The organism is Winogradskyella sp., assembly GCF_965228925.1.
Classification (GTDB): domain Bacteria; phylum Bacteroidota; class Bacteroidia; order Flavobacteriales; family Flavobacteriaceae; genus Winogradskyella.
In genome coordinates, this window is record NZ_OZ245845.1 from 5,132,759 (window position 1) to 5,190,429 (window position 57,671).

Sequence of the window (57,671 nt, forward strand, 5' to 3'; positions counted from 1 at the left end):
CCGAAGTTTAAAGGGCATGAAGATTTTAGATAAAACTGAAGTTGATGGTAAAATTTTGAAACTAAAATTTATAATTCAATAAGCATGAAGCTCAAACCATTATATATAGTTGTTGGATTTGTGAGTCTATGCCTTGTCAATTGCGCCATGGAAAACCGCAGTGTTAAAAGTGAAAGCTCAAACAGCATAGTGGATACAGCCGAGGAAGTTGAAGAAGTGGTTAACATCGAAACCGAATCAACAGTCAACGCCCAACTCATAAATCAAAAATTACAAGATTTTTACGACTTGGTAGCCCTACAAAATGAACATCCTGAGTTTATGGAGGAAGTGTCGCAACAACTGAAAAATTTCACTAACGACTCTATTTCTAACTTTAAAACAAGTGATTTTACAGTCATTAAAAATGTCCAACAGATAGGTAAGACGATGATTATTAATGACAGTATTCAAAGAATTAAATTGTCTTATGATAAAGTGATAAACAATTCAAAACGTCGGGATACCATTTATGCCATTATCACAAAAAAGATTATTACTATAGATAATGAAACACTGATGTCTCACAAAGTTCAGTTTTCAAAAGATTAGTGTATTCAATTTTAGATCTCTAAGAATTAATCGTGGACTACAATCATCTTCGAGGTCTCATTCATTTTTAGCAGATACAAGCCCGACGACGTATTACTGAATTTTAATATGGTGCAGCGGCTTGTATGGTCATGAACTTTGTTTAAAGCATCTATTTTTCTTCCACTTAGATCATAAACCTCAATACGCTCTGTCCCATCGGTATTGGTAATATAAACCACTCTATCCGTTGTTGGATTAGGGTATATCGTAATCGGTTCTTTATGTTCGTCAATACCCAACGAACCATTAAAATGGGGCACTGCAAAATCGAAAGTATCCTCTGCGACCGCCTGTCCTATAAAGCGTCCGGGAATATCATCTGCCGGTGGATGGATACCGCCCCAGATCCTGCTCAGGCTCGTCTGGTCCGATGCATCCCTATAGGTGGCCCATTGCAGGACCACATCTACAGATGGGCCTTCCTCAAATACCAAAAACTCGTTCGCCCTGGCCACGAATTCGCCCAATCCACCGGGAAAGAACTCGCTCCCCGTCATCATGGTCATCAGTTCCGCAGCGGCCCGCGAATAGGTCGAATGTCCCGAAACATAACCCGCAAACGGTGGGGTCACAAAAGTAGGTCTCTGGTAGGGATACCAATCCTCCGCCAAGATCCAGCCCACACCCGCCTGGTCCGTCTCCGTATCCCCGATAAAATCATGGCCCCGCCATGTGTACAGCTTTATCTTTCCAACGTGCTGGTTGGCAAATCCCGCCAAGGGATCCCCCATTTCCACCACTTCGATATAACCGTCCATAAGGGGAATACCGCCTACATCGTAATTGCTTAAGCTGTTGTCCGTACTCTGTCCGCGTTCGGCCATAGAACGTATCGCCGATATCGGCCTGATGTAATCGTACCAGCCCTTGACGCTCCATGCCGATATCGCCGCATCGTGCATACCCCCGCCAAGAACGAAGTAGGCCTTCACGTCCCATTCCAATGGATCCAGAATAGCGCCCTCCCCAGCAAAGCGCTTTTCGAACTGCGGATGGTCGTTGACATAGTTCAATATGGTAAACCAATGCCCCGGAGGGGTCTCGGAATCCGGACCGTCAGCCCAAAACTCGGCAAGTACCCGGGCATAGTCCCCTCTCGGTACCATATTGGTTTCATAGGGGTTGCCCGTCACGGGGTTGAGATCGTGCCCGTTGCTGTTTGCCCCGCCTTCAAAGAAATCGTAGAAACCGGGATAGTCCGCATAATCCGTCGGAAAGGTGCCTATATCCACGTTGCCTATCGAATTCGGCGAGATGTCCCACATCACACCATCGCCCTGGTCCAGGTGCGATTGCCAGACCGAGACCATGGAAAAGCCCCATTTATAATAACCGCTGTCCGCATTATCCTCCGTCAGGCTTATGTACGGCGGATCCGAGGGATCGTGGAACACATGGTAGTCGTTGCCGTCCCGTTGATAGGTCACCTTATCCTCTTCCTTGAGGGCAAATCCATAAACATTGCCCCATTCCGGGCTTAAAAACGGCGGTACGTTGCCGTCTACCAGATTACCGCCCTGGTCTATGAAAGAGTCGAGCCCCAACGGTTGCCAACGGTTGGGATCGTCGATTGGGGGATTATCGTTGGCATCCAGGGCATAGGCCTGGTTCGCCGGCTCGTAATAGGCATTGTCATAGCCCGTCGCCTCCCTTGATCCGTCCTGTAGGCCATAATCTATAATGGTCTGGGCCACAAAGTTACCAAAGGCCGCGGCATCCCCATCCGTGTACATCAACGATACGATGCCTGTATCATAGCCCAATCGTTCCATCAACAGGTCGAAACGCCCCTGGGACTCGTCAACGCCCGGGGAGTTCTGAAAACGGTGCGACAACAGACGGTACATCGCATAGCTGATCGATTTGCTCAATGAGGTCTCCAGATCCTCGTTTGGGGTGAAATCCTCAAGTACGCCCGCAAAGCCGTTGACCGTATTGCCCATCAAATAGGGTACGGCAACAGTATCGTATACGGCCCAAACATCGTACATCGCCACACTGGTATGGAACAGGTTCCTCGCATGTACCGTAGGCCTGGCAAAATCGTTCCTGATCGCCTCCAAAAGGGCCTCGTTCCACAATCGCGCTATCGATATGTCCCCCGGCAGGTTATCGACGCCCAGGGTCACATCTATAGCAACCTCCTGGCTGGAACACTGGTCGTCCGATTCGATAATGGCTACGCGCCCGGACGCTTCCAGGTGCCAGCGTACCGTTATGGTATCGGTACCTCCGCCTTCCAAGATCTCGCCGCCCGATACCTGCCAATTGGCCGTGGAGCCCGGGGCTATGTTATAGCTATAGGTCTCCGTCCTTAAAAAAGAAGAAGTCGTGTTCCCGATGATGCTCTGGGACGGCAGATAGGAACAGGAGCCATCGTCCAGGGTGGCATCGGGATCGTAATTGCACGACACGGGATCCGTACAGCCGTAAACCTTCTGGCTGGGAAGGATATCCAAGACTTCCAGACCGACGCCCTCGGTCAGCTTGATGGTGCTATTCGAAGCGATGGCGCTGTAGTTCTCCACCAGGCCAGAGGGCCATTTTACCTCGAGCGTCAATACCTCGGTGGCATCGTCCAGGCCAAAGTGCAGTCCCTGTAGGCTCTGGCCCAAAAAGCCCACTCCCGAATGGTAGCGCTTTAAGGTACCGTTGGCGGTAGTGATGGTCAGGGTCGTCCCGATGGCATCCCTGTTGGAAACCGTGCCTTCGAGCTTAACCTTGAGCCAGTTCAGACTTGTTGTTGCGTCATCAAAGTTTAAGAGCTTGTTCTCGTAAAAAAGTACAGATCCATCACCGTTGGTTACCAACAGATCCATATCGCCATCGTTATCATAATCAAAATCCACAACCTCTACACTTTCTGTATTTTCATTAAGTCCTAAGGCTGCTGAAGCATCTTCGAACATAGCTTGCCCTTGACCGTGCAAATTTCTATAGTATACATTTTGTTCTGGTCCTCTACCTTCAAAGTCATAGCCATTAATGACAAATAGATCTTCATCGCCATCCAGATCAAAATCAGAAAAACGTGTTCCCCAAGACCATCCAGTAGGATTAAGACCATAAGTACTTGAGGTCTCAGAAAATACATTAGAACCATTATTCTCTAAGAGCGCATTTTCATCTATGCCTGTTATAAAAAAATCGAAATCGCCATCACTATCAAAATCACTTATCACAATGGCCATATCATCAATCATATTATCCAAACCATAAGTCTGGGCATCTTCGACAAAACCAGTCCCGTTTTGATTGACATATAGGTAATTGGCATCTTCGAGATCGTTAGTAACGATTAAGTCCATCCAGCTATCATTATTAACATCAAAGGGAAATGAGGTATACCCGTAATTGGACTCTACTTCAGTAAGACCTAAAGACGCTGTCACTTCGGTAAAGCTTAAACCTGCATTATTTCTATAAATTGAATTAGAATCGCAGCGACTCCAATCCGTAATGTAAATATCTAAATACCCATCATTATTATAATCGAACCAAGTGGCACCAATATTAAGACAGTCGTTCGTAGCATCGAAACCAGAAATCTCGGTCACATTGGCAAAGGTGCCATTACCGAGATTACGCCATAGTTGTACTTTTAAGGAATAGGTCAAAAACAAATCGGGAAAACCATCATTGTTATAATCCCCCCATGAGGCACTAAACTTATAGCCCTGCTGCGCCAATGTTAGTTGAACTTCTTCATCCGCTGTTAATAAATCAATTAAACCAGAAGCCTCAGTTACATCTGTGAAAGAGCCATCATTATTATTTCTATATAATCTACTGAAGCTGGTGATATCTTCTGAATCTTCAACTGCATTAGCAACGACAAAAATGTCTAAATCGTTATCCCCATCATAATCCGCCACGGCCACGCCGTTATTATGAGCGAGATTACCTAAGCCGACAATACTCTCTACGCGATCAAAAGTTTGCGCATAGCTTGAGGTGGTAAGTATAAATTGAAAGCAAAACAGAAAAAATTTGTAATCGCTTAATCTTCTTAGCATAACCCTTTTTTTTCCTAAATATAGAAATTACGCCCCTAATCTAATAATTCCTTTAGCTTTATCATACGATCAAAGGTTTTGGTCGCATTTTTTTGCAATTCACCTTTATAATCGTGTTCGGTAAATCCAAATACATCAAAGCCCCCACTTAAGGCCGCATTAACTCCAATGGGACTATCTTCTATGATCAAGCATTCCTTGACATCGAATCCCATAGTCTTTGCTGCCCATAGAAATACTGCTGGATCTGGTTTCCATTTTTGAATAGTATAACAGCTAAATATATTTCCTTCAAAATACGGTAGCAACCCTGTGAGTTCTAAATTCAGACGAATCTTATTTTCAGGACCACTTGAAGCCACACAAAATGACATGTCTAACCCATCTAAAAGTGCTTTCACACCAGCTATAGGGCGAATCTTCTCCTTGAATTTTTTGAAAGAGCGCTCCCTGTATTGAGATTCGAAGTCTTTTGGCACCTCCTTACCAATCAATGTAGAAATCTGATCTGAACAATTCTGAAATGAATTTCCTTTAAAGTGTTGATAGGCATAGTCTAAATCTATATTCGCACCGAGCGCATTGGCCAAATCGACCATGACTTGATTGCTTAATGGTTCGCTATCAACCAATACACCATCGCAATCAAAAATAATACACTTATATCTAGACATTTATGGGGTACTGTTTGAAACCTGAAGTACTTTGCCGTTATAGTACCTATTACCTGTGATTGCAAAGTCCTTAATATAAGTAGCCATCTCTAAAGCTGTCGTTGGGGCTTGATAGTCTGGAAACGCTTCTTTTAGCATTTCGGTCTGCACAGCTCCTAAGGCTAAGACATTAAACTGCGGACCGGTTTGCTTATATTCTTCAGCTAATAACTCGGTCAAGGTAATAACAGCGGCTTTACTAGAACTGTAGGCGGCAAGACCGGGAAATTTCATGCTACCTTGAATACCTCCCATACTACTAATAGTCACCACATGACCATCTTGTTTCATAAATGGAAGTACAATTCTAGTCATTTCAGAGACACCGAAGACATTCGTCCTATATACCTGCTCAAAATCATCAATGCTTGTCTCGGAAAAAGGTTTGTTCAATAGAGTTCCAGCGTTATTGATGAGTATATCTACTCCCTTCCACTCTTCCTTTATAAAGGCTTCAACGCTACTGTAATCTTCGATTTTACATAAATCGCATTCAAAAGCTTTTACATTGTCAATATTCAATTTTTTAATGGGTTCTGCATTTCTGGATAAGGCCAAAACATGATGGCCTTGGTTAGCAAAAAGCTGAACCAACTCAAAACCTATGCCTCTACTCGTCCCTGTAATGATTACATTTTTACTCATCATCAGTCAATATTACTTCTTTAGTTGGTGCATTTATCATCCCTTCTAATGCGGGAATCATTTTAGATATAAAATTAGCCATATGTTTATAGTCCATTTGGTCAGCTTCGTCATCTACATGGTGGTAATAATCAAAATTAGTAAAATCGAAGGTGGATATGGCGTGTGCCGGCATATTAAATGCCTTATAAAATGGAAAATTATCCGACCTATAAAATAGTTTAAATTGTTGCGCCTTTGGGAATAAACCTAAAACCTTTTCTCCTGCATATCTGTTTAATGTTGATGCAAAATTAGAACGATTATAACCACTCATATAGGCCATGGATTTATCTGCAGCCCTTGGTACACCGATCATTTCAAAGTTTATCATGGTATAGGCGTCTAAGCCTTCATTCTTCAATCGTTCAGCTAAATGTGCCGATCCTTTAAGCCCCATTTCTTCCGCCGCATAGAGCGTAATTAATACACTGCGCTTATTGGTCTTCTTTTTTGCGAAGTACTTACCAAACTCCATGGCAGCCACGGTTCCAGAAGCATCATCATTGGCACCGTTGGCGATACTATCGCCGTCGACTTCCTTGCCCTTTCCTATATGGTCATAATGTCCCCCAAGAATAACGTATTCGTTTTTTAATTTGGGATCATTGCCCTCAATCACACCTACAATATTATAACCAACGATATCTCCCATATTAAAGGAATCTCTGTAGCTCTCAAAATAAGGCTTGATCTTATTATCCTTAAAGTAAGCTTCAATAAAAACAGCCGCTTTTTCTATACCTGCTGTACCCGTTGCACGTCCCTCTAATTCGTCAGAGGCCAAATATTCCATGCTTTCCTGAATACTCTTTTCCAAAGAATTACAGCCGATTAGCAGTACTAAAATGGAATACAAGGCTATTTTTTGCATGCGCGATTAATTTTATAGTTTTAAATATAAAAATCCTATTTCAAGGGTTCAAAATAGGATTCTCAATTTATAATTTATTTAAATGTTAGCTTTCTTTAAACAAGCATAGTTACTGGATTCTCGATGTAACCTTTTAATGTCTGAAGAAATTGTGCTCCTGTGGCTCCATCAACCGTTCTATGATCACAAGCCATGGTCAGCTTCATGGTATGCCCAGGCACCACAGCTCCATCTTTAACTACTGGTTTGGATACAATAGCCCCTACTGATAAAATGGCTGAATTGGGTTGATTAATAATCGATGTAAAGCTCTCGATACCGAACATTCCCAAATTTGAAATGGTAAAGGTACTGCCTTCCATTTCATCCAAGGTAAGTTTCTTATTTCTTGCCTTACCAGCAAATTCCTTTACGGCTGCCCCTATTTGCGTTAAACTTTGCTCATTGGCAAATTTTACAACCGGAACCACCAAACCATCTGGCACAGCTACAGCGACACCTATATGAACATGGTTGTTAAGCTTCATTCTGTCATCGAACCATTGAGAGTTTACTTGCGGGTGCTGCTTTAACGCCAAGGCACAAGCCTTAACAATCATATCATTGTATGATATCTTGGTATCTGGGATGGAATTATACTGTGCTCTAAATGCCATGGCATTCTCCATATCAAATTCCACATTTAAGTAATAATGTGGTGCCGTAAACTTAGACTTTGCCAAATTCTTGGCAATGGCCTTGCGCATATTAGAATTAGGAACTTCATCAAAATCTTCTTGTCCGGATGGTACAAACTTAGCAACCGGTGCTGAAGACTGAGCCACTGCTGAAGGTGTAAAATTCTCAATATCGCGTTTTATAATCCGTCCATTTTCACCAGAACCTGTGACTTGCGATAAGTTAATACCTTTTTCTTCGGCCATCCTTTTGGCTAATGGTGAAACAAAAATTCTACCATTAGTGCTTTGAACGGGAGCTGAAACCATCGGTGTTTCTGCTTTAGCTTCTACAACTTTTGGAGCCACCGCTTTCTTTTCTTCTTTGACCGCTGAGCTTGTCGAAGCCTCGGGCTCAGATTTTGCGGCTCCATCACCAGCCTTAAAGTTCTTAGCAACAGAAGAAACATCCGTTCCTGCGGGACCAATGATGGCTAAAAGCGCATCGACCTTTGCAGATTCTCCTTCTTGTAATCCTACGTGAAGTAATGTCCCTGATTGGAAAGATTCAAATTCCATTGTGGCCTTATCGGTTTCTATCTCAGCCAAAATATCGCCTTCCTCAACTTCGTCTCCTACCTTCTTCAACCAAGTGGCTACCGTACCTTCTTCCATGGTATCACTTAAGCGTGGCATCGTTACAATGATAACACCTTCTGGTAATTCTGCTTCATTATTTCCAGTATCATGAGATTTCTCGTCGCTCTGCTCTGTCGAAATGACATCAACCGAATTATCTTCTCCCTCAGGAGGAGTAGCATCGGATTTTTGTACCTCCGTATTTCCATTTAATAAGGCAGAAATGTCTTCGCCTTCTTCACCTATAATGGCCAAAAGTTGATCTACTTTTGTAGTTTCCCCTTCTTGAACACCAATATGCAATAAGGTCCCTTCGTGAAAAGATTCGAACTCCATCGTCGCTTTATCTGTCTCGATCTCAGCTATGATATCCCCTTCCTCAATCTTATCGCCAACCTTTTTCAACCAAGCCGCTACGGTACCTTCTTCCATAGTGTCGCTCAAACGCGGCATATTAATTACTTCTGCCATAGCCTATAATTTATGTGGTATAAATGGATAATCTTCCTGTTCGTATACAGCGTCATACATCACGTTTATTTCTGGATACGGTGATTCTTCCGCAAATTTTTCACACTCAGAAACACGTGTTTTTACACGTTTATCTATGTCTTTAATCTCATCTTCAGTAGCGTATTTCTTCTCGAGAATAATATCCTTAACTTGAGTAATAGGATCTATCTTTTTGTACGCTTCGACCTCTTCCTTTGTTCTGTAATGCTGTGCATCAGACATGGAATGTCCTCTGTATCGATAGGTCTTAACCTCTAAGAATGATGGTCCTCCTCCTTTTCTTGCACGTTGTATCGCTTCATCAAAGGCTTCGGCCACTTTTACCGGATTCATACCATCCACTGGACCAGAAGGCATCTCATAGCCTAGACCTAACTTCCAGATGTCGGTATGGTTTGCTGTGCGCTCTACAGAAGTTCCCATAGCATAACCATTGTTCTCACACACAAAAATTACTGGTAAGTTCCAAAGCATGGCTAAGTTAAACGTTTCATGTAGTGAGCCTTGTCTCGCAGCACCATCACCAAAACAGCATAAGGTAACCGCATCACTACCGTGATATTTGTCACCAAAGGCAATACCTGCACCTAAAGGAATCTGACCACCAACGATACCATGACCCCCATAAAAACGATGCTCCTTAGAAAAAATATGCATTGATCCACCTAGGCCTTGTGATGTTCCGGTAGCCTTTCCGAATAATTCTGCCATCACTCGTTTTGGATCTACACCCATACCAATGGGCTGTACATGATTTCTGTATGCCGTAATCATTTTGTCCTTGGTTAAATCCATCGCGTGCAAAGCTCCTGCCAAAACCGCTTCTTGTCCATTGTATAGATGAAGGAATCCACGAACTTTTTGTTGGATATAAACTGCGGCGAGCTTGTCTTCAAACTTACGCCAAAACAGCATATCCTCATACCATTTTAGGTAAACCTCTTTAGTTATTTTTTGCATTTTTTTGATTCGTTCTTTTAATCAGAATAACAAAAATAAGATATTAGTCAATAACCAAAAAACCGAAAATTGTAAATTTTAATACGAAAACGTTATAGGAAACTTCTATCGAAGGCTAGAGGTAACAAATTAGCAAGAGAGTCAGATTTTATAACCTTTCCTGTCACTCCCATAAAGTAAATTTCTATTGGCGATTCTTGTTTGATTTCATACTCAGAAATAACCTGTCTACATGCCCCACATGGGGGAATCGGGGAATTTGTCTCATGGTCGACAGAACCTGCTGTTAAAGCCATTTTTAAAAATCTTGCATTAGGATACTTGGCACTAGCATAAAAAATAGCTGTACGTTCTGCACACATACCTGAGGGATAAGCGGCATTTTCTTGGTTACTCCCAATCACAACTTCTCCATTGTCTAATAATATTGCCGCTCCAACTTGGAACTTAGAATAAGGTGCATAAGCATTTTGACGTGCTTCAATAGCTTTTTGCATAAGATCTACAACATTATTTGGAAGCTCGCTAATATCATCGTAAATCGTAAAAGATGATTCTATTTTAATTACTTTCATACATTGAAACTATTATAGACAAAAAAACTATTGCTTTTAAGACAATAGTTTTTGAGATACGTTATTTATTTATTTCTAATATTCATCATATTCTCCATCGCCAAAATTAAAGGTCAATGAAAAACGCAATGTGTTTTCTAAAGGACTTTGCACCCTAGACGCCGAAAACAAATACGAAAGGTCTAGATTTATTGTGGTGTACTTAAATCCGGCTCCGATAGCAAAAAACTTACGGGCTCCTTTATCCTCTGCTTCGTTAAAGTAACCTGCCCTAAAAGCAAAGTTTTCTTGATAGGTATACTCTGCACCTAAGGCCCATGTAAACTCTCTAATCTCTTCACTAAATCCGCCTGGAGCATCACCAAATGATTGGAAGATCCCACTTAAAAAGCTAACGTCGTTATCCTGACCTTGTGTTATAATTGTCGGTTCATTCTCATTGATATCTGGTGTACTCGGGTCATCTTCCGTCTGAACACCATCCCCATTGGTATCAACAAATCCAAAAAGTGGAGGTGTAGGTACAAGCAGTTTAGTGACTTCTGCTGTAATACCCAATTTACTATATTCATCAAATATAAAATCGAAACCTCCTCCTAATCTTAAGTTTGTAGGCTGAAAATTTTCTCTTCCACCATCATCATAGCTAAATTTAGGTCCTAGGTTTTGAATGGCGAAACCTAATCTCCATCGCCCATTAAAATCATTATAGGCCTCTTCTTCACTTTGGTAGTACCCTGTGATATCAGCTCCAAAAGAACTCGCTGCATCAGCATTTGGATCGACCTGATCAATCCTTAAGTCTGATCTCAGATAGCGTATCGCTACCGACATGGCAAATTGATCAGCAAGCCTTAGCGTATAAGCTATATCCGCCGTTAATTCATTTGGTTTAACATTAATCCCTGGGTCATCCTCACCTTGTGTTAAGGTAATCTCACCTAAACTGAAATACTTAAAACTGGCAGAAACTGCACTATATTCATTTAACCTATTATAGTAGGTCGCATAACTTATAGAGATATCATTGACCAATCGACTTAAATAAGGAGTATAGCTTAAACTCACCCCAGATTTAGCTTCAGAAAACACATATTTTGCTGGATTATATTGTTGAGAAAACCCATCCACGGATGTGGCAACACCCATATCACCCATTGATGCAGACCTTGCATCCGGGGCAATTAGCATAAATGGAACACCAGTGGTAATAACCGAAGATTGATCTGGGAATGTAATCGTTTCCTGGGCATAAGTAGAACCAAGTGTCAATAGAGCGATAAGGGCTATTTTGTATTTCTTCATCTTAAATATTACATTTTTAGTGCTAAAGGTTTAGCTCTAAATAGTTAGCAAATATAATTTATTATTAGAGTATGACAAGTTTTTGAATCTTTTCAACTTGCTTATTTAAACGGTTAGATCTTACTTTTAGTTTATAGACATACACTCCTTTTCCGATTTTGTCTCCAAAATCGTCTCTACCATCCCAAACGATGTCTTTAGATAAAGAGCTTACGGACTTACTTCCCCCAGAGGTTTGCCCATTCAAGGTCCTAACCAATTTACCAGAAACCGTAAATATTTGTACAGAAACATCTAGCGGTTCAACACTATTGTGATTAAACCAAAACTCGGTGTAGTTAACAAAAGGGTTAGGATAATTTAAAACATTATTAATAACTAAGTCTTCATCCTTATCGAACACGGTAAATTGGATTTCTGACGTCGATGAATTATTATAAACATCCCACGCCTTCAAGGTTAAGGTGTGCAGACCAGGCTCTAAATCCCTAAATGGGAATGTCACTGTTCCATTGGTATAGTCATCAATATTAGCCTGATAATAATCGTTAAGCACAATAGGGTTGGTCTCATCACCATCAATAATAGCGGTAATATCGTGACCTATACCACTAGCCGTATTGATACCATTGTCGTCTTGCAATTTTGCAAGTAAATTAGGAGATTCATTCGTTATACCACCAGAGACAAAGTTCTCATCATTCATAAATAAATTGATAACCGGCCCTATATTATCTTCGGGGGCATTCTCATTTATTCCTCCGACTTCAATAGCAAAGCTTGAACCTGCTTGATTGGATAAAGGATTATTAGTTTGTGAATAAAAGCTAACTTTACCATTACCTACAGGGATACCTATATCCCTTGGTACGATAAAATCAAACTCAAATTGTCCATTAGTAACACTAGCTTGACCTTTAAAAATGATTTCCCCAAGGGTGGTAAAATCCAAAACAACCTGCCCACCGCCATCAGAAACACCATCGTTTGCTAAAGTTTGTCGTTGAATTCTTTTATCATAAACCGTAGCCGTCAGGGTACCGTTATAATTTGACAATAAGTTGCCATTACTATCGGTAACCTCTCCTTCAAATTTATTATAACTCAGGGCTTTTAAGGTATCGATGGGTTGCGTAATATCTACGTCGTTCACTCGTGTTAAACGGATATCTGGCTGAGCAAACGCTAACTTCATCGCTGGATCACCAATTAAAAACACTAGGCGCTTTTGACTAATACCCGCAATATTATTATCCGTTTTGGTCAGGCGCAAGGCTTCGCCAATTGTAGGGTAATCGTTTGACCCAAACGCAAATAAATAATCATCCAAAACTTCATTATAAGATACCCCAACGGTTACAAAGATTTGCCTTGTGGTGGTCATCAAGGCGATAGCTCCTCCATTTTTATTCCAAAACGTAAACTCACCTGCAGTAGGCCTATTAGGATCATCAAATTTGGTGTATTCACAAGTCACCGTTACAAACAAGTTAAACTTACATATGTTGTTAATCTCTTGCGCATCAAAAATATCAAAAATCCGCTCTTTAGCTAGACCATTTTCACCGCCATGACCAAAGTAATTGACCACAAGAGCTCCGACTTCAATGGTATTCCTTATGGCTTCGTTTACTTGTGGGTATCTATTACCAGCAGCGGATGATTCTTGCTCAAAAGCATCTGTATGAATCTTTACAACATTAAAAAAGGGTTTCTCAACTTCAATTTCCGAACCGATACCATCTGTTGTTTCCTGTAAAATACGTTCCCATAGCTCATCGACATCATCAGAAATAAGCACCACATTGTTTCTCCAACTCCCATAAGCCTCCGGCTGATAATAGGCTTCTATCTTGTCAACCATATCTCTTGCACGCTGTATATCCTCTGCAAGAATTCTACCGACGGCCAAATCCATTCGATCTAAATTGTTCATTGAACCTTCATTCTCGTCCATCATGGCATAAAAATCATCGGAAACAAATGAATTTGTAAGACTAAAACTACTGGTAGAGTACCATGACGGTACCAAATTAGTATTATTGTTAAGTCTATCCTTATAATCATAAGAGCCTTCCCCGAATAAACACAAATACTTTAGCCTTCTACTAGGCACACTGGCATTATCATAAACATATTTGACAAAGTTTCTCAGCGCGGCAATATCCTGGCTACCCGTGCTAAACTCATTGTAAATGGTCTGAAGATCTACAACTTTAACACTCAGGTTATACTGATTTCTATTAATTGCAGCCAATCGCTCTGCCTGCGATAATAATTGGGTAGGTGATAAAATTATATAGTCTATATCCTCAAAAGCCCCCTGAGCATTATTAAAAATGGTTCCTTTTAAATTTTGATTGGCTAGTCTTGTATTTGAATCTCGAGAAGGTTGCAAAACATTACCTGAAGAAAAGGCCACATACGTTTTCTCTTCTCCTGACAAGGCCTTAAAAGTCATGGTCCCTTGGTTGTCCGAATTCAAAAGGTTAGTAACGTTAAACCTATCGGTAATATCCCAGATTTCTTGAACACCTGATGCATTAGACAAACTATATTCTGCAATACCCGGTGTTGTTACAACATCCCTATTTCTGAAAATTAATTGATTTCCTTCATATCGCAATGCTCTGGTCGCTTCAATATTGATATAGTCCAAATAGGCATTCGCAGATGGGTTGCCATTATTGTTATAATCTAAAGTTACGGTTATCGCATCGGATGAAATAGTAAGATCTTCTCCGTAAGATGCCGCCGTTCCTAAAACCGAACCTGTGCTGATGACCCCTAAGTTTAAGCTAGATACAAAATTACCATTGATGGTAATGCCCATCGTTGTACCATCGGTTTCGGATACTGAACCAACGGCCACGTCAAAACGAACAGGTTCACTAGTCACTAAATTCGGAAACTGAAAATTATAAACCCGTTGATTTTCGATATCAAATTCGTCACCAAACCAGCGTCGTCCTAGTTTTGCTAAATTGTGCTCATCCACTTCATAAAATTGATAGTCCTGAAAGGTATCAATCAGAAAATCGGCAGGAGCATCAATAGTTGGCATGGTCTGAATTCGTTTCCCATTACCTGGGCTAATATTGACGTAATAGTACGTTTTGTCCGTGTATAGATTTATATTCGTTTGGCTCTCTTCACTATAGGTGGTTGGTCCTTCGCCATAAAACAGGATATAATCACCGTTGTCAAAACTACCATCCTCTTCACCAACAAACCTTACGGCATTTTCAACAACATCAAACGGATAGTTCGCAGAATTTAATAAAGGTAACATCCGCCCTCCATTACCATATATTTTTATGGTCCGGGGGTCTACGGAGTTCGTATTAATTCCTAAACTGTTTAAAAATCCCCTGGTCAATTGAAAAACACCAGTTTCTTCTATATAGAATTTATACCAATCACCCGTGCTCAACACAGAATTTGTAATTTGCGAATTCTTAGCTGTGAATGAAGATCTACTAGCTTTAGCCGTATAATTAATCGTAAACGACTTCACCTTTTTATAAACACCTCTATCCTTAATGATGGGGCTTATTTCAAAGAAATAGGTGCGTTTATCTCTGGCGTTCGTATTAAAAAAACGATACTTAAGGGTATTTGGAATCAATTGGGGGTTTAAGTTCTTTAAGTCGGATTGACTAATGGTTTCATAGGTTACTCCGGAAAATTCTATGGAGTTTTCATCTATCAAAGTCCCATTGCTTTCCCATTGGGCAAAAAATGTTAAACCGCTTTCATCATCAAAGTTGAAATGCTTGGCATCGAAGCTCGGAACTGTAATTTTTCCATAAGCCGTTTCAAGAACCTTATCTCCATTCCATTCAATGGTAAACTGTTTTTGTTGCCCAAAGCAGAATAGGGTCAACAACATGGAAACAAAAACGTAGCAATTTTTCATTTAAGGGTCTGGTGTTTAGATCAGCTGTAAATTTAAAGATATATACATATCGCTAACCCGATACGTTTTAAATTTACAGTAAAATAACGTCTAATTCTGTATGTTATTATGACGCTTATTTTTTTATTTCAAAAATACAACAATAATTTATTTTAGCCTTCGTTATTTAAGAGCGAATTATACCGATAAATTGTTAAAAATCCGTTATCGTGTACGAAAAAAGGGATGAAATGCACATTTTTTTGAATTTTCAATCAAAAAAAAGTTGTCAGTTTGCCTTTAATTCTTATATTGCGAAACTAAATTTTATGAGCTTACTTAAACCTATAGATATGAAAAATGTCTCAAACCTCAAATTTTTAATAGCCTTTGCGCTTTGTGCTAGCATTGTTAGTTGCAAGCGTTCATCTAATTCTAGCAACGTAGATAGTGCTACTGGTTGGAAAATCAATGACAAAAATGGTGGTTTTCAATATAACACCAATTTTAAAGAACAAGAAACACCTCCGGGTACGGCATTTGTAGAAGGCGGAACTTTCACCATGGGTAAAGTACAAGACGATCCTATGCACGATTGGAATAACACACCTAATCAGCAACACATCCAATCGTTTTACATGGATGAGAGTGAGGTTACCAACCTTAACTACCTATTTTATCTAGACTATCTTAAGAGTGTTTATCCACCAGACGATCCTAATTATTCGTTAATATATAAAGGTGCACTTCCTGACACTTTAGTTTGGAGAAATCGTTTGGGATATAACGAAATGATGACTGAGAACTATTTACGTCATCCTGGATATGCTAATTATCCTGTGGTTGGTGTGAGTTGGATTCAGGCCGTTGAATATGCCACTTGGAGATCTAACCGTGTCGCTGAAATGTCTTTACAAGAAGCTGGTTATATTAAAAGAGATGCACATCTTACAGATTTAAATGCTGAAAGTACTTTTGACGCTGATACCTATATCAACGCCCCAACACAAACCTACGGAGGAAACTCTGAAGTATTGGAAGGTGGTAAAAGAAGACAACAAACGGATGCCGAAGGTAATCCTATCAATGTATATGCCAATAAAGAATCTGGCCTAATCCCAGTAAAGTATAGACTCCCCACAGAAGCTGAATGGGAATATGCAGCTTTAGGTATGAGCGAATTAAGAAGCTATAACGTTTATAGAGGACGTAAAAAATACCCATGGGATGGTCAATATACGAGATCAGGTAAGCGTGTTAACCGTGGTGATCAGTTAGCTAACTTTAAGCAAGGTAAAGGTGATTACGGTGGAATTGCTGGATGGTCGGATGACGGAGCCGATATTACGGCAGAGGTTAAATCTTACCAACCTAATGATTATGGCTTATATGACATGGCAGGTAATGTCGCCGAATGGGTTGCTGATGTTTACCGTCCGATTGTTGATGATGAGTTTAATGATTTCAACTATTATAGAGGTAATGTATATACTAAAAACGCCTTAAATGAAGACGGTACTGTAAAGGTTGTTACTGTTGATGAAATCGTTTATGACACTTTAAGTAATGGTAAAATCATCGCTAGAAATCTTCCAGGTGAGATTGCAAAAATCCCTGTTGATGACCAAGACACCTATTTAAGAACACAGTTCGATAAGAGTGACAACAGAAACTTTAGAGATGGTGACAAGCGTTCTTCACGTTACTACAGAGAAAGCTTTGATGAAGGCGATGATAGAATTGATCAAACTGGAAAAATGTACAACTCACCGAAGCACCGTGTAGAAATGGATTCTACAGATGGTAAGCTTATTAGAGAATACGATAAGTCTAATAATAGAACCTCTTTAATCAACGACGAAGTAAGAGTCTACAAAGGAGGATCTTGGAGAGACAGAGCATACTGGATCGATCCTGCACAGCGTCGTTACTTCCCACAGGATATGGCGACCGATTATATCGGCTTTAGATGTGCGGTATCAAGAGTGGGTTCAAAATCGGTAAAGTCACAAAAGCGACGTAACTAGGCTTCGACAAGCTCAGCCACCACACTTCGACAGGCTCAGCCACCGAAATTTTATAATATTTTAAAAGTCCTGATAAAATTTATCAGGACTTTTTTATTTTTAGGTCCATGGACATAGAAACCTTATATCAACACTTTAAAGCCTGTACTTCTGTCTCAACGGATACGCGAAAAATTACAGCGGACGCCATGTATTTTGCTCTTAAAGGCGACAACTTTGATGGTAATCAATTTGTAAATCAAGCCTTTGAAAATGGCGCCAAATACTGTGTAGTCGATGACGATAAGGCTGTTATAAATGACCGATGTATTCTGGTAAATGATGTACTACAAACATTACAGCAATTAGCCACCTATCACAGAAATGCTATAGGTATTCCGATAATTTCGCTAACTGGAAGTAATGGTAAAACCACGACCAAGGAATTGATTCATGCCGTCCTATCCACCACCTATAATGTGATGGCTACTATAGGCAACCTCAACAATCATATTGGTGTGCCACTCACCTTATTGTCATTTACAAAAGACCTCGACTATGGTATCGTAGAAATGGGCGCTAATCATCAAAAGGAAATTGAGTTTTTAGCAAACATCGCCCAACCTGATTATGGCGTCATCACTAATTTTGGCAAGGCCCATTTAGAAGGCTTTGGAGGTGAAGACGGTGTTATAAAAGGAAAATCCGAGTTATACGATCATTTAAGAGACCATACAAAAACGGTATTTATAAATACGGATGACGCTAAACAGATAGCACAAATTGGTGATTACCAAAATATGATAACCTTTGGTAAAACTTCTGATAATGATTGTATTGTATCATTCACAAAAGCAGACCCCTTTGTATCCCTAAACTATAATGGTACAAGTATTAACAGTCAGCTTATTGGCGATTATAATTACGGCAACATCGCTATAGCGGTGGCTATTGGGCAACATTTCAAAGTGGCTACCGACCCTATTAAAAATGCTATTGAAGGCTATCAACCTAAGAACAACCGTTCTGAAATTATAATGAAAGGGTCTACCCAAATTATCTTGGATGCTTATAATGCCAACCCTACTAGTATGTTGGCCGCCTTAAAAAATTTAAAGCAACTCCAAGCTGAAACCAAGTATCTCTTTTTGGGAGATATGTTTGAGCTAGGTGACGCCGCTGAAGAAGAACACCAAGCCATCGTCGATTTTGCTGAGGCTAATTTTGATGAACATATTTATGTGGTTGGTGAAAACTTCTACAAGACTAAAACATCTGCATCTACTCAAAAATTCGAAAGTTTTGAAGATTTAAAACCGATGCTTGGCAACTTAAAACTTGACAATGCAACGGTGTTGATTAAGGGCTCAAGAGGTATGGCTTTGGAACGGATTTTGGAGGTGGTTTAGTGATGTGCCAAATTTGATCCATTGTAACATCACTTATTCATTTTCTACAAATAAGTATGATTCAAACGACGAGACGTGTTCCTTCACATGGGCCCATTGATTTTTCATATTCTAGCATGGTAATACTTATCTTGGTTGTTGCCTTTGTGGTCTCATATCTTTGGAGTAAATGGGATTCGAAAAGAAATCGATAAATAAGATGCTATTGGTGATTTAAAGTTATAAGGAAAGAGTCGTTCCCTAAGAAGACAGTTCTTAAACCTTATTCACTATATTTAAATAATGGGAAAGTATAAACCAAATAGCTTAAAAGAATGTGTTGAAATTTTAGAGAAGAAAATCTCTGACGAGCAAAAAGAACGTGTTTTAGAATATCCATCTTGCAATGAATTTTCCCTTGAAGCACATTTTTCATTTGGTTTTAATTTAAGAAACTCTTTTTCAATGTGGGATATGGACTCTCCACTAGTATTAAAAACTGGGATGAGTGGCGACAGACTTTCAAGTACAGTTTTGAAATGTTTTTATTATCACCTAAAAAGAAAATCCCGAAAAGATATATATGACCCTTATGTAGAATTGAAAAAGTATAAAGAAAATAAAAGCTCTAATGTTGATCCAATTGAATTAGCTTATATTTTAATGATACACTCATAACTTCCATATTTTTTCTGTCTTTAAGTTATCTGCTTCTCTTTTTAGCAGTTTTTCAAGGCATTTTTAACGACGTTGAAATCTTCTGAGGCTAGTACCTGCGCTCAGTAACGGCAATATGTTTAGATGAAAAACGCATAGGATTAATTGCATTGATCCAGAATAGACCCGCTGCTGCAAATAGAACGCCCTAATCGCAGAGCGATTAGGCTTTTTTATTCTTGAAACTTATTTGAAATACATCCCACTAATCTTCAAGAATAAAAAAGCCCAAACTTTCGTTTGGGCGTTCTGCTTGATGTGGGTCATACTGGATTCGAACCAGTGACTTCTACCCTGTCAAGGTAACACTCTAAACCAACTGAGTTAATGACCCGATTTGTTGTCAAAAATATGAAAAGGGATTGTATTTCCCTAATGTGAAAACGCTTTTGCAAATTCAAAAACATAAAGTTGCGATAACGACTTCAAATAAAAAACGCGCCTTCGTTTTCTTAACATTAGGATTGCATATCCCCATTGCGAAACTGCTCCTGCAAACACAATTCCAACACGCTATTGCATAGCCTTCATTTTTTATTCCTGAAGTCGATCTTGAGTTGCACTCAAACGACTTCAGAAACAAAAAATCCGATTTGAAAAATCAAATCGGAATTGTATTTGATGTGGGCGCGAAGGGATTCGAACCCCTGACCCCTTGGGTGTAAACCAAGTGCTCTGAACCAACTGAGCTACGCGCCCTAATTATTCGGACTGCAAATATAGACTAGTTTTTAAAATCTCAAAAGGTTTTTTATAAAAAAATCAAATTATTCGTCTTGGCACATTAAGTGATAATTCCATAGGCTTTCATGCGCCTCAATGCTCTGATTTTTGTCAATTTTGATATATTCGTTGTAAAACTAATTTACTTGAACTATTACTCTTATATAGACCGACTTGATCTTAGTATAGACGCGCTTATTGACTTTTCGCCTTATGTACTCAATCAGGTCACTACTGCCTTAAATAAAAACAACCCCAAAGATAAAACAGCCGTTTTAACGGGCTTGACAGACCCTGTGTCTAGGTCTTATCATATTACCATAGAACTGAGCCCTTGGCTAAAAGCATTGCTTCTTAAGGATCTCGAGACCCTTAAACGCTCCAAAATAGAACTCAACCTTGAGCATGTGAACTACGTTTATGGTTTCCAACGTTTTTTAGAGGTCTATTTAAGGCCTATTCTTCCAGAGATTATTAACCACTTCGTTAAGGACAATGCACTAAAACTATTATTTCATGTTTTAAATCAAGCGGATATATTCTCTAAGGCCTGCCAAAATGATATTAAAAGCCTTCTTAAGGATAAAATTAGTTACGCTACAAATTATCTGGGCGAGCCGGTCATTAATGATCCAGATGCTAACATTAAATACATAAAAAGCCATTACTTCTACCAAATTCTCAATCTTTATAAACCTCATTTCGATGCTGATGTACTAAAACTCTATGACACCATGATGGATCTTGAGTCTCAGTACGACCCTAATTCAGATGACCCTGTGTTACGCTTTGTATTGCAAGCTCAAGTTGCCTTTAAGAAAAAACAGGTCGATGATGTGGCCACTAAACTATTGATTGACGACAATGCTGAAAACGCTAAAGATCACGCCTTCAAACCTTCATCGATTGTGGTTGAAGAAACGCGTCAACCCGTGTCTTTAACACCCTACATCATCACCGTTATTATAACCGTTTTTGTATTAGGCGCTATCGTATTTGGAGTTTCTATTTCAGCGAATACAGATGGTTCTCATAAGGAAAGCCAAACAAGTGACAATCGCAAAAAAAAGAAAAAAAAGACATACGACAACCGTATTCAGTTCTATTATTCCTTAAAACTTATCACCAAAAAAAAGGCTATAATAAAGGATTTATCATCAGCTGAAACCGAAATCATACCGTTTTCAAATCCTTACCCAAAGACATTCAATCCTATCACTAATGATACCGCAGTATCTGAAAGCACCAACGTGTTTGTTGCCAACAATACCGATTCTGATTTAATCGTATTTAAGATGATTAAGGGAAAAGACGAATCGATTTATATTCCAAAAGATAAGGCCATTTATATCGCATTACATACTTCGGACTCTTTACTATTTTTAAGTGGCAAACGATTTGTAGAGTCTAAGTTCTCACATTTTAGAGAGAATATTGCCATTTCTGATATCTATAAGATCACTGAAATCGATGAAACCATACCATCAAAAATTACCATACAGGCTAATGATCTATCTAAAAACTCCAAGAGTAATATTATTTCGAAAAAGGCGATTGAAGTTACCGAGGACATCGGACTTTACGGAATGAGTATCGATAATCTTTATAGAAATTACTATTACAAAAAGGCCAACTAAATCACTTCGGAAATCACAAACGTACTTCCGCCAATATATATTAAATCCGTTTTACCGGCATTGCGTTTTGCTGCTTGGTAAGCCTGCGCAACGCTTTGATAGGCACTACCTGCCAAACCTTCTTTATCAAAAGTCCATTGAAGTTGATCAGCATCCAAGCCTCGCGGAATATTAGGTTTACAAAAATAGTAAATGGCATCTTTAGGTAGTAACGGAATGATCGTATCTAAATTCTTGTCGTTAACCACACCAAACACGATATGGAGTCGATCAAAAGCTTTTGTACGCAACTGCTTCATCACATAGCTCAAACCTTCTTTATTGTGGGCCGTATCGCAAATCACTATAGGATGCTGTTGCAATATCTGCCAACGCCCTTGTAAACCCGTATGTTTTACAACATTGAGCAAACCACGTTTTAATTGGGCTTTAGAAATTTGATACCCTAATGGTCTGAGGCATATTACGGTTTGCATCACTGTTTTGATATTGTGCTGCTGATAACTGCCTTTTAAATCGCTTTCTAATACCTCATCTATTAATTGATCTGCGAAATAAATATCAGCCTTATGTTCGCGGGCCTTTTCTTTAAAAACGGATTGTATTTCTGACTGTGTTTGCCCAATCACTACAGGAATGTTTTGCTTTATAATACCTGCTTTTTCAACAGCAATTTTTTCAAGCGTATTGCCTAAAAATTGCATATGATCTAAGCCTATGTTTGTAATTATAGATAATTCTGGAGTGATGATATTTGTAGAGTCCAATCGTCCACCCATACCTACTTCGACTACGCCTATATCTATATCCTGTTTGGCAAAATAATCAAAAGCCATTCCGACGGTCATCTCAAAAAAGGATAAGTGGTTGGCTTCAAAGAATGGTTTATTTCTTTTGATAAACCCTATCACAAATTGTTTACTAATGACCTTGCCATTAATACGAATGCGCTCCCTAAAATCCTTTAAATGGGGTGAGGTATACAAGCCTACTTTATAACCCGCTTCTTGAAGAACTGAAGCCAACATATGACTGGTAGACCCTTTACCATTTGTACCAGCTACATGAATGGATTTAAATCGCTTTTCCGGATGGTTAAGATACTCTGAAAGGGTTATGGTGTTTGATAAGTCTTCTTTATAGGCCGCTTTACCCTTATGCTGATACATCGGAAGCTGTTGAAACATCCAATGGATTGTATCTTGGTAATTCATAGCTATTTACTGACCAACATCAAAATTAATACTCACAAAGCCAATCTGTTTAGCAGGTGCATCAGCATCAGCCGGCCATTTGTGAGATAGTGCAATTTTCTTGGCAGGCTCTAACAAACAAGGGTGTGTATTTGTGGTACCTCTAATTCCGGGTTCGGCTTTGATGACTTTACCTTGTCTATTGACTTCTATACGCACGACCACCAAACCATATTCGTTGCAGTCTTGTTTGTAAATTCGTTTTGAAGGGCGTCCTCTTCCTCCTAAGCCATAGCCAACTCCACCTTTACCGGGTCCTGAGCCTCCAAAATAACTCGGCGCATAAGGATCCCCATTGAGTTGTCCTTTATTTCCGCCGCGATCATCAGGTCCTTCTCCCCCGTCGTCATTACCACTAGAATTCTTTACTCCGCCTATGAGATTATCCAATTTTCTCTTCTTCGCTTCCTCCTCGCGCTTTTTGCGTTCTTCGGCTTCGCGTTTTTCGCGCTCTATACGCTCTGCTTCAGCCTTGGCTTTGGCTTCTGCTTCTTTTTGCTTCTTAATGGCAATAGCCTCAGCATTGTCTTGGGTCATCACCTCTTCAGCCTTCGTCGACGTTTCAGTAGGTTGCGCTTCGGATGTTTCTGGCTGTGATTCTTCAACTACCTTCTCTTCAACAGCTTTTCTAGGTTGAGCTAATGGTCTATTACCACTCCCAAAATCGGTAGTTCCAAAATTAACGGCTACACCGTATTCGTCTGGAGGATCTAAATATTGAGGTCCAACAAAAAACAACAGTAAGAACAGAATCAAAGTGATTAATGCTGTGATTCTTGCTGAATTACGTTGATGTTTGGTCTCAAAATATTTCATGTTCGTTATACTTTATACCGTATAGTTTCAAAAATGATGCCGCTTATTTGGGTTTCACAGCCAATATGACTTTAAACTTATTCCTATTCGCTATATCCATGACCTTAACGACATTTTCCACAGGCACCGATTTTTCGGCCCTTAATACAATGGTCGGTTCTTCTTGTTGCGATAAAATAGAGACCAACTGATTCTCTAAAACGCTTTCCCCAACCCGTTTTTGATCGATATAATAGGTTAAGTCTTTTTTAATACTCACCGCAGTCGACTTTTTGTTTTGCGTCTTACCACTCGCCTTTGGCAAAATAATATCAATGGCATTCGTAGTGACCAATGTCGATGCGATCATAAAAAAGATCAACAGCAAGAACACAATATCGGTCATAGATGCCATATTGAATTCAGGCGTGACTTTATTTCGTCCTCTAATGTTCATATTAGATAGGTTCGTTTAAGTGATCTAGGAATTCAACAGAGTTCGCTTCCATTTGGTAAACGACCTTATTTGTTCTTACTACAATATGATTATAGGCTACATAAGCAATGATGCCGACGATAAGTCCCCCGACGGTTGTTGTCATCGCGGTATACAAGCCGCTGGCCAAGACATCCATTTGAATGGTACCACCAGCATTGGCTAACTCAAAAATGGACAGGATCATCCCAACGACGGTTCCTAAAAACCCAATCATTGGGGCCACACCAGATATAGTTGCCAGTATACTAACGTTCTTTTCTAAGCTATATATTTCTAGTCGCCCAGCATTCTCTATTGCCGTATTAATATCCTCAAGCGGCTTTCCTATTCTGGTAATGCCTTTTGCTATGAGTCTAGAAACCGGAGAGTTCTGCTGTGCACAAAGCATCTGGGCTGAATCAATTTTGCCATGGCTCACATGGTCCTTGATTTGATTCATAAAGTTTGAATCTACCTTTGATGCCGCTTTAATCGCAAAAATTCGTTCAAAATAAATATAAGTAGCCACAATTAGGAGTAAGAACAAAATAAGAATGATGACCATTCCTGAACTCCCTCCGCTCGTAATTAGCTCAATGATCGATAGGGTTTTCTCAACTTGCTCTCCATCGGTTAATACCTCTACCTCATCTTGAATAACAGGCAGTAATACCATATAATAAGTTTTAAGTTAAAAGTTTCTGTAAGTTATAACGTTAAGTTTTTCACTTAAGTATATTAGAAAATAGCTCTGGTTACCATAAAGGCAGCAGCACCAGCTATAAATCCAACAAGTGCAAGCCACGAAATCTTCTTCAAGTACCAGAAGAAGTCGATTTTTTCCATTCCCATTGCTACAACACCAGCTGCCGAACCAATAATCAGCATACTTCCACCTGTACCGGCGGAGTAAGCTATAAAGTGCCATAATTCATTATCGAGTGGTTCAGAGAACATACCTAAACTCGCTGCCACTAATGGCACATTGTCAATAACCGCAGAACCTACACCTAGTAAAAGTACCACTAAATCAGAGACACCTTCACCATGCAATTCTGTACCCAACATTGGCATTGTATCTTGTAAATTATTGGCAAAACCAAAAAGGATACCCAAAGACTCTAATGCTGCAACCGCCATTAAAATTCCCAAGAAAAATAAAATACTTGGTAATTCTATTTTAGATAACGAGTGATGCACCGGACTGTGGCTTGCATGTTCATGATGCTCTTCTGACACAGCCGAAGATATGGCAAACTTAGAGTTACTATAGATTTCTGCAAATACCGCTACGACGCCTAGCGACAGCATCATGCCAACATAAGGCGGTAAATGCGTGATTACCTTGAAAATAGGAACAAAAACTATAGCTCCAAGACCTAGGAACAGCATTGTTGAACTGAATTTGCTTTTCGGCTTATCGTCTGATGCTTGTAGTTCCAGATCACCTTTAAATGGTTTTAAAAGTGAGGCAAGAAATGTTGGCACTACCATACACAATAAGGATGGAATGAATAAATAGATAATTAACTTACCCGTCGAAACTTTATCCCCTATCCAAAGCATGGTTGTAGTCACATCACCTATCGGAGACCAGGCACCACCAGCATTTGCCGCAATAATAATCAGACCTGCATACCAAATTCTTATATCTCTATCCTTAACTATTTTTTGTAATATGGATATTAAAACAATCGTCGCTGTAAGGTTATCAATGATTGCCGAAAGTATAAATGCCAAAATTGAGAACATCCACAGCAATTTCTTTCGGCTGTTAAATTTTACAGCGGCCTTAATCGTAGAAAAACCATCAAAGTAATCTATGATTTCAACAATGGTCATGGCCCCCAAAAGAAACACTAATATTTCTGCCGTTTTACCTAAATGGTGAAGCAGGGTTTCTTCCATGAGATGCATTTTTTCCTCATGACCAAGCAATCCAAAATTCTCCATTAAACTATGATTCCCTGAATCGAACCATTGCGAAAAGCTATCTATCCCCAAAGAAATTAATGCCCAGCTTATGGCCATCATTACCAAGGCCGGAATCAATTTGTCAATTTTAATATTATGTTCTAAGGTGATGGCTAAATAGCCAAAAACAAATACGAGAATTATAACACTTTCCATAGTATAAGGATATTTTTATATGAGTTGTCTTAGTGCAATTTCAAATGAAGTTTCACTAATCCCAACTTTTGTTGGATTGTTCTTCTTGACTTCTTTTAATGCTTTTCTAATCACTTTTGAGGTATCATTGAAAATGGCTTCATCCGTCATCTGTACTTTTCGTTCCATAAAGTAAGCAAAAACTCTTGCCATACCACAATTTGAAATAAAATCTGGTATTAAACTTACCTTCTGATCGGTGTGCTCCATGATAGGACCAAAAAAGATTTCCTTATCCGCAAAAGGCACATTAGCACCACAAGTAATAACTTCCAGACCTGTATCGATCATTTGGTCAATCTGTGCTTTAGTAATTAAGCGCGATGCCGCACATGGCGCAAAAACTTCAGTCTCTAAAGCCCAAATCTGTTCGTTAATCTCTTCGAATGGAATAAGATCATCTGCGACCAGTGTATTTCCGTTTTTGCTGAGATAAAGTTCTGTAATTTCCTTAAATGAAAATCCCTCGGCTTTTATTAATCCACCGACTCTATCTATGATTCCGACGACTTTAGCCCCCATTTGAGCAAAATAAAAAGCTGCAGCAGCACCTACATTGCCAAATCCTTGGACCACAACACGCTTTCCTTTAATCGTACCTCCATTGATCGTGTAAAAGTGTTTGGCCGCAACGGCAACACCATAACCCGTTATCATATCTGCTACGGTATATTTTCTAGAAACATCTGGGGAGTATGCCGGATTTTCAATAACCTTAATTACCCCTTGCCTCAATTGACCAATTCTATTGATTTTATCAGCTTGTCTTGGTTTAAAGTGACCTTCAAAGACACCTTCTTGCGGATGCCATACCCCACTTGCCTCTGTTATTGGAATCACTTCGTGAATCTCATCGACATTGAGGTCACCACCTGTACCGTAGTAACTCTTTAATAAAGGCGATACCGCCGCATACCAACGTTCTAAAACGCCTTTTTTTCTTGGATCGTGAGGGTCAAAGTTAATACCAGATTTAGCACCACCTATAGAGGGACCAGACACGGTAAACTTAACTTCCATAGTTTTGGCTAGTGACAATACTTCATTTCTATCCAGGCCTTTTCGCATTCGTGTGCCACCACCGGCAGCGCCTCCTCGCAATGAGTTTATTACAGTCCAGCCTTCGGCATCAGTTTCAGAATCGTTCCAATGAAAAACTATTTCAGGAGATTTATTCTCGTACTTGTGAAGTAATTCCTTTATCAATGTATGTTAATTAGTTAGTTTAACAAATATAAAAAACTCTAATACCTAAAAGTGAATTAAATATTAATTTTAAGTCCTAGGCATCAAAATTCTTCCAGAAGAATGGTCTTTGCTTGCCCCTGTAACACTTTTAAGGCAGTTCACCTCATTTCTTTCTTTCAATATGCCTAATAAACCAAAGACCAAGGCTTCTTTAAATTCAATGATTTCTTTACTTGGAATGCTAATTTTAGACTTTGATAATGATCTAATTCTATCTATTAAAAAATCATTATAAACACCACCACCAGTAATTAAAACATTGGTCTTTTCTACATTTAAAACCTTTGAAATTTGAATCGCCATATGTTCTACACATGTTCTGAGTATGTCTTCTACCTGAAGGTTGTAAGCTTCTATTAATGGAAAGACATAGGTTTGCACCCATTCCAAACCTAAGGATTTTGGAGGCAACTGCCGATAAAAATCAAGTATGTTTAGATCATTTAGTAGGGGTTGATGAATATGTCCCATCGATGCCATTTTGCCTTTATCATCAAATTCTAGGTCCAACCGCTTTGTATAAGCATTTAAAATAATATTGACCGGGCAAATATCATAAGCGATACGCCCATTACTAGTTTCGTAAGAAACGTTTGCAAACCCACCTAAGTTTAGGCAAAACTCATAGTCATTAAATAATAAGCGATCTCCTACAGGGACCAAGGGGGCACCTTGCCCGCCATATTTCACATCTTGAATTCTAAAATCGCAAATTACCTTGGTTTTCAATATATCAGCCAAAATATGGTCATTCCCAATTTGATATGTCATCCCAATTTCAGGTTGATGTAAAGCGGTATGGCCATGAGATGCTACAAAATCGATCTGTCTTAAATGGTTTTTGTTTATAAAATCTAAAATCGTTGAGGCCAAATATTTAGAATAGTCCATATCTATGTCCTTCAACTCTTCTGTGGATTTACGCACTAATTGGCCTAAAATAGTTGTCCAATAGGTATCATATTTTACAGTTTCCGATTGGTGAATTTTAAATGTCCAGACCTTGTCAAACACATAAGTGGCATAGATGATGTCTATACCATCTAAAGATGTTCCGGACATCACTCCTATAACGCTATATTCAGATTTTGCCATATTAGTAAAAATACTATTAGTTATTGAAAATACAGCAAGAAAGCTTTATCTTTGCATGAATTTTTTAACAAATCAATAATTAATTTACTTTATGGATTTTAGCCTAACCGAAGAACATTTAATGATTCGAGATGCAGCAAGAGATTTTGCACAGACCGAACTACTTCCTGGTGTTATAGAACGTGATAATGCACAAACATTTCCTGATGAATTAGTTCGCAAAATGGGTGAGCTGGGATTTATGGGAATTATGGTAGATCCTAAATACGGTGGTAGCGGCATGGATGCTATTTCTTATGTGTTGATTATGGAAGAATTATCAAAAATCGATGCATCGGCCTCGGTTATGGTATCTGTAAACAATTCATTGGTTTGTTACGGACTTGAAGCTTTTGGAACCGAAGCACAAAAGGAAAAATATTTAACTAAGTTGGCCACTGGTGAACAAATTGGTGCTTTTTGTTTAAGTGAACCTGAAGCAGGAAGTGATGCGACATCCCAAAAAACGACGGCAATCGATATGGGAGACCATTATATTCTTAATGGTACCAAAAACTGGATTACTAATGGCGGCCGTTCTGACGTGTATTTAGTGATTGCACAAACAGACAGGGAAAAAGGACATCGTGGTATTAACGCATTTATCGTTGAAAAGGGCATGACTGGATTTGATGTCGGTCCTAAAGAAGATAAGTTAGGCATTCGCGGAAGTGATACGCACACACTTCAGTTTAATGATGTTAAAGTGCCTAAAGAAAATAGAATCGGTGAAGATGGGTTTGGTTTTAAATTCGCCATGAAAACACTTTCTGGAGGACGAATAGGAATTGCGGCGCAGGCCTTAGGGATTGCCTCAGGAGCTTATGAACTCGCTTTAAAATATTCAAAAGAACGGAAAGCTTTTGGTACCGAAATTGCCAATCATCAGGCCATTGCCTTTAAGCTTGCTGATATGCACACCGAAATTGAAGCGGCTCGTATGCTAGTGATGAAAGCAGCATGGGATAAAGATCAAGGTCATAATTATGATATGTCTAGTGCTATTGCAAAATTATATGCAAGTAAGGTAGCAATGGAGCAAACGGTAGAAGCTGTTCAAATCCATGGTGGTAATGGTTTTGTTAAAGAATATCATGTCGAGCGTTTAATGCGCGATGCTAAAATCACTCAGATATACGAAGGCACTTCGGAGATTCAGAAAATTGTGATTTCTAGGGGTGTTTTAAGAGACTAATAAACTAATATCTACATATTACACATTCATTAAAGGCTTTGAAGAGTTATCTTTTAAAGCCTTTTTAATGTTTTGAAAGTTCATTGACAACAAGCCTCAGCTCAGCATAAGAATATTTATCGTCAATTTGGTGTTTTAAATCTGATAGGTTCTCAAACGTTTTTGTCGGAATAATAGCTTTTAATTCTAGATAATGCGATTCAGACATTAAGTCCGTAACCTTTACTTCCCCAGAAGGTATAAAACTTGCTAAATGACCAAATATGGTATTAGGATTTAATTCTCGATATTCGGCTATTTGTTCTAAAGATTTTCCAGTCTTAAATAATTCTAAGGACACTTTTTTGGTATCTCCTTTTTGCCGCTTTGGCTTTGATGCTTCAAAAACTGAGGCGTCATAGGAGGTTTCAACATCATTTTCTTCACAATAATTTTTTATGACTTCAAGTATTTCTGTTCCATACTTTTCTATACGTGTCTTGCCCATTCCATGAATGGCTTTCAATTCCTGTTTGGAAGTTGGCAACATCTCACACATGGCATATAACGATTTCTGGGTAAAAACTTGAAAATGGACCAAATCTTCGCGCTGGGCTATGTCATTTCTCAAGGTTCTCAGTAACTCGAAGAGTTCAACATTAGAGGTCGTATTTACAACCATCTTAGGTTGCTTTTTAGGTTTCTCTTTGGCTAAAAAAGCAGACTTAGCCCTTAATTCTAAAACATGCTGAACACTAAATTCATTTTTTAAACCTTCAAAGAATAGCTGTTTAGCTTCCAATAACTCATCCAGAGTATCTAATTGCTTTGTCATATCCTTATTTATGGCTTTGTTATCCGTTGTAAAACTTAAAGTCTGTAGCGGATTTTCTATGGTCGCTTTTGTTTGTTCGGCAAAATATTCGATAGCTCTGACAAATCTATTCTGTAATGATTTATTTAATTCTGGGATATCTACTGAATCTCCAATAGATTTTAACTGGTTACTAAACGAACTATTTATTTTGAGCAGATTAGAAACGGAATCTTTAATGGTTAACAACGGGGGTTCGACATGACCTTCTATACTTCCTCGGTTTTTGTAAAAAATATCCAGAATTCTATTTACGGGATATAAAAATTTGTAAAAATTGAAAACCTCTGAAATTAAATCCAACTGAAATACACGTTTTGATTGTTGAAGCATTTCGGTATCAGGTTGATTTGCCTCTGCACTTTCGGTAAAAGAACTAACATTACTATCACTAATGATTTGACTAGGTGTGATTTTACTTTTAAGCACTAATCCTTCTAAAGATTTACACCGACTAAGTGCGACATAGGTTTGGCCATGGGCAAAAGCAGCTTCTGCGTCAATTATAGCGTTTTCGAATGTTAAACCCTGACTTTTATGAATAGTAATTGCCCACGCCAAACGTAATGGCATTTGTGTATAACTGCCAATCTTATCTTCAGTAATGGCATTCATATCCTTATCTACTGCGTATTTAATATTTTCCCATATTTCTGGCGTGGTGATGATATTAAACTCATCATCTGGACATTTCACCACAACTTCATCATGATCCAACAAAATTACTTTACCAATTTTACCATTGAAATAGCGTTTTTCGGGTGAACTGTCATTTTTAATAAACATAACCTGTGCTCCAACTTTGAGTCTTAGTTCTTCTTTGTTGGGGTAAGAGTGCTCAGGAAATTTTCCATCGACTACAGCGCTGTATATGTGTGATTGTCCTTTAAGTTTTTCAAGTTCGCTGTTGTTGATTTTAGCTGCTTTATGATTATGCGTAGTTAATGAAATGTAACCCTCATTATCTTTCGGAATAAAATTAGGTAGATATCGCTTGTTTAATTCATTTGCTGAAGATTGGCTTAGTTCATTATTCCTTATTTCATTAAGAATATTTATAAACATTGGGTTTTCTTGCCTATAGATATGCTTTAATTCTATCATAATAGGGTTTGAGTCTTTATAGGCCCTACTACTAAAGAAAAACGCGTTCTTATAAAATGATTTTAATAATTGCCATTCTTGTTCTTTTACTACAGGTGACAATTGCTGAAGATCACCAATCATTAATAACTGTGTCCCCCCAAATGGCAAATCTCTATTCTTAAAACGCTTTAAGGTACTATCAATTCCATCGAGTAAATCTGCTCTAACCATGCTAATTTCATCAATGACCAATAGATCTAAAGATCTAATCATGTTGATCTTGGTCTTACTGAATTTTCTATTAAAGTTAGAAGCTAAATTTTGTTCGCCATTAGGTAAGATCGGTCCAAATGGCAACTGAAAAAAAGAATGGATGGTCATCCCTTTAGCATTAATGGCCGCTACCCCAGTTGGAGCGACAACAACCATTCGTTTTTGGGATTGAAACTTTAACTTATGTAGAAATGTCGTTTTACCTGTTCCTGCTTTACCTGTTAAGAAAACATTTCTGTTTGTATTATTGACAAAATCCCAAGCAAGGTCCAGTTCTTTATTCTTTTTCATGCTCTTTTTCGGATAAAACGTTATAAGACAATAAATATGACATTTTCAATTAAATCAAGTATCTCCGTAAACAAAAAAACCCTTACTAAGATATAGTAAGGGTTTTTCAAAAAAGGCGGCGACCTACTCTTCCACAAGCGTAGTACCATCGGCGCAAACGGGCTTAACTTCTCTGTTCGGAATGGTAAGAGGTGAGCCCCGTCGCTATAACCACCTTAAGTTGTAAGTTATGAGTTATGGGTCATTGAGTTATGAGCTTTTTAAACTCTCAACTCCGAACTCCGAACTCCTAACTGTCACGCTACAGGCGTGACCAATATTGTTGACACATTGAAAAAATTACATGACCTATACCTTAAAAAGAGCGGCGTACAATAAGCCTATGGGCTATTAGTACTACTCGGCTATGACATTGCTGCCTTTACACCTGTAGCCTATCGACGTGGTCGTCTCCCACGGCCCTTTAAAGAAATCTCATCTTGTGGTGGGTTTCGCGCTTATATGCTTTCAGCGCTTATCCCTTCCGAACGTAGCTACCCTGCAATGCCCTTGGCAGAACAACAGGTACACCAGAGGTTCGTCCAACTCGGTCCTCTCGTACTAGAGTCAGATCCACTCAAATTTCTAACGCCCACAGTAGATAGAGACCGAACTGTCTCACGACGTTCTGAACCCAGCTCGCGTGCCACTTTAATGGGCGAACAGCCCAACCCTTGGGACCTTCTCCAGCCCCAGGATGTGACGAGCCGACATCGAGGTGCCAAACCCCCCCGTCGATGTGAGCTCTTGGGGGAGATCAGCCTGTTATCCCCGGAGTACCTTTTATCCTTTGAGCGATGGCCCTTCCATGCGGAACCACCGGATCACTATGCTCTACTTTCGTACCTGATCGACCTGTATGTCTCTCAGTCAAGCCCCCTTATGCCATTGCACTCTGCGCACGGTTACCAAGCGTGCTGAGGGAACCTTTAGAAGCCTCCGTTACTCTTTTGGAGGCGACCACCCCAGTCAAACTACCCACCAAGCACTGTCCTTCATCAGAAGTTAGACTCTAGATAAGCAAAGGGTGGTATTTCAACAATGACTCCTCGACGCCTGGCGACGCCGATTCATAGTCTCCCACCTATCCTACACATTACTTATCCAAAGCCAATACTAAGCTATAGTAAAGGTTCACGGGGTCTTTTCGTCCCACTGCGGGTAAACGGCATCTTCACCGTTACTACAATTTCACCGAGATCATGGCTGAGACAGTGTCCAGATCGTTACACCATTCGTGCAGGTCGGAACTTACCCGACAAGGAATTTCGCTACCTTAGGACCGTTATAGTTACGGCCGCCGTTTACTGGGGCTTCATTTCAGATCTTCGCCGAAGCTAAACCCTCCACTTAACCTTCCAGCACCGGGCAGGTGTCAGGCCCTATACGTCATCTTTCGATTTAGCAGAGCCCTGTGTTTTTGATAAACAGTCGCCTGGACCTCTTCACTGCGGCCACGCCGGAGCGTGGCGACGCTTCTCCCGAAGTTACGCGTCTATTTTGCCTAGTTCCTTAGCCATGAATCTCTCGAGCACCTTAGAATTCTCATCCCAACTACCTGTGTCGGTTTACGGTACGGGCTGCATCGCTCGCTTTTCTTGGAACCCCCTTCGCTGCATTATCACCTTGGCCGTAGCCTCGGTGTACTATCGCTTGCGCTTCAACGTACTATTCCGTCAGTACGCAGCAACCACGGGGATCCGTCACTTTCGTCGCGGGCAGGTACGGGAATATTAACCCGTTGTCCATCCACTACCCCTTTCGGGTTCGCGTTAGGTCCCGACTAACCCTCAGCTGATTAGCATAGCTGAGGAAACCTTAGTCTTTCGGTGTGCGGGTTTCTCGCCCGCATTATCGTTACTTATGCCTACATTTTCTTTTGTAGCTTCTCCAGCATGCCTCACGGCAAACCTTCGACGACACTACAATGCTCCCCTACCCAACTTGCGTTGCCATAGCTTCGGTAGTATGTTTATGCCCGATTATTATCCATGCCGAACCGCTCGACTAGTGAGCTGTTACGCACTCTTTAAATGAATGGCTGCTTCCAAGCCAACATCCTAGCTGTCTAAGCAGTTCAACCTCGTTTATTCAACTTAACATACATTTGGGGACCTTAGCTGATGGTCTGGGTTCTTTCCCTCTCGGACATGGACCTTAGCACCCATGCCCTCACTGCCGGAAATCATTTTATAGCATTCGGAGTTTGTCAGGAATTGGTAGGCGGTGAAGCCCCCGCATCCAATCAGTAGCTCTACCTCTATAAAACTAAACCGACGCTGCACCTAAATGCATTTCGGGGAGTACGAGCTATTTCCGAGTTTGATTGGCCTTTCACCCCTACCCACAGGTCATCCGAAGACTTTTCAACGTCAACCGGTTCGGGCCTCCACTGTGTGTTACCACAGCTTCACCCTGCCCATGGGTAGATCACACGGTTTCGCGTCTACCACTACTAACTATAGCGCCCTGTTCAGACTCGCTTTCGCTACGGCTCCGATCCTTAAAATCTTAACCTCGCTAGCAACGGTAACTCGTAGGCTCATTATGCAAAAGGCACGCCGTCACGGATAAATCCGCTCCGACCGCTTGTAAGCGTATGGTTTCAGGTTCTATTTCACTCCCTTATTCAGGGTTCTTTTCACCTTTCCCTCACGGTACTGGTACACTATCGGTCTCTCAGGAGTATTTAGCCTTATCGGATGGTCCCGACTGATTCACACAGGGTTACACGTGCCCCGCGCTACTCAGGATACTGCTATCTCGTCTTCGCTTGCGTATACTAGACTATCACTATCTACGGTCCGTCTTTCCAAACGGTTCTACTTCGCTCCGACTCGAACATCGCAGTCCTACAACCCCAACATTGCCGTAACAATATTGGTTTGGGCTGTTCCGCGTTCGCTCGCCACTACTGGCGGAATCACTTTTGTTTTCTTCTCCTCCGGGTACTTAGATGTTTCAGTTCCCCGGGTTCGCCTCCTATAAAGGATACTATGTCTTCAACATAGTGGGTTGCCCCATTCGGATATCCGCGGATCGATTCGTATGTGCCGATCCCCGCGGCTTTTCGCAGCTTATCACGTCCTTCTTCGCCTCTGAGAGCCTAGGCATTCCCCATACGCTCTTGTTTAGCTTATTGTACTTTTGTCTTTTTAATGAGTTATAATTGCTCGTTACAATTATTTTGTTCTATTAAATATTTCTATCTAATTATCATGTATCTTTTTTCAATATGTCAATGAACGTTTGTCCAGTTCGCAGTATCCAGTATTCAGTGTGCAGTTTGGACTGCCTACTGTAAACTGATGACTGTTTACTGGTCTTGTGGAGAATACCGGAGTCGAACCGGTGACCTCCTGCGTGCAAGGCAGGCGCTCTAGCCAGCTGAGCTAATTCCCCATTGTTTAGTCGGCAGCCCTCAGTATTCAGTAGTCAGCTACTGTGTACTGCCAACCGCGTACCGCAAACTGGTTGCCCAACTTCTAGAATTTCCTATTTTAATGAACTTATGCCCTTCTTCGCCAAGGCTTCGAAGGACGCCGTAGTCTCAGGCAGACTCCCTTCGACTGCGCTCAGGGTAAACTTCTCGTCTGTCTTTCGACCTGGTAGTCTCAGGCAGACTCCCTTCGACTGCGCTCAGGGTAAACTTCTCGTCTGTCTTTCGACCTGGTAGTCTCAGGCAGACTCGAACTGCCGACCTCTACATTATCAGTGTAGCGCTCTAACCAGCTGAGCTATGAGACTGTCTTTAGTCGTTAGCCGTTGGTAATCAGCAAGCGGTCAAACCCACTCTTTACCAATAACCATCAACTATATACTTAAATTTAAATCGACAGCAAGAGAACAGAACCACCTATTTCCTGTATTTGATAGCTTCCTATCCGTCGTCTTTCTCTAGAAAGGAGGTGTTCCAGCCGCACCTTCCGGTACGGCTACCTTGTTACGACTTAGCCCTAGTTACCGATTTTACCCTAGGCCGCTCCTCTCGGTGACGGACTTCAGGCACTCCCAGCTTCCATGGCTTGACGGGCGGTGTGTACAAGGCCCGGGAACGTATTCACCGGATCATGGCTGATATCCGATTACTAGCGATTCCAGCTTCACGGAGTCGAGTTGCAGACTCCGATCCGAACTGAGATATAGTTTGTAGATTCGCTCCTTCTCGCGAAGTGGCTGCTCATTGTCTATACCATTGTAGCACGTGTGTAGCCCAGGACGTAAGGGCCGTGATGATTTGACGTCATCCCCACCTTCCTCGCGGTTTGCACCGGCAGTCTTGCTAGAGTTCCCATCTTTACATGCTGGCAACTAACAACAGGGGTTGCGCTCGTTATAGGACTTAACCTGACACCTCACGGCACGAGCTGACGACAACCATGCAGCACCTTGCAAAGTGTCCGAAGAAAAATCTATCTCTAGACCTGTCACTCTGCATTTAAGCCCTGGTAAGGTTCCTCGCGTATCATCGAATTAAACCACATGCTCCACCGCTTGTGCGGGCCCCCGTCAATTCCTTTGAGTTTCATTCTTGCGAACGTACTCCCCAGGTGGGTCACTTATCACTTTCGCTTAGCCACTCAGACCGAGGTCCGAACAGCTAGTGACCATCGTTTACGGCGTGGACTACCGGGGTATCTAATCCCGTTCGCTCCCCACGCTTTCGTCCATCAGTGTCAATACGTTGTTAGTGATCTGCCTTCGCAATCGGTATTCTATGTAATATCTATGCATTTCACCGCTACACTACATATTCTAACCACTTCACAACGATTCAAGACCGACAGTATCAAAGGCAGTTCTACAGTTGAGCTGCAGGATTTCACCTCTGACTTACCGGTCCACCTACGGACCCTTTAAACCCAATGATTCCGGATAACGCTTGCATCCTCCGTATTACCGCGGCTGCTGGCACGGAGTTAGCCGATGCTTATTCTTACGGTACCGTCAGCCCCGCTCACGAGCGGGGGTTTCTTCCCGTACAAAAGCAGTTTACAACCCATAGGGCAGTCTTCCTGCACGCGGCATGGCTGGATCAGGCTTCCGCCCATTGTCCAATATTCCTCACTGCTGCCTCCCGTAGGAGTCTGGTCCGTGTCTCAGTACCAGTGTGGGGGATCCCCCTCTCAGGGCCCCTACCTATCGTCGCCTAGGTGTGCCGTTACCACACCTACTAGCTAATAGGACGCATACTCATCTCTTACCGATAAATCTTTAATATAAATGTCATGCAACAACTATATACCATGGGGTATTATTCTTCGTTTCCAAAGGCTATCCCCCTGTAAGAGGCAGATTGTATACGCGTTACGCACCCGTGCGCCACTCGTCATCTGGTTGCAAGCAACCAATGTTACCGTCCGACTTGCATGTGTTAGGCCTGCCGCTAGCGTTCATCCTGAGCCAGGATCAAACTCTTCATCGTTAAATTTTAGGTCTTTCGACCATCTCTTCAACAACCGATAGGAATTTAATTCAGTACTCCAAATGATCTATTCTCTTGTTTTTCGCCGACCGCTTCCGATCGGCTCTTACGCTGTCAATTCAATATGTTAATGAACTCTTTTTTTATCTCCAAAACAACCCTTCGGCGTTTTAGCGGGTGCAAATATAAAACCCTTTTTTTATTTCCGCAACTTCTTCCAAAAATATTTTTTAAAATATTTTTTCCCTCTAATACCACATGGAAATGAACATCACATAAACGGCGAATCCACCGTTTTGAGCGCGCAAATATATAACACATTTCTATACCCGCAAGAAAAAAAATGAAATTGTTTTGATAAAGTTTTAGATAGCGTCCATTCAGGTTTACAGAGTATTGAAAATCAAATAATTATATATTAAAGAATCTATAAAAAGAAATCCCAGACCAAACCAAATCTTACCGTAAAGTCCCTGTAAGGGTGATTCGGTGCTGAAAAATAATTATACCCCGTAAAGGAAGAATTGAAATGTTCCGCCTTTAAAAAGATTCGCGTTTGCCTAACTTTAGCATTAATAAAGAAATCTAATCTTGGAAAGCCTCCTATCTCTGTTTCATTTTGAGTATAGAACTCTGCTAGTAAGGGGTCGTAACCATTCATATTGTACTCCGTAAAGTAATTAAGCGTTACACCTGTTTGCAATGTCATGGCCTTTTTAAAAATCTCATTCGAATAATATAGCGTATTTCGGCTAATAATTGCCGGAACATTTAATACATCTGCATCGCTCACTACATTTTGGTACATTATTGTATTATCCAAAGCAAAATTTCCCAATCTAAATTCCTTTTGAATTTTAAGTCTTAGATATTGAATTGAACTATCGTATTGATTTGGTCTTATCGTTCTTAATTCATCGGTAACACTCTCGAGATTAAAATATGTAAAATTATCTATGTTAGAAATATCCAACGAGGCGTTTAAATATTTATCCGAAGACATTCTAAATTTTAATTGCTGGGTATTAATGTTCTCGAACGCATTAAAGTTATTCCAATTATAATTTGTATAATCACTTTGGTAAAGCAAGTAATTGTAATTTGGCAACCTTGAACTAACATTTATTCCGCCAGACAGATAAATATCCTTGTTTAATTGAAATCCAAGTTGCCCATCAATAAAGCTTCCTGCAAACTCATCAGATAGGTTTAGCCTTGCACTTCCCCTTAATTGAAAGCCTTTAATTGCTTTTTCGTAACTCGCGCTAAGTCCTATAAAGTCACCCTTTATTCTATTTGGAATAATTTCGTCTGCGAAGAACACTAAACTATCATAGCCATAATTTACATTTGTATAATTAAGTCCAAATTGGAGTTGACCAAGAATGTTGTTAAAAAATTCGACTCCTGCATAGGTGTTGAAATTTTCGAGCGTCACCTTATCATTGATATCATTGGTGAAAAAATCACCAAAAAAATCACTGGCCGGAAAATCCTGATAAAATTGATAGAACTTATCCTCAAATGAAATCTTATTAATTAGAGTCAGTTGATTTTTGGCTAAACTATCCTTCTTTGTAACTAAGTCATACGAATGGTCTAAAAAAAAGCGTTTCCCTACTAAAATATTCTCAGCATCCTGAAAATTCATATCAAAAACGGATCTGTCTATAAAATCTTCATTACCAGATTCGAAATTTTCGACTTCCGCATTTAGAAACCCTCCATTTTCTTGATTGAGCAAATCTTGCATCACTATATGCCCCTTTGCCCTATACCTCTTATTCTTTGTATGATAGTTTGATGTTACCCGAAAATTACCTGTACTCGTTAAAGCATTTTGATAATTTCCCAAAGATCTTAACCCTTTATAAGCTACGGAAAAATTAAATTGTCTCGATAAATTGACAGTAAAAAAAGCATCTAACATTTGGCCTTGCTGAAAGGCTGTTTTATAGGTCAACCTTGTCCAAGGCGTCGGAACTTCGTAATAACCAACATCATCTTCTTCAAAATAATTAAAATGTCTTGCCCTTGCCCCAAATAAAGGATTAGTTTGATTGTTTGAATAATCAAAGGTCATGGCATTATACGTTTGCCCAATATTTGCAAATGGCATTAAACCAAAATTGTCTCTTTGAAGATAATTAAACTTATAATCTTTTTTAATTGTTAATGTCGTATCGACTATTGTCGTATCCTTATCTGTATTGAATTTGCGGTACATATCTATTGTAGCCAAGTCCTTAAAACCTCTTGACCTTTTTACATTAGATGAATCATTACGATTAGTACTAGACACATTGGCCCTATTTAACTTAACCTGAGAACTAAGTTCTGTTACTATTAATGATAAAATAAGAATACATAGAAGTTTAATCCGCATTTCTTTAAATCTATTCAAAAAACAAAGAAAGTTATAAAATATTGTTTTAACGAAAAGAATTACAAATTACTTAACATAAAAAAAGCCAACATAATATGTTGGCTTATGAAGATTGTAATTCTTAAAACTTACTCAACGATAAGTTTGTGAGATGTCTTGCTAATACCATCCGAGATATTAACCATATAAACACCAGAGTTAATATCGTTTAACCTTATAGTCTCACTAAAAATTGATGAATTATTAACGAAACTGTTCTTATATACTAGTCTACCACTTAGGTCATATATATCTACAGTAACATCATCACTTGGTGCATTTAAATTGGATTGAAAACTTATTGTAAACTCACCATTTGAAGGATTAGGATATACTGACAAGCGTCTAGCTAAGTCATTCTCAGCAACACTTAAAGCCACATTATTTCCCGTAACTATTAGTGAAAGATCCTGCATCATTGGATTTGGATCAAAAGGTCCAGGCGTATAACTTTGTAAGGTACCTTTATGTGTAACGGTCAAGGTATATATTCCTGTTGCTGGCGCTTCAATATCTATCCTTTCTATATTATCTCTAATATTATCGCCTTTTGAATTGGAATATCCAGTCGTGGAATCATATTCTAATCTCCAAGGGAAATATGTTGTAGTTCCATCTGAAATTCTAATATCTAAATCATTTACTAGCCTTGGCGTCGCATCATTAACACTATTAGTTGCGGTTCCAGGAGTATCTGTCCAACATATCGTTGCTGATAATCTTTCACCTGCCTGAGCTGAGAACGTGAGCGAATAAGAATCTCCATCGTTAAAAGTAAGTTCTTCGATTACTGCGCCTCCGCTATTTGCACTTGCAATTGCCTGAGCGGCTGCTCTAGCATTCAAAAAGCCCCAACCAAATATAGGGTCAGGACCTACATTACTATCGTCTATTGCTGTATGGCATACAAGACCTCTAAGCGTAGCCGAATTCATATACTCCCCATTGAGTTGGTTATAATATTGTTGCAATAAAACGAGTGTACCCGATGTGTTAGGTGCAGACATAGACGTACCCGAAATTGTGCCGTATGTGTTATTTGGAAATGTAGATAGCACATTAGTCCCATCAGCAGCAATATCTGGCTTAATTCTCAAGTCATCTGTAGGGCCTTCACTACTCCCTTGATTTATTATCAAATTAGTTAGTTCGAAGTTACCACTAAATACCGGCTGCTCTGCAGCTGAAGGGTTGGCATTTGCTATTATTAAACTATTCTTAGCGTTTTTATCGTTTGTCAACTTGTCAAATCCAGGATGAAATTGATTTGGATATGATACAACTCCTGAATTTCCAGCAGACATTACAGGTAAATATTTAGGGTTATTAATTGTAATTATATCAATATCTCTAGCATCTTGTGTATAGGTCCCGATAAACGAAGCGTCTAGTTGTCCCCCACCATCTTGATTAATAGGAACACCATACGAATGATTAGATATTAAAATAGGATTTGTAGCAGCATTAGCAGCATTCACCATTTCAGCCTCGTCATTATTCCAATTATAGGACCTTACATTAACGTTCGATGCCATACCTATTGCACCAGCATTCGTACCGTTGGCCGAAATAGTACCGGTGACATGTGTACCATGTGAACTAAAACCTGTATCACCATCTACAACAGCAAAATCAACGACAGTCACACGAGAATCTGTACCACCAGAGTTTTCGAATTCTACATGATTATTATCAGCGGGACCACCATCCCAAACACCGATAGTCATTCCTGCACCATCCAAATCCAAGCCTAAACTACCTCCAGTCCATAACTCAGCCGTTTTTGTTGCTCGCGCTGCATTTAAATTATCTGTTGATCTATAAATAGCTTTACCGTTATACACATCATAGATATACATTATCTTAATCCCATCATTAATTAAAGTAGCTTTCACCGTAGGATTATTTGCCAAGAATGAGTTCACTCTATCCAAGCGCTGACTCTCTTGTTCTTCTAGTTGCTGTAATAAAATGCGATTTGCCTCCGACATGTTGCTTGACACTTGGCCATTTATACAGATTGTACATAACAACGTAAGAGAAAGTAATAAATTCTTCATTTTCACTAATTTTATATTTTCTTGCAATATAAAGATATTTCAAGTCTTTTCATAACATAAAAAGTAAAAGCCATCTAAATATTAGATGGCTTTTGTATAAAAAAGTCTTAAAATTTAATTGACTATAAAATTTACTGGACTGTAAATGTAGCGGATGACTGCGAGCCAGCGACAGTAGTATCAGGAACTAAAGTAGCCCCGCCTGCTGTAACACCAAATGTTGGTCCTCCATCTCCATAAGAATCATAAACTACAACACCGTAGTTACCTGATGCTAAACAGAAATCAAATGACAGCTCAGCAAAATCATCGTCAGGATTAACATAAGGACCACCAGAAAAAATTACTGTTGGAGTCCCTGATAAATCAAAGATTTCCCAAGTTGTTTCATCTGGCCAAGTATCTAACGTTAATGCAAATGTTACAATAGTATCTAAGCACTCTTCTGCAACACTATAAGTAACTTGCGGACTACCTTGATCTTCGAAACCAAAAACTAAGGTTTGGGCAACGAAACCTAAATCATCATTATCTGTAACACTGAAAGTCAATGTACCTTCATTAGTACCGCCAGGAATGGTCACCTGAGCTGGAACAGAAAAAGGAGATGCTAAAGTTGTCTCATCCATATCCACAACAACATTGAACGTTCTATCCGATGATGTTGTTTCAGTAGCGTAGACCTTAACATCAAAAGTTTCGGTCGAATTATTTGTTACCGTAATAGGTCTAACAAGCGTTCCAATCTCAAAACCGACAAAGTTTGAAACCGGAGACTCTACGTCCTCCTCACAACTCGTAAATGTAAGAGCCAAGAGCGCTATTAAACATATTGATTTAAAATATTTAAAGTTTTTCATAAGTTTGTGATTTAGTTGTTTTGCGATGAGATATTCGGATTATTGATAATCTCAGACTCAGGGATCTGGAATGACATCTCATCAGAATCATAAGTAAACGACTCTCCAGCTCTGAATACGTGGTTAGTACCTCTAGTCACTGTAGCTTGATTACGCTTCATAGCTAGATAGCTCTTACCTTCACCCCACATCTCTACACGCGTTTGGAAATAAATTTCATTGATTAAACCTGAACCAGACAACGGCGCCAAATATGCTGAGGCTGCTCCACTACTACCTAATCTAATAGCTAATAAATCTTGTAATCTAGCTTTAGCACCAGCTTCATCACCAGTTCTTGCGGCTGATTCAGCACTAAGTAGGTAGAATTCTTCTACTCTCATGAAGATATAATCCGTCGTAATAGCGAATTGTCCTCCAGGTGTTCTTCCTGGATCAAAGAACTTATTGATTGGCTGTAATGCCTGAGCACCAGTACCAAATTGCGTCCCTCTAATATCACCTGCTGGGATTTGGCTAAATAATAAGTCATCAATAGACTTTGTATCACCAGCCCAAGCATAACTATAGGTAAAGTAATCCATTTGACCCCACCAGTTAATTAATTGATGTCCTAAATCAGCAGTAATGTCAAAGCCCCATATCCAATTCGGTGCACTGTTAGCATCGTTAAAACCAGATCCGGCACCAGGGAAAGCTAAAGCTCCAGCAGTAGCTAAAGGAAAACCAGATGAGATTACAGCATCTGCCTGAGTTTTTGCATCCGCATAGTTACCCATTGCAGCATAAGTATACGCCAAGAGTCCTCGTGCCACTGACTGATCAATCTCACTAATTGCCTGTCTTGTATAACCACTTAAATTGTCAATAGCGAACAATAAATCACTTACAATTAAATCATAGATCATAGATGCTTCAACCTTAGCGGAGTTTACCTCATCGATAGCGTACAATGGTAAGATCGGTTCAGCAGGATCATAAGCCGTTTGGAATAATTGCGCTAGATAAAAATACGCGTACGCTCTGTATGCTTTTGCCTGTCCATTAACACGAAGCGTATTCGGATCTAAACTTGGATCAGGATTGTTACCACCTGAAGTTTGAATTACAGAATTCGCTACACTTATAATTCTGAAATAATAATCCCAAACAATGCTATTTTCCTCTCGTGTAAAATCGATTGTTGTTAATAAATTTGAAGTATTGTTATACCATCCAAAAGCACTTGCTGATAAAGAGGTATCACCACAAATAATATCCGTCCAAATATCAACTCCTTTTTGACCTATGTCGTAATGACGTGGAGACGTAATACTAGTTGTACCTCCAGGTAGAATCATAAATCCACTGATACCTGTTAGGTTTCCTTCAATAATTTCTGGGTTTAAACCAGCAGCCTCCGTAATTCCAACATCCGTTAAGACGTTAGTATTTCGTATTGGATCGAGGAAGTCCTCTTCACAACTAAAACACAATGTTAAAGTTGCTACGAGCATTAAATAAATTACATTTTTTTTCATATCGCTTTTTTTTAAAATTGAACTTTTGCACCCACACTAAAGGTCGTTAAAGGCATATAAATACCTGAATTCGTCGTACCAATAGCCGTACTTGGATTTAGACCATCACGTCTACTTAAGAACATTAAGTTATCACCTGATAAGAATAGGCTAACCGCTTCTAATCCCATTGACTCAACAATAGACTGTGATAATCTGTAATTAATATTTACGTTATTCAACGAAAAGAAATCAGCCTTTGTTAAGAAACGTGTTGACGTTGAATTCTGTTGACCGTCATTGCCAAAATTAGCAGATGTTCTAGGTACATCCGTAATTTGACCTGGTGTAGTCCATGCATTTCTAATATCTGTATGGTAGTTATTAGCACCAATCAAGTCATTATCCATCAATACTTGATAACCTCTATCTAAAGTATAACCGCCAATATTGTAGCTAAATTGAGCAGCTATATCTAAATTCTTAAATCCAAAATTTAATCGGAAACCACCTCTTAAATCTGGTATTGCAGATTTACCTGTAAATAATGGAGTGGCATCTTGAATATTATTTGTTGTAGTTCTGCGAACATTAGCATTTGGCACTAAAGTTTGATATTCAAAAAGGTTACCCGATGCATTATCATTTTGTCCATCACCATCTACATCTACTTCGAAAGTTCCACCATTGAACGTTGATAGTTCTCCAGAATCGAAAACACCGTTATTATTGTCATCAACATAGTACATGTACCATAATGCTTCACCATTTGCAGGGTCAACACCAGCCCATTCTCTCATATACCAATCCCACTGCGATTGTCCTTCTGCAATGTTATTGAAATCATCGAAAATTGCCTTTTCACCAGAGAAAGGATCTGTTGGCATTTCTAGAACCTCATTTTTAAAGGTCTCACCGTTTAAGTTAATTGAGAATCTAAAATTATCTTTTTCTACAATCTTAGCATTGATATTAAATTCTAAACCTTGGTTCAATAACTCACCACTATTGTAACGGATTGTTTGTTGTCCAGATGATGGCGCTAAGTTGGCAATCTGAATAAGATCTACAGTACGCTTGTCATAAAAATCGACATCAACACCTAATCTACCATTAAACCAAGTACTCTCAAAACCAACCTGAAGAACATTTGATGTCTCCCAAGTTAAGTTTGGATTAGCCGCCTGGCTAGAGATTGTATAAGAAATATTACCGTTAGGATCTTGGTTGATGTTAAATATTTGGAAACCATTTAACAAGGCTGTACCTGTATCTCCAATAACACCATAACTCGCTTTTAACTTTAAGAAATCTAATGATCCTACATTAGACATGAAATCTTCTTTGGTAACGATCCATCCTAAACCAACAGAACCGAAAGTACCCCACTTGTTATTTAAGAATCTTGATGATCCATCACGTCTTATAGAACCAGTTAAGAAATACTTATCTGCATAATCGTAATTTAAACCAGAGAAATAACTATCAAGTGTCCAACCCGTTCTAAATGAACCAGCTCTACCTAAAGGCGTTGTATATTGGTTTAAATCATTCGATCCTGGAGTAATTGCACGCTCAGCTGCACCCGTGATTGTTCTAAAACGATCTTCTGTAGATTCGTGAGCTACAAATACTTCTACATCATGATCTCCAAATGCTTTTTGGAAACGTAATAATTGTAAGAAGTTTTGATTGGTTCTTAAATCATCATCTAAGAATAAGCTACCACCTGAGTTAGCAGCACCACCGTAAAATTGGTTGTTTCTATTTGTATTGATTCTTTGATCGTACTGACCACTGTAACGCATCTCAAAAGATAACCAATCTGTAATATCAATACCTACATTAAAGTTTCCTAAGATGGTTGTAATATCAGATTGTGTTAAATCATAAGTTGCCAATGCAATACCATTAGTCGCGTTCCATGCACGTCGTCCTGTCACAGCACCAAAATCAAACTGGCTACCACCAAAAATTGGATCTGGCACTAAATTACCATCTGTATCTCTTAAGAATACATCGTAAATAGCAGGCGTTGTATATACTAAAGCAAACGGGTTTGCCGAACTACCAGCCGAACCTTGTGTTCCTGAGTTTGTGCTACGCGCGCCTGTCCAAGCTATATTACCTCCAATTGTTAACCAATCCTTAGGTTTGTGTTCTAAATTTAATCTTACAGAATAACGCTTATAACTTGAGTTGATTGCGAAACCTTCATCATCAACATATCCAAGAGAGGTTGCGAATTTAGTTGTTTCGTTACCCCCTGAAAACTGTAAGTTCGCTTCAGTTCTAATACCAGTATCAAACGCAGCATCTCTCCATAAGGTTGGAGAAAAACGACGTTGTACACCTTGATTAAATCTACCTGTAGCAGGGTTAATCAATTGGTCACCTGAAACGTTCCAGATATTATAAAGTGTATTAATGGTCTCACCTGTTCCATCACCATACAAGTTAGCACTTGCCCATGCCGCAGGATCTGCTTGACCAGTAAGAATACCTTTTGTTCTTAGAGCTTGCCACTCTATCTCGATATATTCTTCTGGAGATGTGATGACATCGTATTCAGGTAAAAACAGCGTATTAACACTCGTTGTTACATCTACAGAAATTCTAGAAGTTCCTGCTTTACCTTGCTTTGTCGTAATTAAGATAACACCATTAGCACCACGAGACCCATAGATAGACGTTGCTGCCGCATCTTTTAGAACGACCATGTTCTCAATATCGGAAGGGTTAATGGATTGTATTACCCCAGTAGCATTACCATCTATAGGAGCACCGTCTACGATATAAAGCGGAAGGGTATTACCATTAATGGAACCAAAACCTCTAATTCGTACTTCGGCAGTAGCTCCTGGAGCACCACTACGTGTGATAACATTTACACCGGCAACCTCACCTCTAAGTGCTTGGGTAACGTTAGATACTACTTTATCTTCAACGCCCTCCATATCAACAACCGCGGCTGTACCTGTAAATGACTCTTTTGTTGTTTTACTATATCCAACGACAACTACCTCATCAAGAGTATTACCCTCTTCTAAGGCTACGTCGTAAACATTGGCATCACCTACTGTAATTTCTACAGCTTGCATACCAACATAAGATATCACTAAAACATCTCCTATTACGACTCCAACGGTATACTTACCATCAAAATCTGTTTGAGCACCTTTTGAAGTACCCTTTACACTTACACTAGCACCAGGAAGGGGAAGTCCATCTGAAGCTGTAGTAACTGTACCTGTGACCATTTTTTCTTGTGCAAAAGAAAATTGCATCACGAACGCCATGAAAAGCGTTAATAACCATGTTAACTTTAATTTCATAAAACAATTATTTGAGTTAGTCTAGTTGCAAACATCTTAATTTAATATTAAATAAACAAGCCTTTTTGCCAAAAAAATGTTAAGGCTTTTGCGATTTTGCTAACAAAGACAACAAATCATTTTGTTTAATGTTTATAACATCTAACTCAACATTAAGATGCAAAAACTGTAAAAGGGTTGCGTGAAAATTTTAACTTTGTTTAAACAAGATCAACTTTTGGAATTAAGAACACAATTTTCCTCCTTCAATTTTGAATGTGGTACCGATGAAGCTGGTAGAGGTTGTTTGGCTGGTCCCGTTACAGCTGCCGCCGTTATTTTACCGCTAGATTATAGCAATGGCGCCTTAAATGATTCAAAGCAACTTTCAAAGAAAAAAAGAGACCTATTAAAAACGGTCATTGAAAGCGAAGCCATAGCATTTGCCTTTGCGCATATTTATGAAAATGACATTGACACCATTAATATTTTAAATGCATCCATCAAAGCAATGCATGTCTCTATCTCAAAACTTAAAGTGCCCCCAAATTTTATAATCGTAGATGGCAATAAGTTTAAACCCTACCAAAGTATTCCTCACAAAACCATAATTAAAGGAGATCGCAAATATCTAAACATTGCTGCCGCATCCATCTTAGCAAAAACTCGCCGTGATGCTTACATGGAAAAAATTCATCAGGAATATCCGATGTACAATTGGAAGCAAAATAAAGGATACCCAACAAAAGAACACAGAGCTGCCATTCAAAAATATGGTATAACCAAATACCACAGAAAATCATTTAGATTATTACCAGAGCAGTACCGTTTGGACCTATAACTTTTTATATTTGCACATATATCTATCTCAATGAAGCGATTTGGTTTTTTATTGGTCTTGTTATCTCTTATTGTAGCGTGTCAAAAGAATTATGACAATATAACTTCCCCCAATCAATTCCTCCCGTCAAAAACGAATACCGTCATCTTAATAAATGACCTTAACGACTTTGCTAAAAGCATAAAAAATCACAATATTTTATCGGGTATATATAATAAGGAGTTAAAAACGTCTTTAGCGCTTTTGGAACATCTCAATACTACCAAGCAAGTTAGTGTTGCTTTTTTAAACGAATCGAGTTCAGATTATCTCATTTTAACCGAGAATGATTCAACGTTATTTATGATCGATTCCATCCCAAATCACGTTTCTGAAACTTTAAAAAACCTCAAGATTAAAAAAACGCAAATTGACACCACGGTTTTTTATCATAAAGTCCTTGGTCATTACTTTATGGCATCGAATAATCTGGACATCTTAAAAACACTCAATGCAAAAAATGAAAATAAAGAACTAACGGGGTTAACTAAATCTACAGATCCCGAGTCCATAGCATCTTTGATCTTTAGAACCGATTCCCCCGATTATTCCAAACTCTTATTTTCCAAACCTGGAAGTAGCACCAAGAACTATGCTGTTCTTGATTTAAATTTTTCTGAAAAAAACATTGCTTATAATGGTATTATTAGTTCAGGAGATTCCACATCACATTATATTAAGAGTTTTAAAAATACTGTTCCTCAGAGAACAAATTCTCTAAGTGTTGCCCCCTCTAAAACAAAGTCGTTATTGAGTGTTGCTTACGATGATTTTTCAATTTTCCAAGATAACCTTAATCAACTAAGATCATCAGAAATCGACAGTACTCAAACCTTCTTAAATTTCACCAATGAAATCGCATTGATTGATAATGCCGTAATTGTTCATTCTTTAGATGCAGACATTGTCCTGGAAACCATAGAAGAGAAATCATATGTAGAGACCTATAGAGCTATAGATATCTACGAATTTAACAACACGGCATTTTTTAAATCGCGATTACAACCATTTATAGCATTTGAAAATTCCAAGTATTTCTTAAAATATGATGATTTCATTATATTTTCGAACAATATCGAGAATTTGAAATCCATTATTTCTTCAGTTCTGAGTAACAATACTATTGCCAATTCTGACGCATTTAAAAACATTAGCCAGAATATCAGTGACGAAGCCTCAATGTTTATTTTTAAAAATGGTGAAAGCCTGTCAGATGTTCTAGGTACAAACACCAAAGGATATGACGCTAACGTTGTGCAGTTTGTATATGAAAACAACTATGCTCATATTAGTGGTGTTATCCAAGAATTCAATAAAAGAACTTCTTTTAATTCGGTTTCAGAAACGTTTACAACATCTGTAGATGCAGCGATCATTTCCCCTCCTCAAACTGTAAAAAACCATATAACGAAAGCGCATGATATTGTCGTACAGGACGTGGACAATGTACTATACCTTATCTCAAGTTCTGGCAATATCCTTTGGAAAAAGCGCTTACAAGGAAAAATCCTTGGGAAAATCGAACAAATCGACATGTATAAAAACGGGAGGTTACAACTGGCTTTTGCAACCCCTAAGCGCCTGTATGTATTAGACAGAAACGGAAACGATGTTTCTCCTTTTCCTCATAAATTTAACGATGAGATTACACAGCCGCTTTCAGTTTTTGATTATGACAAACGCAAAAACTATAGATTATTAGTTACTCAGGGCAAACAGCTTTTAATGTATGATGCTAAAGGGCGAATTGTAAATGGATTCAACTATAAAAGTAATGGCTTAGACATTTCGACCCAGCCAAAGCACTTTAGGATAGGGAGTAAAGACTATATCGCTTTTGCTGCGGGAGATCAACTAAAAATTCTTAATCGCCAAGGTCTTACAAGAATTAATGTTAAAGATAAAATTCGCTTCTCCGAAAACGAATTATACCTCTATAAGAATAAATTTACCTGTACAAATACGCTGGGACAATTAGTACAGGTCGACACCAAGGGCAAATTAAGCACTAAAAATCTTAACCTCATGGAGCAGCACAATATGGTAGCAACGAGTAAGACTTTAGTCTCTATGATAGACAACCAATTGAACATAAAATCTAGAAGTATTGATTTGGACTATGGTGATTACACCCCACCTAGAATTATTTATCTGAATGACAAAATCTATGTCACCACCACGGATTTACAATCCAAAAAAGTTTATTTATTCGATAGTCAAGCCAAATCAATTCCTAACTTTCCAATTTTTGGAACGTCGTCGGCTGAGCTACAAAAGCTCGATAAAGCAAAAGGTTTAGAGCTTATAACGCTAAGTGATGATAGGACGATAATTGTTTACAAGTTATACTAAATCCATAGCCAATTATACATTTCATTTTTTAGATTGAATAGTTATTCTTATTTTTAGTCGGCTATTAATCAATTACTTAAAATGAAAACCTCAAAAGCTCTCCTTGCGTTTTGCGTTGTTCTTCTTATTATACCCACTCTCAATGCCCAAACCAAAAAGATAAAACGTCCTAAAAGTCGTGTTGGCGTAGCAAGTGTCGACAACTTTGTTAGAGAGTCTTTTGATTTATACGATAAGGTCTATAAATACGACGGCTATGCAGCATCGGGAACACCACTCGAAGATGATGATATAGATGTGCTTGAAGACGCCTTAGATGAACTTTCTTCCTTGAGCGAGAGTGCTCCTGACATCATTAAAGATTTAGATGGTGTTGGATTTATGAAACAAAGCAAGGCTACACTTCAAGTGAATAAAGCGAAAAAGGCTTTAAAGTACAGTATTAAAACGACCAAAGAACTGTTGTTAGGCCAAAGAGAAAGAGAATCTAAAGAAAGTGAGGAAGACCATAATGAAACTGATGCTAATGAGACTCAAGAAACTTCAAACACGTCTACTGATGAAAAAGGTGCATCAGAAAATAAAAGTCAAGAAACGCCTTCAAATATTTCGGATGATTTAGAAATCTATAGCAAGTTCGATTTTGTCCCTGGTGATAAACTCATTTATTTCGATGATTTTTCTCAGGATTTTATAGGTGATTTTCCAAGCAAATGGAATACCAACGGCACCGGTGAAATCGTTACCGTCGGAAGTGTTGAAGGCAAATGGTTTGAACTAAAAGGTGGTTACGGGATTAAATTTATACCTCTTCTTTCTCAGGCTTTGCCCGAAGAATATACCATTGAATTTGATATACTGGCCATAGTTGATAATCGAACCTCTTCAACGGCAAGATTGAATATCACTTTAGATGATAATGACACTTTTAAAGATGGTAAGAATAGAGCTTCCTCAGAGCTTCCTTTGGGTCAATTTGGAGCCTTTGATATTAGGGTATACAATAGAGTCAACGGCGAAACCATTATCAATTCTGGCATAAATACCGATTTAAGAACAGCTATATTAAATAAACCACATATTTCTATAGCTGTAAACAAAAGACGTTATCGCCTATGGGTCAATCAAAAAAAATATATTGATATCCCACAATTTATTGCTCCAAATAAGGTATTAAGCACTATCAAATTCAATCTTTTGGGAATGAGAGATGGCACGGATCGCCTATTCATTTCTAATCTAAAAGTCGCTGAGGGAGGCGTCGATCTAAGACGCAAACTGATGGCAGAAGGTCGCATCTCCACTAATGGTATTTTATTCGATTCCGGTTCCGCCAATATTCAACCGCGATCCCTTGGAATCGTGAGGCAAATTTCGCAGGTCTTAATGCAAGATCAAAACATAAAACTTAATATCATCGGCCATACCGATTCTGATGGTTCTGATGATGTTAATTTAAAGCTGTCAAAAGAACGAGCCGATGCCGTAAAAGAAGCTTTGGTAAATCTATATAATATTTCCAAGGATCGCTTAACCACCGAAGGTAAAGGCGAGACACAGCCTGTCGGTGATAATAATACTACAGATGGAAAAGCACAAAACAGACGTGTCGAGTTTGTAAAAATATAACGGTAACCAAATCTCGAAGTCCCTAAGTCTTGGAAACGCCAATTAATTTTGGCGTTTCTTTAGTTATAACCTTATACTTTTGTAGTATTGCAACTAAATTCTTTCTTCTATTTATTTAAATGATAAAACGACAAAAAGCAGCTATAAAAAGCTGTATTATTCATAAGGTTGGCAATAAATTTAATGATACTAAAAATGCATTCTCAAATACTGCAGTAAACTTTGACGAAGCTACTTATAATCTCATATTACCATATCTGTTAAGGCCATTTACCAATATCGCAGAAAGCTACCGGTTTCATCATCATAGTGATATTGGTCTCAATGAAATCAATACGTATACTGAACAACTTTTTAAAGAGGAGGCCGACTTTGTAGATGTTTCTAAACATATCGTTACACATCTATTTGAACAAAGTAATTCCGCGCAAATAAAAACGGGAGATGTATTGATATGCCATTTTGAGAATATTCAGTACGAAGACTATTTCACTGAGGCTATTGGCATCTATAAAATTGAAAATAAGACCGAATTCTTCCAAACCTATCTAGAAGATGGCAATTATGATATTTTTGTGCAAAAAGGCATTCAAGCAAAGAAAGTTGACAAAGGCTGTTTGGTACTGAACACTGCCGATATGGAAGGCAAGATTGTCTTCAGTATTGACAACAATACTTACGATACCCAGTACTGGATTAAGAGCTTTCTAAACATTAAATACCCAGACGATAGTAATCAGCACACAAAGCATTGTATAGAACTTTGTAGAGAATTTTCTAAAGAGGTATTACAACCCAATTTTGGCGGTCAAGAACAAAGTAATTTCTTGGCCAAAATCGTTGATTTCTTCAAAGAAAATGACATTGTAAATATCGATACTTTTAAAGAAGACGTTTTTGATGAAGAAGATCAAATACAGCTTTTTGAAGATTATAAAAAAACCTATGAAGCGGAGCACAACGTCCTCATAAGAAATCAGTTTGATGTCTCAGAGCGTGTTTTAAAAAAGCAGAAGCAAAAGATAAAAACTGAAATAAAATTAGATACGCACATACAAATAAAGCTCGATGTTGATGCCCCAGATGCTTCCGCAGAATATCTTGAGCGAGGTTATGATGAAGAAAAGAAAATGCACTATTATAAGGTATTTTTTAATGCTGAATCTTAGACAGGTGTGGTTCTGTTCTTTTTACTAATTTAGAGGCGTGACCATGGCAAAACAGAAAAAAGAAGCATTTAGTGATTTTGGTTTAGGAGAAAAGTCGTCTTCCGAAGGTTTTCGCGCTTTAAACAAGGATGGAAGTTTTAATATTGAAAAAACCAACATCCCATTTTTTGAACGTCTCAACTTTTTCCACAGCTTGGTCACCATGAAATGGTCGCACTTCTTTGGATTTATTATTCTTGGTTATTTTATTGTCAATTTCCTTTTTGCCACAATCTACACTATAATTGGTGTAGAGAACCTGACAGGAACTCAAGGTATGACCCCTTTTGAGGAGTTCATGGAGGCTTTCTTTTTTAGTGCACAGACCATTACCACCTTAGGCTACGGAAGAGTTGCACCACTTGGCCTACCTGCCAATATTGTAGCGGCCACTGAGTCCTTACTCGGACTTTTGTTTTTTGCATTGGCTACTGGCTTGCTTTATGGGCGATTCTCTAAACCCATATCTAAAATAAGATATAGCGACAAGGCTGTAATTGCCCCATATCATGATATCAATGGATTTATGTTCAGATTGATTAATCCTCAAAAAAATGAGTTGTTAGATGTTGAAGTTAATGTAAGTGTCTCCATGAAACGTGAAAACTCCGAATTACGCGATTTTCATATTCTTGATTTAGAGCGTGAAAAAGTGCGTTTCTTCCCTTCCATGTGGACTATTGTGCATCCCATAGATAAAAACAGTCCACTTTATAAACTAAGTGAGGACGATTACCACAAAAAGGATTTTGAGTTTATTGCCATGCTCAAGGCCTTTGATGAATCTTCTGGGCAAATGGTATATTCTAGATCCTCTTATAAACCCAAAGAAGTAGAATGGGGGCAAAAATTTGTGTATGCAGGCCAACGTGCCAACGGAAAAACCCTAATTGATGTCAGTAAAATTAATGAGAGTAGGGACGCAGAACTTAACTAAATAAACTCCGCCTCAAAAAGCGCTTCAAAATGCTTTAAAAGCGTCTTTTTTACTTCGGCTTCATCAACAACAGCAACCCCTAATTCGTTATGTAAAGAAGTGACAGCTTTACCACGAATACCACAGGGAATAATATGGTCAAAATACCCCAAATTGGCATTGACATTTAATGCAAAACCATGCATAGTAACCCAGCGACTGGCACGGACTCCCATCGCACAAATTTTGCGCGCAAAAGGGGTCCCTACATCTAACCATACTCCCGTTTCTCCAGGACTACGCTCTGTTTTTAATCCGTAGTCTGCAAGGGTAAGAATAATAACTTCTTCTAAAAACCTTAAGTATTTATGAATATCTGTAAAAAAGTTATCCAGATCTAAAATAGGATAACCAACTATTTGGCCCGGACCGTGATATGTAATATCGCCTCCTCTATTAATCTTATAAAAGGTCGCTCCCTTTTCGGCTAGCTGTTCCTCGGTGAGTAAGAGGTTGGACAAATCACCACTTTTACCCAAGGTATAGACATGCGGATGCTCCACGAAGAGAAAGTGATTGTCTGTTTCTAAACCTGCAGCTTCCCTTCTATTTCTAATTTTGGTATCTAAAATGGCTTTAAAAAGATGTTCTTGATAGTCCCAAGTTGCCTTAAAATCCCTTAAGCCTAAATCTTCAAATTTTATGGTTTTATTCATCCACGAACTCAACTTTTATATCTAAAAGTAAAGGGTTTTTTAAGTAGTTAATCCAATTAGCATTATAAGTCACCGTTTTTCGGTCCTCAGAAATTTCTGCATCTTTAAAGGATACTGATTTTACAGCTTTAGGAAATGTTAACTTAACGGTGTAATAGGACTCTTCAAAATACTGCATTAACTCTTTATCATTTTCATCAGTTTCGTCAAAAAGTTCACCCATAGACTCGTCATCAATCGCATCGACAATAGTGGTTCTTTCAAACCCGCTGGAAGTCATGTTATAGGTCACCCTTTCATCATCCGATCCCATAAATTTACCAATTGGTGATCCATTCTTTAAGGCATCCAGCTGATCTCCTTGATCGTTAAGACTTTGCACCTTGTTTATTTTGTCTTGAATATCCTTTAAATCCTCTAAAGAGTTAAAATTCAACCCAACTCCCATATCCATTATCCCTTTATCTTCGTCTACTTTCATGGTCATAAACATATCCCTTACGGCCTCCATAGCTAGGCGTTTATCTTCTGGTAGCGCTGCAATACTATCTTTGTAAGTTTCCATAATATCTGCAAAAACCATAGTCGTATCCATGACCTCGCCTTTTTCTTTCTTTTCAGAATTTGCAGCCCCACCTCCCATTTGCTCTTCGAAGGCTTTCATTGCATCGCCCATTTCATAGGTTATTAAGTATTCTCCAGATTGACTATCATTAAAAACGATGGACTCGGTAACGCTACAACTACATATAAATGCCGCTAAAGCGAATAAAAGGTATAATTTTTTCATTTGTGCTTTATGGTTTTAAAGAGTACAAAGATAGCCAAAAAAGCACGAATAGAAGGTTTAAGCTTTTCCCTTATGGGGAAATTAAAAAGGTTATTATCGTTCAGGGTTATTGAGAATGACCAAGGCTGCAATGACCCCTGGAACCCAACCACAAATCCACAATAAAAAGGTAATTAAAATAGATCCACAACCTTTGTCAAAGACGGCCAAAGGAGGAAAAATAATAGCTAAAATAACACGCCAGATACTCATAATTTTGATTGATACTAAAACCCGTTCAGCAGAACTGATTTGATGTAACGATAGGACGTAACTTTGTTAAAATTGTTACACTTTTTAGAGCTCAACAATTTATAATCTTCTAAAATTACGTAGATTCGTTTTATGCAATTCAGGATTTTAATACTGTTTTTATTAGCATCACTTTATTGTGAGGCCCAATATTCATTTTCAGGTTTCATCAATCCTGACGAACCTCAAAATACGGTCTATCTCTCAATCGTTGAGGATTACCGTAAAATGTCCGGTGTGTATTCCGAGCAAATTATTGCAAAAACGACAGCCGATGATACGGGTTTCTTCGAGTTTAAGGGTAATATATTAGACATTGAACATCGGATTTATCGTATTCATGTCGACAAATGCTCCGAAAACCAGCAAGATATCAATCATTTTAATGGCCATTGTAGTGATAGTGAAGAACTATTATTTATCGCCAAAAATACGGACACTCTCAATCTTCCATTTTCATTTGGCAACCAGATATTCTGTGAAATTGAATCGAGCAACCCCAAAGCCAATGCCTTCCTAAAAATAGATTCTCTCAAAAATGAAATGCGCTTTGCC

Annotated in this window: 38 protein-coding genes, 4 tRNA genes and 3 rRNA genes (2 of these 45 running past the window's edge); 13 read left to right on the plus strand and 32 right to left on the minus strand. The window is 39.0% G+C overall.

Annotation, left to right across the window (positions count from 1 at the left end; genetic code table 11):
- Together ACO052_RS21175 and ACO052_RS21180 are read left to right on the plus strand one after the other, a co-directional pair.
- Nucleotides 1-82 carry the end of a hypothetical protein gene (locus tag ACO052_RS21175; protein ID WP_422105804.1) on the plus strand. 818 nt of this gene lie to the left of the window's left edge, so only the last 82 of its 900 coding nucleotides appear in the window; its start codon lies beyond the left edge, outside the window; it ends in the stop codon at nt 80-82.
- 2 nt (nt 83-84) lie between these two features.
- On the plus strand, nt 85-591 hold the full coding sequence (locus ACO052_RS21180; protein WP_422105805.1) for a hypothetical protein: 507 nt from the start codon (nt 85-87) through the stop codon (nt 589-591).
- A 26-nt stretch (nt 592-617) separates the two neighbouring features.
- On the opposite strand, the gene ACO052_RS21185 is transcribed toward ACO052_RS21180, so the two are convergent.
- The 9 genes from ACO052_RS21185 to porU all read right to left on the minus strand — a co-directional run bounded on the left by ACO052_RS21185 (nt 618) and on the right by porU (nt 15,487).
- Entirely contained in the window at nt 618-4,649 is a 4,032-nt protein-coding gene (locus ACO052_RS21185) for an FG-GAP-like repeat-containing protein (RefSeq protein WP_422105806.1), read from the minus strand.
- A gap of 35 nt (nt 4,650-4,684) precedes the next feature.
- Nucleotides 4,685-5,323, minus strand: a complete 639-nt coding sequence (locus ACO052_RS21190; RefSeq protein WP_422105807.1) for an HAD family hydrolase — start codon at nt 5,321-5,323, stop codon at nt 4,685-4,687.
- Nucleotides 5,324-6,010, minus strand: coding sequence for an SDR family NAD(P)-dependent oxidoreductase (locus tag ACO052_RS21195; protein WP_422105808.1), 687 nt, complete (start codon nt 6,008-6,010; stop codon nt 5,324-5,326).
- Complete coding sequence (locus tag ACO052_RS21200; protein WP_422105809.1) at nt 6,000-6,920, minus strand: M28 family metallopeptidase; 921 nt, start codon at nt 6,918-6,920, stop codon at nt 6,000-6,002. The genes ACO052_RS21195 and ACO052_RS21200 overlap by 11 nt, the downstream gene beginning before the upstream one ends.
- A gap of 95 nt (nt 6,921-7,015) precedes the next feature.
- The gene (locus ACO052_RS21205) at nt 7,016-8,686 is read right to left on the minus strand and encodes a pyruvate dehydrogenase complex dihydrolipoamide acetyltransferase (RefSeq protein ID WP_422105810.1); all 1,671 of its coding nucleotides are present in this window, start codon (nt 8,684-8,686) and stop codon (nt 7,016-7,018) included.
- Nucleotides 8,687-8,689: 3 nt separating this feature from the next.
- Nucleotides 8,690-9,688 (minus strand): pyruvate dehydrogenase (acetyl-transferring) E1 component subunit alpha, encoded by a 999-nt coding sequence (pdhA, locus tag ACO052_RS21210; RefSeq protein WP_422105811.1) that lies wholly within the window; start codon nt 9,686-9,688, stop codon nt 8,690-8,692.
- A gap of 92 nt (nt 9,689-9,780) precedes the next feature.
- Nucleotides 9,781-10,263 carry a cytidine deaminase gene (gene cdd, locus ACO052_RS21215; RefSeq protein WP_422105812.1) on the minus strand — a complete coding sequence of 161 codons (483 nt, stop codon included), beginning with the start codon at nt 10,261-10,263 and terminating at the stop codon, nt 9,781-9,783.
- A gap of 75 nt (nt 10,264-10,338) precedes the next feature.
- Entirely contained in the window at nt 10,339-11,568 is a 1,230-nt protein-coding gene (porV, locus tag ACO052_RS21220) for a type IX secretion system outer membrane channel protein PorV (RefSeq protein ID WP_422105813.1), read from the minus strand.
- 64 nt (nt 11,569-11,632) lie between these two features.
- Nucleotides 11,633-15,487 (minus strand): type IX secretion system sortase PorU, encoded by a 3,855-nt coding sequence (gene porU / locus ACO052_RS21225; RefSeq protein ID WP_422105814.1) that lies wholly within the window; start codon nt 15,485-15,487, stop codon nt 11,633-11,635.
- Nucleotides 15,488-15,795: 308 nt separating this feature from the next.
- On the opposite strand from porU, the gene gldJ reads away from it, so the two are divergent.
- The 3 genes from gldJ to ACO052_RS21240 all read left to right on the plus strand — a co-directional run bounded on the left by gldJ (nt 15,796) and on the right by ACO052_RS21240 (nt 19,538).
- Complete coding sequence (gene gldJ, locus ACO052_RS21230) at nt 15,796-17,493, plus strand: gliding motility lipoprotein GldJ (RefSeq protein ID WP_422105815.1); 1,698 nt, start codon at nt 15,796-15,798, stop codon at nt 17,491-17,493.
- Nucleotides 17,494-17,600: 107 nt separating this feature from the next.
- The gene (locus ACO052_RS21235) at nt 17,601-18,881 is read left to right on the plus strand and encodes a UDP-N-acetylmuramoyl-tripeptide--D-alanyl-D-alanine ligase (RefSeq protein ID WP_422105816.1); all 1,281 of its coding nucleotides are present in this window, start codon (nt 17,601-17,603) and stop codon (nt 18,879-18,881) included.
- 282 nt (nt 18,882-19,163) lie between these two features.
- Nucleotides 19,164-19,538: a DUF6794 domain-containing protein gene (locus ACO052_RS21240; RefSeq protein ID WP_422105817.1), complete on the plus strand. Its 375-nt coding sequence runs from the start codon at nt 19,164-19,166 to the stop codon at nt 19,536-19,538.
- A gap of 298 nt (nt 19,539-19,836) precedes the next feature.
- Here the strand turns inward: ACO052_RS21240 and ACO052_RS21245 are convergent.
- Together ACO052_RS21245 and ACO052_RS21250 are read right to left on the minus strand one after the other, a co-directional pair.
- Nucleotides 19,837-19,911, minus strand: a tRNA-Val gene (locus tag ACO052_RS21245).
- 290 nt (nt 19,912-20,201) lie between these two features.
- Nucleotides 20,202-20,276: transfer RNA gene (locus ACO052_RS21250), tRNA-Val, on the minus strand.
- A gap of 170 nt (nt 20,277-20,446) precedes the next feature.
- On the opposite strand from ACO052_RS21250, the gene ACO052_RS21255 reads away from it, so the two are divergent.
- A complete protein-coding gene (locus ACO052_RS21255) occupies nt 20,447-21,937 on the plus strand; it encodes a hypothetical protein (RefSeq protein ID WP_422105818.1) in 1,491 nt (496 codons plus the stop codon).
- On the opposite strand, the gene ACO052_RS21260 is transcribed toward ACO052_RS21255, so the two are convergent.
- From ACO052_RS21260 to ACO052_RS21290, 7 genes are all read right to left on the minus strand, one after another.
- Nucleotides 21,934-23,151, minus strand: coding sequence for a bifunctional folylpolyglutamate synthase/dihydrofolate synthase (locus ACO052_RS21260; RefSeq protein ID WP_422105819.1), 1,218 nt, complete (start codon nt 23,149-23,151; stop codon nt 21,934-21,936). The two genes, ACO052_RS21255 and ACO052_RS21260, sit on opposite strands and share 4 nt — an antisense overlap.
- A gap of 6 nt (nt 23,152-23,157) precedes the next feature.
- A complete protein-coding gene (locus ACO052_RS21265; protein WP_422105820.1) occupies nt 23,158-24,006 on the minus strand; it encodes an energy transducer TonB in 849 nt (282 codons plus the stop codon).
- Between the two features lie 43 nt (nt 24,007-24,049).
- Complete coding sequence (locus ACO052_RS21270) at nt 24,050-24,442, minus strand: ExbD/TolR family protein (protein ID WP_422105821.1); 393 nt, start codon at nt 24,440-24,442, stop codon at nt 24,050-24,052.
- Nucleotide 24,443: 1 nt separating this feature from the next.
- Nucleotides 24,444-25,139: a MotA/TolQ/ExbB proton channel family protein gene (locus tag ACO052_RS21275; RefSeq protein ID WP_422105822.1), complete on the minus strand. Its 696-nt coding sequence runs from the start codon at nt 25,137-25,139 to the stop codon at nt 24,444-24,446.
- Between the two features lie 62 nt (nt 25,140-25,201).
- The gene (gene nhaD, locus ACO052_RS21280) at nt 25,202-26,593 is read right to left on the minus strand and encodes a sodium:proton antiporter NhaD (RefSeq protein WP_422105823.1); all 1,392 of its coding nucleotides are present in this window, start codon (nt 26,591-26,593) and stop codon (nt 25,202-25,204) included.
- 15 nt (nt 26,594-26,608) lie between these two features.
- Nucleotides 26,609-27,835: a Glu/Leu/Phe/Val dehydrogenase dimerization domain-containing protein gene (locus ACO052_RS21285; protein WP_422108090.1), complete on the minus strand. Its 1,227-nt coding sequence runs from the start codon at nt 27,833-27,835 to the stop codon at nt 26,609-26,611.
- Nucleotides 27,836-27,907: 72 nt separating this feature from the next.
- Nucleotides 27,908-28,975, minus strand: coding sequence for an anhydro-N-acetylmuramic acid kinase (locus ACO052_RS21290; RefSeq protein ID WP_422105824.1), 1,068 nt, complete (start codon nt 28,973-28,975; stop codon nt 27,908-27,910).
- A 91-nt stretch (nt 28,976-29,066) separates the two neighbouring features.
- On the opposite strand from ACO052_RS21290, the gene ACO052_RS21295 reads away from it, so the two are divergent.
- The gene (locus ACO052_RS21295) at nt 29,067-30,209 is read left to right on the plus strand and encodes an acyl-CoA dehydrogenase (RefSeq protein WP_422105825.1); all 1,143 of its coding nucleotides are present in this window, start codon (nt 29,067-29,069) and stop codon (nt 30,207-30,209) included.
- A gap of 64 nt (nt 30,210-30,273) precedes the next feature.
- Here ACO052_RS21295 and ACO052_RS21300 read toward each other — a convergent pair whose 3' ends face one another.
- The 11 genes from ACO052_RS21300 to ACO052_RS21350 all read right to left on the minus strand — a co-directional run bounded on the left by ACO052_RS21300 (nt 30,274) and on the right by ACO052_RS21350 (nt 48,355).
- Nucleotides 30,274-32,712 (minus strand): helix-turn-helix domain-containing protein, encoded by a 2,439-nt coding sequence (locus ACO052_RS21300; RefSeq protein ID WP_422105826.1) that lies wholly within the window; start codon nt 32,710-32,712, stop codon nt 30,274-30,276.
- Between the two features lie 110 nt (nt 32,713-32,822).
- Nucleotides 32,823-32,930: ribosomal RNA gene (gene rrf, locus ACO052_RS21305) — 5S ribosomal RNA — on the minus strand.
- Nucleotides 32,931-33,082: 152 nt separating this feature from the next.
- Nucleotides 33,083-35,893, minus strand: a 23S ribosomal RNA gene (locus ACO052_RS21310).
- Nucleotides 35,894-36,079: 186 nt separating this feature from the next.
- Nucleotides 36,080-36,153 (minus strand) — tRNA-Ala (locus tag ACO052_RS21315).
- Nucleotides 36,154-36,421: 268 nt separating this feature from the next.
- Nucleotides 36,422-36,498, minus strand: a tRNA-Ile gene (locus ACO052_RS21320).
- A 154-nt stretch (nt 36,499-36,652) separates the two neighbouring features.
- Nucleotides 36,653-38,176 (minus strand): 16S ribosomal RNA (locus ACO052_RS21325).
- The 16S, 23S and 5S rRNA genes sit together here with 2 tRNA genes alongside, the layout of an rRNA operon.
- Before the next feature lie 427 nt (nt 38,177-38,603).
- On the minus strand, nt 38,604-40,562 hold the full coding sequence (locus tag ACO052_RS21330; RefSeq protein WP_422105827.1) for a putative porin: 1,959 nt from the start codon (nt 40,560-40,562) through the stop codon (nt 38,604-38,606).
- 128 nt (nt 40,563-40,690) lie between these two features.
- Nucleotides 40,691-42,661: a S8 family serine peptidase gene (locus ACO052_RS21335; protein WP_422105828.1), complete on the minus strand. Its 1,971-nt coding sequence runs from the start codon at nt 42,659-42,661 to the stop codon at nt 40,691-40,693.
- Between the two features lie 131 nt (nt 42,662-42,792).
- The gene (locus tag ACO052_RS21340; RefSeq protein ID WP_422105829.1) at nt 42,793-43,521 is read right to left on the minus strand and encodes a hypothetical protein; all 729 of its coding nucleotides are present in this window, start codon (nt 43,519-43,521) and stop codon (nt 42,793-42,795) included.
- A gap of 11 nt (nt 43,522-43,532) precedes the next feature.
- Nucleotides 43,533-45,041, minus strand: coding sequence for a RagB/SusD family nutrient uptake outer membrane protein (locus ACO052_RS21345; RefSeq protein ID WP_422105830.1), 1,509 nt, complete (start codon nt 45,039-45,041; stop codon nt 43,533-43,535).
- A gap of 11 nt (nt 45,042-45,052) precedes the next feature.
- A complete protein-coding gene (locus tag ACO052_RS21350) occupies nt 45,053-48,355 on the minus strand; it encodes a SusC/RagA family TonB-linked outer membrane protein (protein WP_422105831.1) in 3,303 nt (1,100 codons plus the stop codon).
- A gap of 217 nt (nt 48,356-48,572) precedes the next feature.
- Between ACO052_RS21350 and ACO052_RS21355 the strand changes: the two genes are divergently transcribed.
- From ACO052_RS21355 to ACO052_RS21375, 5 genes are all read left to right on the plus strand, one after another.
- Nucleotides 48,573-49,175: a ribonuclease HII gene (locus ACO052_RS21355; protein WP_422108091.1), complete on the plus strand. Its 603-nt coding sequence runs from the start codon at nt 48,573-48,575 to the stop codon at nt 49,173-49,175.
- Nucleotides 49,176-49,205: 30 nt separating this feature from the next.
- Nucleotides 49,206-51,566 (plus strand): ribonuclease HII, encoded by a 2,361-nt coding sequence (locus ACO052_RS21360; protein ID WP_422105832.1) that lies wholly within the window; start codon nt 49,206-49,208, stop codon nt 51,564-51,566.
- A gap of 81 nt (nt 51,567-51,647) precedes the next feature.
- The gene (locus tag ACO052_RS21365; protein WP_422105833.1) at nt 51,648-53,195 is read left to right on the plus strand and encodes an OmpA family protein; all 1,548 of its coding nucleotides are present in this window, start codon (nt 51,648-51,650) and stop codon (nt 53,193-53,195) included.
- 119 nt (nt 53,196-53,314) lie between these two features.
- On the plus strand, nt 53,315-54,364 hold the full coding sequence (locus ACO052_RS21370; protein WP_422105834.1) for a nucleoid-associated protein: 1,050 nt from the start codon (nt 53,315-53,317) through the stop codon (nt 54,362-54,364).
- 43 nt (nt 54,365-54,407) lie between these two features.
- Complete coding sequence (locus ACO052_RS21375) at nt 54,408-55,340, plus strand: ion channel (protein WP_422105835.1); 933 nt, start codon at nt 54,408-54,410, stop codon at nt 55,338-55,340.
- Here the strand turns inward: ACO052_RS21375 and lipB are convergent.
- The 3 genes from lipB to ACO052_RS21390 all read right to left on the minus strand — a co-directional run bounded on the left by lipB (nt 55,337) and on the right by ACO052_RS21390 (nt 57,077).
- Nucleotides 55,337-56,035 carry a lipoyl(octanoyl) transferase LipB gene (gene lipB, locus ACO052_RS21380; protein WP_422105836.1) on the minus strand — a complete coding sequence of 233 codons (699 nt, stop codon included), beginning with the start codon at nt 56,033-56,035 and terminating at the stop codon, nt 55,337-55,339. The two genes, ACO052_RS21375 and lipB, sit on opposite strands and share 4 nt — an antisense overlap.
- A complete protein-coding gene (locus tag ACO052_RS21385; RefSeq protein ID WP_422105837.1) occupies nt 56,028-56,825 on the minus strand; it encodes a hypothetical protein in 798 nt (265 codons plus the stop codon). The genes lipB and ACO052_RS21385 overlap by 8 nt, the downstream gene beginning before the upstream one ends.
- 93 nt (nt 56,826-56,918) lie before the next feature.
- Nucleotides 56,919-57,077 carry a YqaE/Pmp3 family membrane protein gene (locus ACO052_RS21390; protein WP_422105838.1) on the minus strand — a complete coding sequence of 53 codons (159 nt, stop codon included), beginning with the start codon at nt 57,075-57,077 and terminating at the stop codon, nt 56,919-56,921.
- Between the two features lie 132 nt (nt 57,078-57,209).
- Here ACO052_RS21390 and ACO052_RS21395 point away from each other — a divergent pair, with 132 nt between their 5' ends.
- Nucleotides 57,210-57,671 carry the start of a response regulator transcription factor gene (locus ACO052_RS21395; protein WP_422105839.1) on the plus strand. Its footprint extends 594 nt past the window's final position, so the window shows 462 of its 1,056 coding nt (coding positions 1-462); it begins with the start codon at nt 57,210-57,212; its stop codon lies off the right edge, out of view.

Excerpts from the sequence above, each read along its gene's own strand:
- ACO052_RS21180 (WP_422105805.1), top strand. The coding sequence starts at position 85 with ATGAAGCTCAAACCATTATATATAGTTGTTGGATTTGTGAGTCTATGC.
- ACO052_RS21185 (WP_422105806.1), bottom strand. The coding sequence starts at position 4,649 with ATGCTAAGAAGATTAAGCGATTACAAATTTTTTCTGTTTTGCTTTCAA.
- ACO052_RS21190 (WP_422105807.1), bottom strand. The coding sequence starts at position 5,323 with ATGTCTAGATATAAGTGTATTATTTTTGATTGCGATGGTGTATTGGTT.
- ACO052_RS21195 (WP_422105808.1), bottom strand. The coding sequence starts at position 6,010 with ATGATGAGTAAAAATGTAATCATTACAGGGACGAGTAGAGGCATAGGT.
- ACO052_RS21200 (WP_422105809.1), bottom strand. The coding sequence starts at position 6,920 with ATGCAAAAAATAGCCTTGTATTCCATTTTAGTACTGCTAATCGGCTGT.
- ACO052_RS21205 (WP_422105810.1), bottom strand. The coding sequence starts at position 8,686 with ATGGCAGAAGTAATTAATATGCCGCGTTTGAGCGACACTATGGAAGAA.
- pdhA (WP_422105811.1), bottom strand. The coding sequence starts at position 9,688 with ATGCAAAAAATAACTAAAGAGGTTTACCTAAAATGGTATGAGGATATG.
- cdd (WP_422105812.1), bottom strand. The coding sequence starts at position 10,263 with ATGAAAGTAATTAAAATAGAATCATCTTTTACGATTTACGATGATATT.
- porV (WP_422105813.1), bottom strand. The coding sequence starts at position 11,568 with ATGAAGAAATACAAAATAGCCCTTATCGCTCTATTGACACTTGGTTCT.
- porU (WP_422105814.1), bottom strand. The coding sequence starts at position 15,487 with ATGAAAAATTGCTACGTTTTTGTTTCCATGTTGTTGACCCTATTCTGC.
- gldJ (WP_422105815.1), top strand. The coding sequence starts at position 15,796 with ATGAGCTTACTTAAACCTATAGATATGAAAAATGTCTCAAACCTCAAA.
- ACO052_RS21235 (WP_422105816.1), top strand. The coding sequence starts at position 17,601 with ATGGACATAGAAACCTTATATCAACACTTTAAAGCCTGTACTTCTGTC.
- ACO052_RS21240 (WP_422105817.1), top strand. The coding sequence starts at position 19,164 with ATGGGAAAGTATAAACCAAATAGCTTAAAAGAATGTGTTGAAATTTTA.
- ACO052_RS21260 (WP_422105819.1), bottom strand. The coding sequence starts at position 23,151 with ATGAATTACCAAGATACAATCCATTGGATGTTTCAACAGCTTCCGATG.
- ACO052_RS21265 (WP_422105820.1), bottom strand. The coding sequence starts at position 24,006 with ATGAAATATTTTGAGACCAAACATCAACGTAATTCAGCAAGAATCACA.
- ACO052_RS21270 (WP_422105821.1), bottom strand. The coding sequence starts at position 24,442 with ATGAACATTAGAGGACGAAATAAAGTCACGCCTGAATTCAATATGGCA.
- ACO052_RS21275 (WP_422105822.1), bottom strand. The coding sequence starts at position 25,139 with ATGGTATTACTGCCTGTTATTCAAGATGAGGTAGAGGTATTAACCGAT.
- nhaD (WP_422105823.1), bottom strand. The coding sequence starts at position 26,593 with ATGGAAAGTGTTATAATTCTCGTATTTGTTTTTGGCTATTTAGCCATC.
- ACO052_RS21290 (WP_422105824.1), bottom strand. The coding sequence starts at position 28,975 with ATGGCAAAATCTGAATATAGCGTTATAGGAGTGATGTCCGGAACATCT.
- ACO052_RS21295 (WP_422105825.1), top strand. The coding sequence starts at position 29,067 with ATGGATTTTAGCCTAACCGAAGAACATTTAATGATTCGAGATGCAGCA.
- ACO052_RS21300 (WP_422105826.1), bottom strand. The coding sequence starts at position 32,712 with ATGAAAAAGAATAAAGAACTGGACCTTGCTTGGGATTTTGTCAATAAT.
- ACO052_RS21330 (WP_422105827.1), bottom strand. The coding sequence starts at position 40,562 with ATGCGGATTAAACTTCTATGTATTCTTATTTTATCATTAATAGTAACA.
- ACO052_RS21335 (WP_422105828.1), bottom strand. The coding sequence starts at position 42,661 with ATGAAGAATTTATTACTTTCTCTTACGTTGTTATGTACAATCTGTATA.
- ACO052_RS21340 (WP_422105829.1), bottom strand. The coding sequence starts at position 43,521 with ATGAAAAACTTTAAATATTTTAAATCAATATGTTTAATAGCGCTCTTG.
- ACO052_RS21345 (WP_422105830.1), bottom strand. The coding sequence starts at position 45,041 with ATGAAAAAAAATGTAATTTATTTAATGCTCGTAGCAACTTTAACATTG.
- ACO052_RS21350 (WP_422105831.1), bottom strand. The coding sequence starts at position 48,355 with ATGAAATTAAAGTTAACATGGTTATTAACGCTTTTCATGGCGTTCGTG.
- ACO052_RS21360 (WP_422105832.1), top strand. The coding sequence starts at position 49,206 with ATGAAGCGATTTGGTTTTTTATTGGTCTTGTTATCTCTTATTGTAGCG.
- ACO052_RS21365 (WP_422105833.1), top strand. The coding sequence starts at position 51,648 with ATGAAAACCTCAAAAGCTCTCCTTGCGTTTTGCGTTGTTCTTCTTATT.
- ACO052_RS21370 (WP_422105834.1), top strand. The coding sequence starts at position 53,315 with ATGATAAAACGACAAAAAGCAGCTATAAAAAGCTGTATTATTCATAAG.
- ACO052_RS21375 (WP_422105835.1), top strand. The coding sequence starts at position 54,408 with ATGGCAAAACAGAAAAAAGAAGCATTTAGTGATTTTGGTTTAGGAGAA.
- lipB (WP_422105836.1), bottom strand. The coding sequence starts at position 56,035 with ATGAATAAAACCATAAAATTTGAAGATTTAGGCTTAAGGGATTTTAAG.
- ACO052_RS21385 (WP_422105837.1), bottom strand. The coding sequence starts at position 56,825 with ATGAAAAAATTATACCTTTTATTCGCTTTAGCGGCATTTATATGTAGT.
- ACO052_RS21390 (WP_422105838.1), bottom strand. The coding sequence starts at position 57,077 with ATGAGTATCTGGCGTGTTATTTTAGCTATTATTTTTCCTCCTTTGGCC.